The organism is Actinoplanes sp. NPDC051405, from assembly GCF_055586185.1.
Genome location: NZ_JBVJIR010000022.1, coordinates 57,672 through 115,048, shown reverse-complemented (window position 1 = coordinate 115,048; position 57,377 = coordinate 57,672). Strand labels below are relative to the sequence as shown.

Sequence of the window (57,377 nt, the reverse complement as noted above, 5' to 3'; positions counted from 1 at the left end):
TCTGTCGGCCGGCGCGGCGCCGGGTTGAGCGGAATCGGCGGCAGGGAGCTGTACTTCGCGATCGTGGTGTGCGAGCTGTTCGGCGCGAAGCCGCGCGGTGTCGATCCGGGCGCACGCTGCTGCGCTGGGTCAGGTGGTCCAGCGCGGCCAGCAGCTGCCGGCCGCGGCTGGCCGGCTGGTCCGAGCGGGTGAGCGTGTCGATGTTGAATACCACGAAGCCCTGCGAGGCGATCCGTGGCGCGAGCCAGGCCATGCTGGACCGGCTCGCGGTGTAGCCGGGCGCGATCGCCACCGCGCCGAAGGTGCCGGCGGACGTGCTGGTGGGGTAGTAGATGTCCCCGCCGCCGAAGCCGCTCACCGCTGGGCCGGGGAAGGAGCACGGTGACCCCTCGCCGGGTGACCAGCCACGAGGCGAGCTGCGCCTGGACGCCGCGCGGAAGGCCCGGACGCGGGACGGCGTCGACGGCGTCCTGGAGGTGACCCGGCACTTCGCCACCGGTTCCTGGAAGCGGGATGCGGCTCTCCGGCCGACCCGGACGTGGACCTCGACCGGCCGGCCTACCTCTACACCCGGATGGCCGAGGCCGCCCTCTACGCCGGGCTGCTGTACGAGCAGTCCGACCTCGATGCGCCGGAGAAGGCGTTGCGCGCCCTGCTGACCGCGGTCTGGCCGGATCCCGCCGATTGAGCCCGGCGCGGCGGGGTAGACGGGACCTGCCACCGGGAGGAGAACGTCATGGCTGGGCGTACAGTCGCGGATCTGCTTAGGGCCCCGGCGCGGTGCACCTGCTCAACGGCCTCTACGACGCCAAGCTCGACTCCAAGCCGGTGGTGGCGATCGTCGGGCAGCAGGCCTCCACGGTGCTGGGCAGCGCGTACCAGCAGGAGATCGACCTGGTCCGGCTCTTCGGTGACGTCTGCGCCCAGTTCGTCCAGGCCGCGCACACCCCCGAGCAGGTGCCGATGCTCATCGACCGGGCGTTCCGGACCGCGTTGGCCACCAGAAGCCCGACCTGCGTGATCCTGCCGCACGACGTGCAGTCGGCGCCCGCGCCCGATCCGGCCGCGCACGAGCACGGCGTCATGGTGACCAGTCCGGGCCTGCGCCCGGCCCGGGTCGTGCCGCGCGAGGAGGACCTGCGGGCGGCGGCCGAGGTGCTGCGGGCCGGCGAGCGGGTCGCGATCATGGTGGGCCAGGGCGCGTACGGCGCGGCCGCGGAGATCGTCGAGCTGGCCGATCGGCTCGGCGCGGGTGTCACGGCGTCCCTGCTGGGCAAGCCGGTGCTGGACGAGGGCCTGCCGTTCCACACCGGGGTGATGGGCCACCTGGGCACCACGGCGAGCGAGCAGCTGCTGCGCCACTGCGACACCCTGCTGCTGATCGGCACCAACGACCCGTGGACCGAGTTCTACCCCGCGCCCGGGCAGGCCCGGGCGGTGCAGATCGACATCGACGGACGGCAGCTCGGCATGCGCTATCCGATCGAGGTGCCGCTGCTCGGCGACGCCGCCGAAACGGTACGCGGTCTGCTCGCCGAGGTGCAGCCGCGCCCAGAGCGCCCCTGGCGGGAACAGATCGAAGCATGGGTACGCCGGTGGCACGAGATCTCCGCCGCCCGTGCCACCGCCCCGGCCGAGCCGATGAACCCCCAGTTCGTCGTCCACTCCCTCTCCGACCGGCTGCCCGCGGACGCCCAGGTGGCGGTCGACGTCGGCTCGGTCGTCTACTGGTACGCCCGGCACCTGCGCCTGCCCCGCGGCGTCCCGGCCCACCTGTCCAGCACGCTCGCCTCGATGGGCTGCGGGCTGCCGTACGGGATCGCCGCCAAGCTGGCCGCCCCCGGCCGGCCGGTGATCACCCTGACCGGGGACGGCGCCATGCAGATGACCGGCCTCGCCGAGCTGGTCACCGTGGCCGCCCGCTGGCGCGACTGGGCCGATCCGCGGTTCGTGGTCTGCGTGCTCAACAACCGGGACCTCGCCGAGGTGAGCTGGGAACAGCGCGAGATGGAGGGCGAGCCCCGGTTCGCCACTTCCCAGCAGCTGCCCGAGGTGCCCTACGCCGGTTATGCCGAACTGCTCGGCCTGCGGGGGCTACGCGTCACGTCGCCCGGCGACCTGCCGGCGGCCTGGGACACCGCGCTGGCGGCCGACCGGCCCGTGGTCATCGACGCCGTCGTCGACCCGGCCGTTCCGCTGCTGCCTCCCGGGCGCCCGTTCGAGAAGGTCAAGGGCATGTACGCGGGCCTGGCCGCGGAGGGCGGGGAGACGGCCCGCCGGGCCGGGGCCCACCTGCGCCGGGAAAGCGCGGACGAGGGCTACGACGACCCGGCCGGCTGACCGTACGTTTCGGATCGCCGGTTTCGGGCAACCGGGCACTTCGCCGGCGGAGGGACAGAGCGTGCGCAGGGACATCGTGGTCGTCGGTGCCTCGGCCGGTGGCCTGAAGGCGCTGCAGCAGCTGGTGGCCTATCTGCCGGCCGACCTGCCCGCGGCTGTACTGGTCTCGACCCACCTGGCTCCGACCGTGCCCAGCAAGGTCGCCGCCGTGCTGGCCAAGGCCGGTCCGCTGCCGGCGGTGGAGGCCACCGACGGCCTGCCGATCACGCCGGGGCGCATCTACACGGCCGTGCCCGACCGGCACCTGCTGGTCGACGATCACGACGTGCTCCGGCTGCGCCGCGGCCCGCGGGAGAACCGCGTCCGGCCCGCCGTCGACACCCTCTTCCGCTCGGCGGCCAGGTGGTGCGGCCCGAGGGTGACCGGGGTGGTGCTGTCCGGCAGCCTCGACGACGGTGCCGCCGGACTGGCCGCCATCGTGGAGTGCGGGGGCACGGCACTGGTGCAGGACCCCGGGGACGCGATGTTCGACGGCATGCCCCGGGCGGCGCTGCGGGCCGTACCGGGCGCCACGGCCCGGCCGGCCGCGCAGCTGGCCCGGGCGATCATCGAGGAGGCCGGCCGTCCGTTGCGGCCCGCCGCCACCGGGCCGACCGAGGCGCTCATCTGGGAGACGGACATGGTTCGCGAGTCACTGTCGAAGGTGCCACAGGCCGGCGCGCCGGTGGGTCTGGGCTGCCCGGAGTGCGCGGGCGGCATGAACGCGGTCACGAGCGGCAACTCGGTGCACTACGTCTGCCACACCGGGCACTCGTACGCGCCGGAGTCGTTCGTGGCCGCCAGCAACGAGGGCATCGAGGCGGCGCTGTGGACCGCCCTGAGCGCCATGCAGGAGAAGGCCACGGTGCTCGCTGAGCTGGCCGAGCAGGCGGCCCGGGCGGGCGACGAGCTCGCCCACCGCCGCCACGAGGCCTCGGCAGCCGAGGTCACGCAGGCCGCTGAGGCGTTGCGCAAGCACTTCATCACCGGCGTGCCGGCCGACCGAGCGGAGGCCTGACCGGCGCGGTCAACCCCGGCGGCGCAGAATTCGGCGGACGTGGGCGCCGACCCGCTGCGGCGTCAACGGCACCACGGAGATCATGAGCCGGCCGGAGCCCTCCACCGTGCAGGTCAGCGCGGAAAAACGAGCGCCGCGCCGGAGCACCAGCGGCTTCGGGCGGCGCAGCGTGGGCGCCCGCACCGCCATCGCGCCCGCCGCGCCGGTGGCGCTCGCCGCACCCAGCGCGCGGGTGACGTCGCCCTGCCCGGCCTGCGACGAGACGATCCGGCGCCGGCCGGTCGCCGCGGTGGCGGCCACCAGCTCCGCCGCCGCAAACCTGATCCGTACAGTGGTGCCCGTCGCGTCACTGCCGACGACACTCACCTCGGCCGGCACCTCCTCGGCGCTCACGGCGATCCGGTCGAGGCCGAGGGCGGACAGGTCGGCGACGGGCGTACGCGCGGTGATGGTCAGCATTCGCCGGCCGCGCTCGTCGGTCTCCCAGTCGAGCCCGGTCGCGTCGAGGCGGGCCGCCCAGTCCGGGTGCGCGGTCACCTCGAAGCAGGAGTCGGGCAGCCGGCGCTCCGGGTCCCGGAAGCCGGGATAGCGCGCGTACCACCGGCCGTCCTCGACGAGGGTGCCCGGTGCGCCGCGGCGCGCGTCCTGGCGGATGACGGCCAGCAGGTCGTCGAGATCGCCGTCGCGGGCCACCGCCATCCGGATCCGGGTCTCCGCACCCAGCCCGGCCGCGATGTCCTCGGTGAGATGGTCGGCGACCAGCCGGCCCACGCCCTCGTGGAGCTGCGCCTGCACGTCCCGGTCCAGCAGCAGGAAGTCGTCCTCCAGCAGGCGGGCCACCTCGTGGTCGAACCGGCGCAGCAGCACGGCGTCGCGGTGCCGGCCCGGCTCGATCAGCTTCGCCACGAAGGACACGATCGCCTCGGCGGTCCGCAACCGTTCCACGTGCCGGCTGAGGTAGGTGATGTTCGTGGCGCTGAAGCGCCGGACGGCGAAGTAGTAGTCGTAGTCGGCCAGCACCGAGATGCGCCGGGCCCGGTAACACGCCTCCAGGGTGAACGGCAGGTCGCTGCCGATCCGCATGTCCTCGGGGTAGCGGATGGCGTGCCGCTCGAGCAGCTCCCGCCGGAACAGCTTGGTGTTGGCCAGCGATCGTGGCAGCGGCGAGTCGAACAGGTCCAGGTCGGGCTCGTCGCGGGCGAAGATGTCCTGGTAGATGTGCCGGCTGTTGACGCCGACCACCTTGCCCAGCACCACGTCGGAGCCGTACGTGTCGGCCGCGGCCACCAGCCGGCGCAGCGCGTCCGGGCCGAGGTGGTCGTCGGACCCGACGAAGAAGACGTAGCGGCCGGTGGCGACCTCGAGCGCCCGGTTGCACGGGCCGGCCGGGCCGCCGGAGTTGGCCTGGTGGATGACGGCGAACAGGTCCGGATACCGCCGGGCGAAACGGTCCAGCTCCGCGCCGCTGCGGTCGGTCGAGCCGTCGTCCACGGCGACGATCTGCAGCCGTTCCCGCCCGATGGTCTGCTCGACCAGCGAGTTCAGGCACTGGGTGAGGTAGGGCATGGTGTTGTAGACCGGCACCACGATGCTGACGTCGGGCACGCTCATCGCGGGGTGTTCTCCTTGATCGTGCGACCGGCCAGCAGGCGCCGGTAGAGCGCGTCGAGCACCTGGGCCTGGACCTCCCAGGTCCAGGCGGGCAGCGGACTGTCCGGACCTTCGTAGACCCCGCGGTAGCGGGCGGGGTCGGCCAGCACGGCCCGGACCGCCCGCGCGAGGTCGGCCGCGTCCCGGGCCCGGAACACCTCGCCCTGCCCGGTGGCCCGGACGGTCCCGGCCATCGTGCGCACGTCGCTGACCACGATGGGCAGCCGCGCGTGGGAGTACTCGAAGAACTTCGTGATCAGCGCGATCTCGTGGTTGGGCCAGTGGTGCAGCGGGATCAGGCCGGCGTCGGCCGACGCCAGCAGGGCCGGCACCTGCCGGTGCGGCACATAGGGCACGGTGTGGACCCGGCCGGCGACCCCGAGCCGGGCCGCGGTGGCGAGCAGCTCCCGCACGTACGGCGTCGAGGCATCGCCGACGACCAGCGCGAGGTGCACACCCTCCAGCCGGGGCAGCGCCGCCACGACTGTGTCCAGTCCACGCTGGACAGTGGCCGAGCCGCTGTAGACCAGCAGCGGAGTCGTGTCGTCCAGGCCGCACAGCCGGCGCAGATCGGGCGCCACGCTGCTGTCCTGCGGCGTGGTCACCGCGGGGGCGTTGAGCACGACGGCCGGCAGCTCGGCCAGGTGGTGCTCGCGCCGCAGGAGTTCGGCCAGCATGGGGGAGACGGTCACGACCGCGTCGGCGTACGGCACGTACTCCCGCTCGTAGGCCAGATGGGCGGGCAGCCACCGCGCGTTGTCGCGTCTCGGCCGGGCGCCGGGCAGGAACTCGTGCGCGTCCCAGAGCAGCCTCACCGGACGGCCGGCGGCCCGGGCCCGGAGCGCCGCCCGCGCACCCACCCCCAGCATCCGGAAGTCGTGCGCGTGGATGAGATCCGGTGCCAGCTCGTCGATCACCGCACCGAAGGCCCGCTCGTAGTTCCACAGGCCCGGCTCCAGCCGCCGCCAGGCCCGGTCGCCCTCGACGGCCCGCCAGAACCACACCTGCGCGTACTCCACGGGACGCCGGGCCCACCGCGCCGCCCGCAGCAGCAGTCCACCGCGGGCCAGCAGCCGGGCGCGCAGGCCACCCGTTCCCGTCGCGGGACCGGTCATCGCGAGCAGGCGGACCGCCGCGCCACCGAGCCGCCGGTGCTCTTCCACCCCGGTGGGTGAACAGCCCAGCAGGACGACATCCCACCCCGCGTCGGCGGCCGACTGGGCGGTCTTCTGCACCCGGGAGTCGCCCTCGACGCCGTTGTCGACCAGCATCACGACACGCCGGCCGGCCCCGGCCTCGTCGATCGTCACGTACGCCTTCCCCAAACCTGCCGATCTGCAATGCGAATGCCGGCGAGTGTATAGGGCCGCCCGGAAAAGGCAATCGGCATCGGAAATTCGGATGCCATTGGTGCTTCCGCCATTTACCGGTCAGCTGACGTTAACCGGCGTACGTAGTGGGCAGCCGCAGGTGCTTTCGCGTTCTACGCGCACTATCCACCGGCTATTAACCCGCCGGCCGTTCGTGCTCCGTAATTTCCAGGCCGTGTCCCGCGCGCCGCGGGTGCTCGCACTGCGATTCGCTCACGCCAATGCGCTCGCCCTCATTGCGGAGTTGAGAGGTTCACCATGAACGCCCTGCCCGAAGTCAGCGTGGTCATTCCGACGCGTTTCCGCCCGGAGCTGGTGACGCGCGCGGTCCGCAGCGCCCTGACCCAGACGGTGGGCAACATCGAGGTCATCGTGGTGGTCGACGGGCCGGACGAGGCGACGAGCGACGCGCTGGCGCTGATCACCGACCCGCGGCTGCGGGTGCTGGTGCTGCCCAAATCCGGTGGCGCCCCGAACGCCCGCAACGTCGGCGTCCGCGAGGCGCGCGCGCCCTGGACGGCCCTGCTGGACGACGACGACGAGTGGCTGCCCCACAAGCTGGCGGTTCAGCTCGACGCGGCCCGCGACGCCGGGGTGGCGATGCCGGTGGTGGCCAGCCGCCTGATCAACCGCACCCCGCGCGCCGACTCCGTCATGCCGCGCCGGCTGCCGGCGCCGGGCGAGCCGGTCAGCGAATACCTCACCGTGCGCCGCGGCCTGTTCTACGGCGACGGCTTCATCCAGACGTCGACCATCATGGCGCCGACCGCGCTGCTGCGCCGGGAGCCGTTCACCGTCGGACTGCGCCGCATGCAGGAGCTCGACTGGGTGCTGCGCGCGGTCAGCCACGACGAGGTCGAGCTGGTCATCGCGGCCGAGGCGCTGGTGCTCTTCCACCAGGACGAGGACCGCCCCCGGATCACGCTGAGCTCGCCCTGGGAGGGACAGCTCGAGTGGTTGCACCGCAGCCGTCACCTGCTCACTCCGCGGGCGTACGCGGCTCTGCTCATGAGCGTGATCAGCTCGATGGCCGCACCGACCCGCAGCGCCCGGATCTTCGGGATGCTGCTGCGCGACGCGCGCCGGCACGGCCGTCCCGGCCCGATCGACTACCTGACCTTCCTGCAGATCTGGCTGATCCCGCCGAAGCTGCGCCACAACCTGCGCGACCTGGTCCTGGGCCGCCGCCGGGAGCAGCGCGAAAGCGTCGCGGCTGACCACCGGCTTCGTCGGCGTGTCCCTGCCGGGGCCGCCGAACGGCGCGTGCCGGCGCTCGGGGAGCGCAGTGGGGAGCTGGCGCATGACGGCGCCCGCCGGTAGGACCGTCGCGGTCTGGCGCAGTTGCCTGCTGCCCGGCTCGGAGACCTTCATCCGCCATCAGGGCGGCGCGCTGACCCGCTGGCAACCGGCCTATCTGGGCGCGGTGAAGGTCGCGTCCCCGATCGCCGCGGACACCGACGTGATCGCCTTCCCGAGAACCGCAGCCGGCCGGGCGGGCTGGTTCCTGCTGCGGCTGACCGGGAGATCAGGCCGGCTGCGCCGCCTGCTGGCCGGACTGCGCCCGGCGGTGGTCCACGCGCACTTCGCCGGCGACGGCTGGCTCATCAGCCGGGCGGCCACCCAGCTGGGCATCCCGCTGGTGGTCACCCTGCACGGCCTCGACGTGACGAGCCAGCCGCGCCGGCCCGGCCTGCGCGGCGCCCGGCACCGCCGGCACCTGCGGACGATGTTCGCCCGCGCCACCCTGATCATCGCCGTGTCGGAGTTCATCCGGGACCGCGCGACGGAGCTGGGTGCCGACCCGGCGAAGGTACGCGTGCACCACACCGGCGTACCCTTCGCCGGCGTCCCGGCGCCGCTGCCGCCGCGCTGGGACATACTCTTCGTCGGGCGCTTCGTCGCCAAGAAGGGCATCGACGACCTGCTGGAGGCCGCCGCCATGGTCGGGGACCTGCGCCCGCGGATGCTGTTCATCGGCACCGGCCCGCTGGAGGAGCTGAGCCGGCGCCGGGCCGCCGAACTGGGCCTGGACGCGACGTTCCTGGGCGCGCAGGACTCGGCTGTGGTGCGCCGGTCGCTGGCCGAGGCCAAGGTGTTCGTCTCGCCGTCGAAGAAGGCACCCGACGGTGACACCGAGGGGCTGCCGACCACGATACTGGAGGCGGGCAGCGCGGGCCTGCCGACGATCTCCACGTACCACAGCGGCATCCCGGAAGCGGTGGTGCACGGGGAGACCGGTTTGTTGTGCCCCGAGGCCGACCGACCGGCGCTGGCTGCGGCTATCCGGCAGGTGCTCACCGACGACGAGCTCCGGGGCCGCCTGGGCCGTCAGGCGCGCCGGCACACGGAAGCCCACTTCGACTTGGACGACCAGACCGCCCGGCTCGAGCAGCTGTACGAGGCCGTCTGCGCGCGGCCCGCGGCCTCGGGTGGATTGGGAGCTGCGGCCTCGGGTGGATTGGGACCTGCGGCCTCGGGTGGATCGGGAGCTGCGGCCCCGGGTGGATTGGGAGCTGCGGCCTCGGGTGGATTGGGAGCTGCGGCCTCGGGTGGATTGGGACCTGCGGCCCCGGGTGGATTGGGACCTGCGGCCCCGGTCGGATTGGGACCTGCAGCCCCGGTCGGATTGGGACCTGCGGCTCCGGTCGGATCCCAAAGCACGGCCCCGGTCGGATCCGGCGCGGCCGCGGCCGCGGCCCCGGCCCGATCCGAATCCGGATCTGCGCGGACGTGACAACAGCGGTTTACGTCGCGCTGGGCACTCGCCGGATCACCGCGGCGGTGCACCACACCGCCGCCCTCGTCGCGGCCGGCACGCGCGTCACCCTGCTCATCACCGACCGGGCGGAATGGGCACAGGTCCAATTGCCACCCGCGGTGACGGTGCATCGGCTGGACGCGGGCACCGCCCGGCGAATGTTGCTCGCCGCCGACGGCCCGTTGCCCGACGACGGCCTGCTGATCGCCGGGGACCCCGAGGCGCTGGCCGTGGCGTGGTTCGTCGGCCGCCGGCGTCCGGGCGTGTCCATCCGGCTGGAGCCTTCGGCGGAGCCCGGACGGCGTACCGCACCGGCCGACCTGGCCGTCGTGACGCCCTGGTACCCCTCGCCCGACGACCCCTATGCGGGGGCGTTCGTGCAGGCCTCGACCGCGGCGGTGCGGCCGGACCACGACCGGGTCGCGATTCTGCACACGCAGAACTGGTACTACTCGCCGACGGGCGTGGCCGGCAACCGCGTCGGGGTCGCCGCGGAACGGCAGACGGCCCGCTCCGGGCAGGCGGTCGTGCACGACACACCCGAGGGCGAACTGACCCGCGTGGCGGTGCCCACCGCGGCCGGCCGCGGCTACCCGGCGTTCGCCGAGGCCCAGGTCCGGGCCCTGCGCGCCACCCTGCCGACCGGCCGGATCGAGGCGCCGGTCGTACACGCCCACACCGGCATGCTGGGCGGGGTCGTGGCGATGCGGCTGGCCCGCGCGGACGCCCGGATCGTGGTGACCGAGCACGCGACCTTCCTGCCCGAGGTCTTCGCCCAGCCCGGCGCCCGCGAGCAGTACGCCGAGATGCTGTCCCGCGCCGACGCCCTGCTCTGCGTGGGCCGGCACCTGTTCGACCAGCTGGCCGACTACTTCCCCGAGCACGCCCACAAGATGAGCATCGTGCCCAACGCCATTGACTTCGACCGGTTCACCGTCCGCGAACGCCCGCCCCGCGAGCTGTCACGCTGGCTCTACGCCGGACGGCTGATGGCCCACAAGGGCGTGCTGACCCTGGTCGACGGTTTCGCCCGGATCGCCGCCGAGGACCCGCGGGTCAGCCTGACCCTGGTGGGGACGGGCCCGCTGGCAGACACCCTCGACCGGCGGATCGCCGGCCTGGGACTCAGCGGCCGGGTCACCCGCCGGCCGGCCGTGCCGCCGGACCAGGTGACCGCGCTGATGCACGAGCACGACCTGCTCGTGCACGCCAGCCGGCTGGAGACCTTCGGCATGACGGTGGTCGAGGCGGTCGCCACCGGTACGCCGGTGCTGGTCGCCCGCAGCCAGGGCCCGGCGGAGACCCTGGCCGGGATCGAGCACCAGGCCGGCCTGCTCATCGAGCCCGGCGAGGACCCGGACGTCATCGCCGACGGCTACCGCCGGCTGTGCAAGGAGCTGGACACGCTGGACCTGCCCCGGGCCCGCGCGACCCTGGCGGGGCGCTACGGCTTCGCCGCGGTGGCGAGCCGGCTCCGCGAGTTCTACCACCCCGGCGCGGCCGCCCCTACGCCGCCGACCGTGGCCCACCAGCCCTCGCCGGGTAGCCCTCGTCGGTTGTCCCGCCTCGTACGGTTCTCCGCCGTCACTGTCCCCGACCGGATCCTGTCCGGCGTCCAGCGGGCGACGGCCGTGCTGCCGGCCCCGGGACCGGAAGCCGTCATCCGCTACCTGCGTCGGATCCCAGCGGTCGTCGGCGACCGGATCTTGCGCCGCTGAGCTGGACCTTTTCCTGAGGTGAGCTGGACCTTCTTCAGGTGAGCCGGACCATCCTGAGGTGCGCTAGACCATCCGGAGGTCGGGTGACTCCGGGCTCACGTACACCCAGAGGTCGAGGATCGTGCCGTCGTCGAGGGCCGGATGCAGCTCGCCGACCCTGTTCCAGCCCTCCGACTCGTAGAGGGCGATCGGCGGCGCCAGCGCCTGTCCGACGTCGAGCACCGCCCGCTGCCCGAACGCCCGCGCCTGTCCGGCCGCGTGCCGCAGCAGCACCCGGCCCAGGCCGTTCCTGCGCAGGTCCGGCGCGATGAACAGCCGCGACACCAGGGCCAGCCCGTCCGTCGGCAGGCCGGTCGCCGCCGCGGCGACGGTCAGTGTCGGGTCCTGCGGAGGGCAGTGCAGGGCGACGTGCCCGACGATCCGGCCGTCCCGCTCGGCCACCCACGCGGCGTCTTCGTGCTCACCGGCGAGGAAGCCGGGGACCTCGTGCGGCGCGAGGTGCAGCGGATAATTGTCCTGCCGGTGGACCTGCAGCAACAGGTCGACGCAGCCGGCGGTGTCCGCCTCGGTCTTCGCTCGGATCAGCACGGCCAGCATTTTACTGATCACGGCCGGTCGCGGCCGTGGCCGCTACGACCGAGTCCCAGTGCTGCTGAGCACACGGTTGTGGCCGCGGCCGTTACGACCACGCGGTCGTGCCGCGGCCGTAGGACCGCGTCGTGGTGCTGCTCAGCCTGCGGTTGTGGCCGCGGCCGTTACGACCGCGTCGTGGTGCTGCTCGGCCTGCGGTTGTGGCCGCGGCCGTTACGACCGCGTCGTGGTGCTGCTCAGCACGCTGCTGACCCGCCGGAGCAGGTCGTCCGCGGTGAACGGCTTCTCGATGAAGGCGATGTCCGGGTCCAGTACGTGGGTCGAGCCGAGCAGCCCGTTGCTGTAGCCCGACATGAACAACACCGGCAGGCCGGGGTGCCGGGCCGCCAGCAGCTCGGCGAGCCGCGGACCGGACATCCCCGGCATGATCACATCCGTCAACAGCAGGTCACAGCCCTGGTCGCGATCCAGTTCCAGCGCCTCCCGTCCGGACGCCGCCGACAGCACGCGGTAGCCGCCCTGACTCAGGATCCGGGCGACGATCCGGCCGAGCGCCGGTTCGTCCTCGACGACCAGAACCGTCTCCTGGTGCCCCTGCGGCACAGCCGCCTCGACGGCACGGGTGACCGCCGCGTCCTGCGACGTCTCGACCAGGGGCAGGTACACCCGGAAGGTGGTGCCGACCCCGGGCTCCGAGTACACGTTGATGCTGCCGCCCGCCTCCGTCACGATGCCGTACACGGTGGACAGTCCCAGGCCGGTGCCCTGGCCCCGCGGCTTGGTGGTGTAGAACGGCTCGAAGATGTGCGCGGCGACCTCCGGCTCGATGCCCTCACCGGTGTCGCTCACCTGCAACCGGGCGTACGTGCCGGGCGCCAACTCAGGGTGCATGTCGAGCTGGTGCTCGTCCAGCCGGGCCCGGCCGGCCTCGATCACCAGCGTGCCGCCCTGGGGCATCGCGTCGCGGGCGTTGAGCGAGAGGTTCAGCAGCACCTGCTGGATCTGGCCCGCGTCGGCGTGCACCGTCAGCGGTGCCGGAGCAGGCTTGGTCCGCAGATCGATGTCCTCGCCGATGGTCCGGTGCAGCATCGCCCGGACCTCGTCGATGGACGCGTTCAGGTCGATGTCCTGCGGCTGGATGGTGTCCCCGCGGGTGAAGACCAGCAGCTGGTGGGTGAGGCTGATGGCCCGGTCGGCGGCGATCCGGACGTGTTCCAGGTCGGCGCGGACGGCGGGATCCGCCGACTGCTCGGCCGCGAAGTCGGTGTAGTTGACGATGATCGCCAGGATGTTGTTGAAGTCGTGGGCGACCCCGCCGGCGAGCTTGCCGAGGCTCTCCATCCGCTGGGCCTGGTGGGTGCGTTCCTCCACCTGCCGGCGGCGCTCGGCCGCCTGTTTCGCGGCGGCGATGTCGCGGGCCACCACGGAGACCCCGATGATCGCGTCGTCGCGACCCAGGATGGGGGCCACGCTCACCGCGATCTCGAGCGGCGAGCCGTCCTTGTGCACCCGGGTGGCCTCGTAGTGCAGGCTGCGCTCGCCCGCAACGACCCGGGACAGGACGTCGGATTGCTCGCCGAGCCCCTCGCCGTCGGCCAGCATGGACGCCGGGCGCCCGATCACCTCCGCCGCGGTGTAGCCGAAGAGACGCTCCGCGCCGCCGTTCCAGGCCGTGACCGTACCGGCCGGCGTGACCCCGATGATCGCGTCGTCGCTGTGCTCCACGACGGCGGCGAGCGTGGCGCGGTGGCTCTCGGCCAGGTCCTGAGCGGCCCGCTCGCGGGCGTCGGCCACCTCCAGGTGCTGCTGGCCGGCGGGGTCGTGGTAGATCGCGCCTCGGCGGAGCATGACGCCGTAGCCGCGCCGCAGCGTCCAGTAGTAGACGCCGACGGCTGCCGTGAGCAGATCCCAGCAGGCCGCGGCCCAGGACCCCGCGGTCATCCCGGCGTGGGCGTGCCCGGAGACCATTGCCTGGTACGCCGCGGAGGCGTGGAAGCCGTGCCCGACCGCGCAGCTGAAGAAGATCAGCGCGGTCGCCGCGGCCAGCCGGTTGGTGCGCAGCTGCCCGGCACGGGCCACCGGGACGGCGATCGCGACGGAGATCGCCGCGTACGCCACCATGATGACGGTGTTGCCGAGGAGAAAGATCTGGTCCGGCACACCCGTCTGTTCGGACCGGAAGCTGCGGTACTTAGCGACCGGCGCCGGTCTGTTCGGCGGAGGCGGTGCTCAGCCCGTCCGGGGGAGTGGCCGGCACGGTGAACCAGAACCGGCTGCCGCCGCCCGGATTCTCCCGCACCCCGACCTCGCCGCCGTGGCGTTCGATGATGCGGTGCACGATGGCGAGCCCCAGCCCGGTGCCGTGGTACGGCTGGCTGCCGTCCGCCCTGATGAACGGGTCGAACACGGTCGCGCGCTGGGCCGCCGGGATGCCGATGCCCCGGTCGGCGATCTCGATGCACCAGCCGCCCGCGTCCAGCGGCGTACCGGTGATCTCGAGGCACGGCTGCTGCCCGGCGGGGGTGTACTTCAGAGCGTTGCCGACGAGGTTGTCCACGACCTGGCGCAGCAGGACCGGATCCCCGTCGACGCTGGGCAGCGGCTCGACCACGATCGTCGGCTGCCGCCCGCCCGTGCCGCCGACCCGGTCCCGGATCACGTCGGCCACCAGCCGGTTCAGATCCACCTCGGTACGCCGTAACGTCCGATTGTCCGCCGTCGCGTAGTTCAGCAGGTCGTCGATCAGCGACTGCATCCGCTGGGCGCCCCCGTACAGCCGCTCCAGGAACTCGCGGTGTTCCGGCTCCAGCCTGGGTGCGGCCTCCTCACGCAGGAAGTCGGCGTACCCGGTGATCCGGGCCAGCGGGCTGCGCAGATCGTGGGCGACGACACCGGCGAAGCCGACCAGTTCCTCCTCGCGCCGGCGCAGCTGCTGCTCGACCGCCTCCCGGCGGTTGATGTCATCGCGCAGCGCCGCGGTCGCGGCGTCGACCCGCCGCAGTGCGCGGTCGCGGGAGCTGACCACCGTGCCGGTCAGGGCCGCGAGCAGCGCGGTGATCAGCGTGCCGATCAGGGCGGCGACGATGTCCAGGTGCAGCGCGGTGCCGGCCAGCACCAGGTCGGTGGGCGCGACGGTGACCTGCCAGGTGCGCTGCGGCACCGGGACCGGCAGGGTACGGGCGGGCCGGCTCTCGTCGATCGCCGCGCTCGGCAACCGGCGCCCGACCAGGGTGGCGACGCCGTTCGACGCGTCCGAGAGCGTCACCGCGACCGTCTCCCCGGCGATCCGGCTGATCGCGTCCTGGAGGAAGTCGCCGCCGCGCAGTGCCATCACCATCCAGCCGCGGAACTGCCCGGCGTCGCTCGCCGACGGGGAGGTGGAGTAGACCGGCGCGGCCAGCGCGAAGCCCAGCTGCTGGGCCTCCTGCGGTACGGCGGCGTCCTGCAGCAGGCGGTAGCTGGCACTGATCGCGACCTGGTGACCTTCGCGGGCCTGGCTGAGCACCGCTGCCGCCTCGGGTGCCGCCGCGAGGTCCTGACCCGCGGACGAGCCGCTGCCGTCGATGGCCCGGCTCAGGACCACGAACAGATGCTCGGAGGCGTGCCCCGGCGCGGGCCGCAACCGCAGGCTGGTGCTGCCGGCGCGGCGCCATTCGGCCTGCACCCGGGCAACCTCGGCGCCGGTGGCCGGCACGACCAGCGCCACTCCGGTGGCGCCGGGCAGCCGTTGCCGGTCCGTCGCGGCGGTGATCGCGTCGAACTCCGGCTTCGACAGCTGTCCCTGGGCGCCGACCGCGGCGGCGAGGTCGAGCAGGGAAGTGGTGTAGCGCCGCATCTCGGCGGTCAGCGTGCGCGCGACCATCGTGGTCCGCTGGTCCAGCGCCTGATCGAAGCGGTCCTCGGCGGCCCGCCGCAGCGCGCCAACCGCCAGCACCGTACCGATCATGCCGAGCGCCACGACGAGGACGACGATCCGCGACCGACGTCCCCGGGTGCGGGGTGCACCGCCGGCCGGGGTCTCCACCGTCGGCGCGGGTATCACTCGGCTCAGGCTACGCGGCCGGCCGGCCCGGTACGGGTGGATCGGGCGAATCGATGGCATGGTTACTTTACCTTCCGGACGGTAAAGTAACAGCCATGAGACCCAGCCAGCGGACCGCCCTGCTCGACGCCTCCTTGCGGCTGATGCGGGGAGCGGACGGTGCCGACATCACCCTGGACGCCGTCGCCCGGGAGGCCGGGGTCACCAAGCCCGGCCTGATGTACCACTTCCCGAACCGTGAGGCGCTGATGCTGGCGATCGTCGACCACGCCGCCGCCAGCCTGGAGCACGCGATGGTGGAGATCATCGGAGGACCGCTGGAGCAGGCGACGCCGGCCGAACGCATCCGCGCCTACGCCGCTGTCGCCGCCCGGGGCGCGGACTGCCGCGCGGAGTACGCCATCTACACCGAGGCCGCGTACCGTCCCGGCCTCTCGGGGCCCTGGCTGGAGCGGATGGCCCGCTGGTTCGAGCTGCCGGCCGGGCTCGACGGGCGTACCCGGGCCGCCTTGACCGTCGCCCGCCTCGCCGCCGACGGTCTCTGGGCCGCTGAGGCGACCGGGGTCTTCCCGCCCCGGCCCGAGGACCGTGACGCCGTGGTGGCGTTGATCCGCACCCTCACGGCGGGCGGGGTGGACCGATGAGGAAGTGGTTCATGCCGGCCACGGCGATCGGCGGCGAGGGCATACAGATCGGCGTCGCGTACGGCGTCTGGGGCGGTGTCACGGTGACCGCGGTCCTGTCCGCCGTGATCTAGGGCGAACCGCTGACCGCTCTGATGGGTCTGGGCATCGCCCTGATCATCGCCGGAGTGCTCACCGTCGAGCTCGGCTCCCAGCCCGCGCAGCGCCCGGAGGCGTCGGGACGAGCTGGGTGTTCCTGATCGGCGCCATCGTGTCCGAGGTCGGTGCGACGATGTCGCTGCGCGCCTCGGACGGCCTGGCCCGGCGGCGCTGGCGGCCCGCTGACTGCCGGGGCGGTCAGTAGCGGAAGGTGCTGACCAGCCCGTTCAGCGTCGCCGCCGCGTCGACGAGCGACCGGGCGGTCGTCTGCGTGGTCTGCGCGCCCGCGCTGGCCTGCTCGGCGGCCTGGGCCACGCCGACGATGTTGGTGGCGATCTCGCCGGCCCCGACGGCGGTCTCGCCGACGTTGCGGGACATCTCCTGCGTCGTCGCGGTCTGCTCCTCGATGGCCGAGGCGATGGTCAGCTGGGTGTCGTTGATCTCGGTCACCACGGTGGAGATCCGGGCGATGACGGCCGCCGCCGCGCCGGAGCCCTCGCTGATCGCCTCGACCTTGCGGGCGATCTCCTCGGTGGCCGACGCGGTCTGCTGCGCCAGCTCCTTGACCTCGCCGGCGACCACGGCGAAGCCCTTGCCGACCTCGCCCGCGCGGGCGGCCTCGATGGTGGCGTTCAGGGCGAGCAGATTGGTCTGCGCGGCGATGTCGGTGATGAGCTTGACCACTGTCTGAATCTCGGCCGACGAGGCGCCGAGGCGGGTCACGGTCTCGTCGGCCTCCCGTGTGGCCTGCACGCCGCCGCGGGCGATGTCGCTGGCCCGGGAGGCGCTGCGCGAGATCTCGGCGATGGAGGCGTTCATCTCCTCGGCGGAGGCTGCCAAAGTCGACACGATGGTGGACACCTCCTCGGCGCTGGCGCTGACGACTCCGGCCTGCGCGCTGGTCTCCTCGGCGCCCCCGGCGAGCTGGGTGCTGACCGTGCTGAGCTCGTCGGCGGCGTCCGACACCTGCCGCGCCCCGGCGGCGACCGCGGCGACCAGCTCCTGCATCCGGTCGGCGAAGCGGTTGAAGCCGCCTGCCGCCTCGGCGATCTCGTCCCGGCCGTCGTCGACGATCCGCTGGGTCAGGTCGCCGTCGCCGTCGGCGATCTCGGCGAGCCGGTGGTTGAGCGTGCCGAGCGGCCGGATGATGGACCGGATCAGCACGAAGGCGAGCGCGGCACCGAGCAGGACGGTGAGCACGCCGGCCGAGACCATGACCACCGAGGAGCGGTCGGCGGCGGCCGAGGCGTCGGTCATCGCGGCGGCGGACCGGGCGTCGATCGAGGACGTGAGCGAGTCCACGCTGGCGGCGATCTCGTTGAAAATCTTGATCTCGTCGACGGCCACCAGCTGGTTGGCCCGCGCGACCTGCGTCGCGGCGCCGCTGCGGTACGCCTCGACGATGGTGCGGTCCAGCGCGGAGAACTCGTCGAAGTGTTGCGTGATGCGGTCGATCAGCTCCGTTTCCGCGGCGGTGATGCGCGTGCCACGGAGGGCCTGCAACTCCTGGCGGAACGCGGCGGCCGAGGCCAGGAACGCGGCGCGCGCCTCGGCGGTGTCGGCCGCGGCGCCGTCGACCCCGCGGACGATGTCGAACGCGTACGCGGTCTGCCAGCCGTTGAAGTCCGCCGACCGGAACTTGACCTGCTTGGCGAGCTGGTTGGCCGTCGAGTAGTCGGCGAGCGTGGCGGTCGCGCGCGACTGGTCGGCGATGGCCGACAGTCCGACAGCCACCACCGCGGTCAGCAACGCCAGCAGCACCACCATCGCGGCGACCAGCCGGCTACTGATCCGGACGCTGCGCAACCCGACCTTCATGTGTCCCTCGCCCCGTTCCTCGGCACCCTTCCAACTTCTGCATCGTCCGTGGCGAAGCCGGTCTGAGAAGTCATCGCAAACATCTCCGGCGGTGGCCGTATCCTGCCCGCTGTGGATCACCAGCCCCCGCTCACGCCCGGCCCGCAGTACCCGGCCTACACGCCGCCGCCTCCGCCCCGGCCGGCCTGGAACGGCAAGACCAACGGCTTCTCCATCGCCTCGCTGGCCCTGGCCCTGGTGGGTTGCGCGGGCCTGCCGAGCGTCATCTTCGGCGTCATCGGCCTGCGGCAGAGCAAGCGCAACGGCGACCGGCGCGGCCGCTTCTACGCGATCGCGGGGCTGGTCGTCTGCGGCTGCTGGGTGCTCGCCATCGCGGTCGCGGTCGGCGTGGCCGTCGTACGGGATGCCGCCGACGGCCCGGACCGCGACGCCACCGGCGCGATCAACGGCGCCCGCGAGATGAAGGTGACCGAGCTGCGGGTGGGTGACTGTCTCAAGGACATCAGCTCGCAGACCGGCAGCTATGTGGACGTGGTGCCCTGCTCGACGACGCACTACAGCGAGGTCTTCGCTCTCTTCCCCCTGCGGGAGGGCGAGTGGCCGGGCGACGCACGGGTCAAGGAGACCGCTCACGCCGGTTGCGACGACCGCTACGCCGGCTATGCCGGCGTCAAGCTGGACGAGGACTCGTGGACGGTGCTCGCCGTGCCTCCCGAGGAGCTGGACTGGCCGTCGGAGCGCGACGTGCTGTGCCTGGCCCACCATCTGCGGGTGCCCACGACCGGCTCGCTACGCCGCTGATCCCGCTGCACAGGCAACGGGATCAGCGGATCGGCGGGATTCAGCGGGCCAGGGCCGGGCGGCGCAGCAGCCGGGCCCGCACCGGCGGCAGCCAGCGCACCAGCGCGGCGGTCCGCTCGTTGGAGCCGTAGGCGAGCAGCGTCAGGAAGACGCCGTAGACCGGCAGGTGACCGAGCAGCTCGGTGCCGCCGAAGAGCAGCAGGGTCGCGTTGAACGGGATGCCCGCGACCAGTACGGCGACCTGCGGCAGCGCGCCGGAGATCACCAGCAGGCCGAACAGCAGCTCGGTGGCGCCCGCGACGGCGACGAAAGTGTCCGGGCTCAAGTGGATGCCGACCAGCGAGAAGACGTCGAGCTGCGGGTAGAGGTGCAGGGTCTCGCGGGCCAGCGCGGGGTTGGCCAGCTTCTCCGCGAAGGCGAGCGTGATCAGAGCACCACCGGCACCCAGCCGCAGGCCGAACAGCGCCCGGCGCAGGGTCACGGCGTCCAGCTCCACCCGGCCGAAGGTCTCGTCCGACGGCGGCACGAAGGCCAGGAACACCGCCACGCCGAGCAGGTCCATGGCCGAGAGCAGCCCGACCGGCCCGGTGAGCAGCAGGGCCAGCGGCCCGATGACGGTGAGGGCCAGTGCCGCGGGGCGCAACCGGATGCCGGTGATGAACCAGATGCCCAGGGCGCCCTCGGCGAGCAGCAGCGCCACGCCGCCGGTGAGGTTCTCGACCTTCAGGTCGTGGGTGAGGAAGTGGCCGGTGACCGCGGCGGCCAGCAACGAGACGCCCAGGTGGATGGCGAGCAGCCGGGGGACGTACGGGATGATCCGGCCGACGAACCGCAGCGGCCGCAGCTCCGGCGTGGGCAGGTGGCGCACGGCGACGTACCGCCACACGATGGTGGCCAGGACCACCGCGACGATCAGGCCGAAGGTGATGGGCCGCAGCGCGAACGCCCAGTCGGTGGGGTAGGAGCCGGGCTCGTCGACGAACCACTTCTCGTGCGCCGAGGCCGGGGAGGCTGACGCCAGCAGCGCCACGGCGGCGGTGCCCGCAACGGCGGCACCACGTCCCAGAGTGACCTTCATCGTTCCCGCTCCCTGTGCCCCGGCGCCGCTCTGTTGCGGCGCCTGTCCTGCTGTACGTCGTCCTTTCTACGGGCAGGTTGAGTTCTCCGGGGCGCTCGCGGGCCAGGTCAGGACCAAAGTCCCGGGCATTCGGGACCCTCTGCGGGGCCGGGTCAGGGCGCGGCGCGGCCGAGCGTGCTCTGGCGAGGGATCAGCCGGTGCTCGGCCAGCAGCTCCACCCCGGGCACCGGCCCGGAGCTGCCGATCCGCATGATCAGCCGCTCCACCGCCAGCTGCGCGATCGCGGTCTTGTCGGGGGAGATGGTGCTGATCGTGGGGTGGCTGTAGCGCCCGTCCTCGATGTCGTCGTAGCCGATGATCGCGATGTCCTCGGGGATGCGCAGCCCGCGCTCGAGGATGGTGTGGATCGCGCCCGAGGCGACCAGGTCGCTGTAGCAGAACACCGCGTCCGGTGGATCCGCCCGGTCGAGCAGCGCGGCCATCGCGGTCACGCCGTCGATCCGGTTGAACCGGGCGGTGCTGATGATCAGCGACTCGTCGACCGGGAGCCCGGCGGCGGCGTGGGCCGCGCGGAAGCCTCGGGTGCGCAGCTGGGCGGCCTCGCCGGTCGCGTACGGCTGGTCGCCGATGGCCGCGATCCGGCGCCGGCCCAGCGAGATCAGGTGGGTGACAGCGTCGGTGGAGGCGGCGATGTCGTCGATCCCGACGTGGTCGAAGGTGCCGTCGGAGACGCGTTCGCCCAGCACGACCAGGGGCAGGGCAAGATCACGCACCGTGAGGTCCTGCTGGGACAGGCCGAGCGGACTGATGATCATGCCGTCGAACAGGAAACCCCGCGAGCCGCGCCCGATCAGCTCGCCCTCGTGCTGGCGGTCGCCGTCGGTCTGATCGATCAGGACGTTGTAACCGCCCTTGCGGGCGGCCGGGATGATCGCCTGCAGCAGCTCGGCGAAGTACGGCGTGTCCAGGTACGGCACCACGACAGCGATCTGCCCCGACCGCCCGTTGGCCAGGTTGCGGGCGAGCACGTTGGGCCGGTAGCCGAGCTCGGCGATGGCCCGCTCGACCTTCTCCCGGGTCGCCGGCGCCACCTGGGCGTAGCCGTTCACCACGTTGGAGACCGTACGGGGGGAGACCCCGGCGAGCTTGGCAACGTCACGCAGCGTGATGTCTCGCATGTGGCCCCTCCTTGCTGAGACGGGCGACGGTGTGCCCGAGGTGACGATCGTATTTCCGAGAGGTTGCCTCTTGCCAGAGCCGTTGAGCCGGTGCATAGTCCTTTGCAGCGCTGCAATCGTAACTTACAACACACTTCACCGGGGAAGGACGCCACGGTCGTCCGGGCTCTCTCCCGCGGTTCCGCTCCCGCCTGCTGACTACGCAGAGCGAGGAGCGGCGATCCCCCATGCGCGAAATCCAGCCAGGAGGCCACCGAATGAGTTCCCGGAAGATGCCGACCATGAGACGTCTCATCATTGCGATGCCCGTACTGTCCCTCGTCCTCGGTGTGGCCGCCTGCTCGGGCGGCGACGAGGGTGGCGGCACCGCGGCCAAGCCGACGAACTGCACCAACAAGATCGTTCACCCGGAGGCCACCGCGGTGTCGGTCTGGGCCTGGTACCCGAACATGGCCAAGGTCGTCGACAACTTCAACAACGCCCACACCGACGTACAGGTCTGCTGGACCAACGCGGGCCAGGGCGCGCCGGAGTACGCCAAGTTCCAGACGGCGATCTCCGCGAAGAAGGGCGCACCCGACGTGATCATGCTGGAGGCGGACCAGCTGGTCGGCTTCGAGATCCAGGAGGCCCTGGTCGACCTGGCGCCGTACGGGGCCAACGACGTGAAGGCCAAGTTCAGCGCCGGCGCCTGGAAGGACGTCTCGCAGGGCGACGCCGTCTACGCCATCCCGGTCGACGGCGGCCCGATGGCGATGATCTACCGCACCGACGTCTTCGCGAAGTACGGGATCAAGACTCCGCCGAAGACCTGGGCCGAGTACGCCGAGGCCGCCGCCAAGGTGAAGGGTGCGGGCGGGCCGAACTTCGGCGACTTCGGCAGCAACGTGCCGGCCGTGGCGACCGCGCTGATGATCCAGAAGGGCGCCAACCCGTTCACCTACGACCTGGCCAACAAGCAGAACATCACCATCAAGCTCGACGACCAGGCCACCAAGGACGTGCTCAACTACTGGGGCGGGCTGGCCACGAAGAAGCTCATCGGCACCGAGGACCAGTTCACCACCGACTACATCGCCGGCGTCGTCAACGGCAAGTACGCGACGTACGTCTCCGCCGCCTGGGCGCCCGGCTACCTGACCGGGGCCGGCGTCGGCAGCGGCAAGGAGAAGGGCAAGTTCGCCGTGGCGCCGCTGCCGCAGTGGGACGCGAACGCGCCGGTCTCGGTCAACTGGGGCGGCTCGACCTTCGCGGTGACCTCGCAGGCGTCCGACAAGAAGGCCGCGGCCGAGGTGGCCAAGGGCCTGTACGCCGACGAGGCGTCGCTGACCGACGGCTGGAAGACGCAGACCATCTTCCCGCTCAACCAGGACGTGCTGAAGTCCGACGCCTTCATCAACAACAAGGTCGACTTCTTCAACGGGCAGACGGCCAACAAGGACATCTACATCCCGGCCGCGAACGCGTACCAGGGTGCGACGTACAGCCCGTTCACCGTGTACTACTACGCCCAGCTCCAGGCCCAGATCGTGAAGATCAACAGCGGCAAGACCACCGGTGACCAGGCCGCCACCGAGCTGCAGGACATCATGGTCAAGTACGCCAAGAGCCAGGGCTTCACCGTCCAGTGACCGCCGGCCGGACGGCCGCCGGGGTCCACCCTGCGGCGGCCGTCCGCCCCCATCCGTGGCTGCGACGACGCCGCAGAGGAGACGTGAACCCATGGCCGTCATCAGATCGACCCCGCCCGCGGCGCTGCGTGACAGCACCGGCGTACCCCGGGCCACCGCGCCGCCCCGGCGCCGCCGATCGGCGCGCCGTGGCGCCGCCGGCTGGCTCTTCATCTTCCCGTTCCTGGTCGTGTTCGCGGTCTTCCTGGTCGCACCTCTGCTGTACGCGGGTTACCTGAGCCTCTACACCAAGGGACTCGCGACCGGCACCACCTTCGCCGGGATCGACAACTACACCCGGGCGTTCACCGACCCGTCGTTCCTCAAAGGACTGTGGCTGGTGCTGCGCTTCAGCCTCGTGGTGATCCCGCTGCAGATGATCGTCGCGCTGGTCGCGGCGCTGGTGCTGGACGAGGTCACCGGCCGGCTGGCCCGCTTCTCCCGGCTGATGATCTTCCTGCCGTACGCGGTCCCGGCCGTGCTCGGCGCGCTCATGTGGGGCTTCCTCTACAGCCCCAGCTTCGGTCCGCTGGAACAGATCTCGTCGCTGTTCAACGTGCAGGCGCCGTTCCTGCTCAGCCAGGGCAACATCTTCTACGGCCTGCTCAACGTGGTCACCTGGCAGTGGTCCGGCTACTACATGGTGATCATCTACGCCGCGCTGAAGAGCATCGACACGTCCATCTACGAGGCGGCCCGCATCGACGGCGCCAGCTCCCGGCAGATCGCGCTGCGCATCAAGGTGCCGATGGTGTCGTCCGCGTTCGTGCTGATCCTGGTCTTCTCGCTGATCGGCACGCTGCAGTTCTTCGCCGAGCCGCAGATCCTCGGGCCGATCGCCAACGGCTCGGTCACGCCCGACTTCACCCCCAACATCTACGCGTTCAACCTGGCCTTCGCCTACGCCCAGTTCAACTACGCCTCGGCGATCTCGTTCGCGCTGGGCTTCGTGGTCTTCCTGGCCGTCGCCGTGTTCATGGTCGTCACCCGCAAGCGAGGGAGCATCTTCACGTGAGCAACCGCCACCTCGGGGCGAAGCTGTTCCTGCTCGCCCTGGTCTGCTACTTCCTGGTCCCGGTCTGGTGGCTCGTCGTGGCCAGCACGAAGAACGCCGAGGGCCTGTTCTCCGGCACGGGCGCCCTGTGGTTCAACGGCTTCCACCTTGTGGACAACCTGAAGGACCTGGTCACCTTCAACAACGGCGAATACCTGCGCTGGCTGGGCAACTCCGTGCTGTACGCGCTGACCGGCGGGATCGGCTCGACCGTCATCTCGGTGCTGGCCGGCTACGGCTTCGCCAAGTTCAGCTTCCGCGGCCGCAACCTGACCTTCGCCCTGGTGCTCGGCTCGGTCATGGTGCCGCTGACCGCCCTGGTCATCCCGACGTTCGTGATGATGAGCAACGCCGGGCTGACCGACACCGTCTGGGCGGTCATCCTGCCGTCGCTGCTCAGCCCGTTCGGCGTCTACCTGATGCGGGTCTACACCTCGGCGTCGGTGCCCGACGAGCTGCTCGACGCGGCCCGCATCGACGGCGCCGGCGAGCTTCGCACGTTCCTGCGGGTGGCGCTGCCGCTGATGCGTCCCGCGGTGGTCACCGTGCTGCTGCTGTCGGTGGTCGCGACCTGGAACAACTACTTCCTGCCGCTGACCATGCTGTCCGACTCGAAGCTCTACCCGTTGACCGTGGGCATCGGCCTGTGGTCGCAGCTGGCCAGCTCCAACAACGGCGGCGGGCAGTCGCTGTGGAGCCTGATCATCACCGGTTCGCTGGTGTCCATCGTCCCGCTCGTCATCGCCTTCCTCACCCTGCAGAAGTACTGGCAGGGCGGGCTCGCCGTCGGCAGCCTCAAGTGACATCCCCCTCGACCCCCGGGAGACCCGTGCTTTCCGCCAGCTTCACCCTCGATCCCGCGTTCACCGTCGCGCCGGTGTCCCGGCGTACCTTCGGGTCCTTCGTCGAGCACATGGGCCGCTGCGTCTACACCGGGATCTACGAGCCGTCGCACCCGACCGCGGACGCCGACGGCTTCCGCGAGGACGTGCTCGCCCTGACCCGCGAGCTGGGCGTCTCGGTCGTGCGATACCCCGGGGGCAACTTCGTCTCCGGCTACCGCTGGGAGGACGGCACCGGCCCGGTCGCCGACCGGCCGGTGCGCCGCGACCTGGCCTGGCACAGCCTGGAGACCAACGAGGTCGGCATCGACGAATTCATGCGCTGGGCGCGCAAGGCCGGGGTGGAGGTGATGTACGCGGTGAACCTCGGCACCCGCGGCGTGCAGGAGGCGCTGGACGTGCAGGAGTACCTGAACCAGCCCGACCGCACCCACCTGGCCCGGCTCCGGCAGGCCAACGGCGCGACCGAACCGTACGGCATCACCATGTTCTGCCTCGGCAACGAGCTCGACGGCCCGTGGCAGACCGGGCACAAGACCGCCCACGAGTACGGCCGGCTGGCCATGGAGACCGCCCGGGCGATGCGCAGTGCCGAGCCGGGGCTGGAGCTGGTGGCCTGCGGCAGCTCGTCCTCCTCGATGCCGACGTTCGCCGCGTGGGAGGCCGAGGTGCTCGAACTGACCTACGACGCCGTGGACTACATCTCCGCGCACGCGTACTACGAGCCGATCGACGGCGACCTGGGCAGCTTCCTGGCCTCGGCGGTCGACATGGACCACTTCGTCACCAGCGTGGCGGCCACCGCCGACAGCGTCGGGGCCAAGCTCAAGAGCCGCAAGAAGCTGAAGATCTCGTTCGACGAGTGGAACGTCTGGTACCAGAGCGCCTTCCAGGCGACCCAGGAAACCGATTGGCGGGTGGCCCCGCGGGTCATCGAGGACTCGTACACCGTCGCCGACGCCGTGGTGGTCGGCAACCTGCTGATCTCCCTGCTGCGGCACAGCGACCGGGTCACCGCCGCCTGCCAGGCCCAGCTGGTCAACGTGATCGCCCCGATCCGTACCGAGGCGGGCGGCCCGGCGTGGCGCCAGACGATCTTCCACCCGTTCGCACTGACGTCCCGGCTGGCCCGCGGTGAGGTGCTGCGCGTCGAGCCGCAGTCCCCGAGCTACGACACGGCCCGCTTCGGCTCGGTGCCGCTGCTGGACGCCGTGGCCACCCACGACGCCGAGAGCGGCGACGTGACTGTCTTCGTCGTGAACAGGCACCTCACCGAGAGCCTCGACCTGGCGGTGTCGCTGGCCGGCTTCGGGGCAGGGCTGCGGGTGACCGAGTCGTGGACGCTCGCGGACGAGGACCTCTACGCCATGAACACGGCCGACGACCCGGAACGCGTGGTGCCCGGCCCGGCGAAGGACGCAGAGGTCACCGACGGCGTCCTGCGCGCGAGCCTGCCCGCGGTGTCATGGACCGCGATCCGGCTCACCACCGGCTGACCGTCGTCGCACGCGGGCGATGTCGTCGCCGTGCACAACCAGCGCGATGTCGTGCTCGGCCAGGAACTCCAGCGTCACCCGGTACGGCGCCGCGGGCACCACCTCGTCGACGTACCGGCACGCCGCGATCACGGCGACGCGTTCGGCCAGGGTCATGACCGGTTGCCGCTTGTACGACGCCACGGTCGCGTCGGACAGCACGCCGACGATCAGGTGGTCGCCGTGCTGCCGGGCCGCCTTCAGCAGGGCCACGTGGCCGGGGTGGAAGAGGTCACCCACCATGTCCACGTAGACGCGCGTCGCCGGAGTCATCGGTGGATCGGTTGCCGGGTGCGGCGCGGCGGTGGACGGCTGGGCGTGCCCTCGGCCAGCGCCGCCCAGGTGATGGCGTCCTGGCCGTGCGGCAGGAAGCCCCAGCATCCGGCGACCGCGTTGATCAGGTGGAGCTCCAGGTCGGCCGGGACGTCCGGGAATTTCGTGGCCGGGTGACCGTGGTGCACCGCCACGTACATCGTGCCCGGGGTCGCGGCCAGGGTCAGATCCATCAGCGTGCCGGCGTGCCGGGTCGCGTACGAGGTCAGCTCGCTCGCCACCATGGCCGCGGGTCCGACCAGCTCGGGCAGTCCCCACCGGGCGCAGGCCTCGGTGGCCACGTCCCGGCCGCGGCGCGCGGCTCCGGCCACCGGCAGCAACTGGTCGTTGTGGGTCCGGGCCCGCGACGATCCGTCCAGCAAGGTGTCCCGCGCGGCGCGGAGCGCGCGGGACAGCGGGATCCGGGTCCGCCGGGCGTCGATGCCTTCACTCTGCACCACGAGCGGCACGGCGGGGGCCCTGGACCGGCCGGACAGCGCGGCGATGAGCGCGAACAACCACGGCTCAGAGGTCGACCGCGCGGAGAGGCTGATCAGCACCGGGGTGGGCCGCCGGGCGATCCGGTCCGCCAGGCCGGACCGCAACGCCCGGATGGACGCCGGGCAGGGAGAGCCCTCGACCGTGACGACGGTGGTCGCCCGACCCGCGTCGAGATTCCAGGTCAGGGGCATGCGGCCGGTTCCTCCGTGGTGTCGGGAGCGGTGTCGGCCGCCCGCATACCCATCGATCCGCCCGCCATGCGGACGTCACTGTTCCCAGATGGCGGTGGCCGACAGCGGCTCGGCCTCCTCGAAGACCAGCAGGGTCCGGGTGTTCACGATGCCCGGCATGCCCTGGATGACGTCCAGGACCAGCCGGCCCAGGGCGGCGTTGTCCCGCGCCCGGACCAGCAGGATCGCGTCGAACTCGCCGCCGACCAGCGCGATGTGCACGACCCCGGGCAGCGCGCGCAGTTGCTCGCCCACGTCCCGCCATTCCGCCTGGTGCAGGTTCACCGTCACGTAGGCGGAGGTGCCCAGGCCCGCCGCGACGGGGTCGATGTCGGCCCGGAAGCCCTTGATCACGTTCGCGGTGCGGAGCCGTTCCACCCGGGCGTACGCGTTGGCCCGGGAGATGTGCAGGTGCTCGGCGAGGGTGCGCATCGACATCCGGCCGTCGCGGGTCAGCTCGGCCAGGATCTGCCGGTCGATGTCGTCGAGGGCGCTGGCCACTTGTCTTGTCCTCCTCGGCTCCGGGCGCCGTTGCCCGGACGTTTGGCCGCCGGAGTGCGGCACGACCAGTACATCTTCTCGGTTTTTCCCGGGATGTGGAAACCGATTGGTCGGCGAACGACCATGTCTGCATGACACGTGACCCGCACCACCTTCTGCCGTCGGCCGAGCCGGTCACGCTCATCGACCCGCACGGACGAGCCGTCGACGCCCCCGGTTACCCCGCCCCGGACGACGCGGCGCTGCTGCGTGCCTTCGCGGCTCTGGTCACCGCGCGCCGGCTCAACGATCAGGCGTACGCGCTGGTCCGCCAGGGCCGGCTGGCCGTCTACCCCTCCTCGCACGGGCAGGAGGCCTGCCAGGTCGCCGCCGCGCAGGTTTTGGCCGACGGTGACTGGCTGTTCCCGACGTACCGCGACACGGTCGCCGCGGTGGGCCGGGGTGTGGACCCGGTCGAGGCGCTGTCGCTGCTCAAGGGCGACTGGCACTGCGGCTACGACCCGTACGAGCACAACGTCGCACCGCACGCGACGCCGCTGGCCACCCAGCTCCCGCACGCCGTGGGGGTCGCGCACGCCGCCCGGCTGCGTGGCGAGCCCACCGTCGTCCTGGCCCTGTGCGGTGACGGCGGCACCAGCGAGGGCGACTTCCACGAGGCGCTCAACTTCGCGGCGGTCCTGCGCGCGCCGGTCGTGTTCTTCGTCCAGAACAACGAGTACGCCATCAGCGTCCCGCTCGCCCGGCAGACCGCCGCCCCGTCCCTGGCACACAAGGGCATCGGCTACGGCGTACCGGGTGAACGCGTCGACGGCAACGACACCGCCGCTCTGCTGGCCGTGCTCGGCGCCGCCGTGCGGCGCGCCCGCGCCGGCGAGGGACCGCAGCTCATCGAGGCGCACACGTACCGGATGCAGGCCCACACCAACGCCGACGACGCCACCCGATACCGGCCGGACGCGGAGGTCGCGGCCTGGGTCGAGCGCGACCCGATCACCCGGCTCGAGGCCCACCTGCGCGAGCGGGGCCTGCTGGATGACGCGCAGCTCGCGGACATCACGGCGCAGGCCGAGAAGGTGGCCACCCACCTGCGCGACGGCCTCAACCGCGACGTCGAGCCGGATCCCGCGATGCTCTTCGACCACGTGTACGCGAGTCCCACCCCGCAGCTCACCGAGCAGGCCGCGCTGGTCGCCGACGAGCTCGAGCGCGAAGGAGCGCTGCGATGACGGTCACGGCCACCGACCACGTCAAGCTGACGATGGCGCAGGCGCTCAACCGGGCCCTGCGCGACGCGATGGCCGCGGACCCGGCGGTGGTGGTCTTCGGCGAGGACGTCGGCGCGCTCGGCGGCGTCTTCCGGATCACCGACGGCCTGACCGCCGAGTTCGGCGACAACCGGTGCTTCGACACACCACTGGCCGAGTCCGGCATCGTCGGCGTGGCGGTCGGCATGGCGATGAACGGCATGCGCCCGGTGGTGGAGATGCAGTTCGACGCGTTCGCGTACCCGGCGTTCGAGCAGATCGTCAGTCACGTGGCCAAGATGCGGAACCGCACCCGCGGCCGGGTCAAGCTGCCGATGGTGATCCGGGTGCCGTACGCGGGCGGCATCGGCGGGGTCGAGCACCACTGCGACTCCTCCGAGGCGTACTACGCGCACACGCCGGGCCTGCACGTGGTCGCCCCGGCGACGCCGGCGGACGCGTACGGGCTGCTGCGCGAGGCGATCGCCTCGGACGACCCGGTGATCTTCCTGGAGCCCAAGAAGCTCTACTGGAGCAAGGAGGAGGTCGAGCTCGGCGCCCCGGTGCCCGGCATCGGCAGGGCTACGGTGCGCCGCCAGGGCACCGACGCCACGCTGATCGCCTACGGCCCGTCCGTGCCGGTCGCCCTGGAGGCCGCCGAGGTGGCCGCGGGCGAGGGCCGCAGCCTGCAGGTGGTCGACCTGCGCTCGATCGTGCCGTTCGACGACGAGACGGTGTGCGCCGCCGTCCGCAGCACCGGCCGGGCCGTCGTGGTCGCGGAGGCGGCCGGCTTCGCCAGCGTCTCCTCGGAGATCGTCGCGCGGGTCACCGAGCGGTGCTTCCACGCGCTGGCCGCCCCCATCCGCCGGGTGACCGGCCTCGACATCCCGTACCCGCCGCCGAAGCTCGAGCACTTCCAGCTGCCCGGCGTGGACCGCGTCCTGGACGCCGTTGACGACCTGCAGTGGGAGGACTCGTGAGCACGCAGACCTTTCTGCTGCCCGACCTCGGTGAGGGACTGACCGAGGCGGAGGTGGTGCGCTGGCTGGTCGAGGAGGGCGACACCGTCGAGGTCGACCAGCCGGTGGTCGAGGTGGAGACCGCGAAGTCGCTGGTCGAGGTGCCGACGCCGTACGCCGGGCGGATCGCGACCCGGCATGCTGCCGAGGGCGCCACGCTCGAGGTCGGCAAGCCGCTGCTCACGGTCGCGGCGCTGGTCCCGGAGGCGGAGACCTACCGCGAGGAGGAGCAGGCCGGATCGGGCAACGTCCTGATCGGGTACGGCACGACGGGCGCGACGGTCACTTCCCGGCGGCGTCGTCCGCGGGGCCGGCAGGCGCCGGCCGTGTTGCCGCACCGGGTGCCGCTCGTGATCTCGCCGCTGGTGCGGCGGCTGGCCCGGGAGGCCGGGCTGGATCTGACCACGGTCGAGGCGACCGGTCCCGGCGGGGTGATCGTCCGGGCCGATGTCGAACGCGCCCTGGCGCGCGTGGCGACGGCGCCCGCCCGACCGGCTGGTGTCGCGGCCGCCCCGGCGCCGGCCACCGCGGCCGGTCCGCCCTCGGCCACTCCGGTCGTGCCGGGGGAGCGCCGGGTTCCGTTGACCGGCTTCCGTAAGGCGGTGTCAGCGGCGCTGACCCGCAGCCGCGCCGAGATCCCCGAGGCCACCGTCTGGGTCGATGTCGACGCCACCAAGCTCTGGGAGCTGCGGCAGAGCACCCCCGGCCCCGGCCTGCTCGCCTACATCGCCCGGTTCGTCGTGGCCGGCCTGCGGCAGTACCCGATGCTGAACGCCCGGGTGGACACCGAGCGGCAGGAGATCGTCGAGTTCGACCGGATCAACCTCGGCATCGCCGTCCAGGGGGAGCGCGGCCTGGTCGTGCCCGCGGTCGTCGGTGCCGAGACGATGACCACCGCGCAGCTCGACGAGGAGATCCGGCGGGTCACCGCGAGCGCCCGGGAGGGCCGCGTGACGGCGCAGGAGGCGGGGACCTTCACGCTCAACAACTACGGCAGCTTCCGGGTGGACGGCAGCGCCGCGATCATCAACCATCCGCAGGTCGCCATCCTGGGCTTCGGCCGGATCCTGGACCGGCCCTGGGTCGTCGACGGCGAGCTGTGCGTCCGCAAGATCACGCAGATGAGCTTCGTCTTCGATCACCGGGTCTGCGACGGCGGGACGGCGGCCGGCTTCATGCGCAGCGTCGCCGACGCCATCGAGGATCCGGCCTCCGCGATCGCCCGCCTCTGACCAGCGGCTGAGCCCAGGTATGCGCTTACCGCGGAAACCCCTCTGAAACATTGACATCGGCTGTGGTCAATTCCTAACCTGCGTTGATTCGTTTCAGCCAGGAGGAGTCGCCATGCGGGGTTCGCTGCGTCCGTACCGTCGGTGGGGGATCCTCCTGGCCACCGGCCTGCTCCTGGTCGGCGGCTCACCGCCCGCCGTGGCCGCGGCGCAGCGGCCCGGCGGGCCCGCCCTGGAACGTCTCGACCGGGGCCTGGTGGCCGCCGCCACCGCCGACGGCGTGTTCCTGAGCTGGCGCCTGCTCGGCCCGGAGGCGACCGGCGCGACCGCGACCGGTCTGGCCGGGCCGGACTTCCGGGTCTACCGCGACGGCCGGCCCGTCGCGCTGGTCACGGACAGCACCAACTGGCTCGACCCGGACGGCACCCCGGCGTCCCGCTACCGGGTGGCCGCGGTCGTCCGCGGGCGCGAGGCCGCCCGCAGCGCCGCCGTCACCCCCTGGGCCGCCGGCCACCACGACCTGCCGCTGCGCAAACCCGCCGACGGCGTGACCCCGAGCGGGCAGGCCTACACCTACACGGCCAACGACATGAGCGTCGGCGACGTCGACGGTGACGGACAGTACGAGTACGTCGTGAAATGGGACCCGTCGAACTCCAAGGACGTCTCGCTGGTCGGCTACACCGGACCGGTCTACCTGGACACCTATCGGGCCGACGGCACCCTGCTCTACCGGATCGACCTGGGCGTCAACATCCGGGCCGGGGCGCACTACACCCAGTTCCCGGTGTACGACTTCGACGGTGACGGCCGCGCCGAGCTCATGCTCAAGACGGCGCCGGGCACGAGCGTGATCCGGTACGACGCCACGGGCCGTGAGGTCTCCCGGCGCTACGTCACGATGCCCCGCGCCGACGTGCGCGCGGGTTACCGGCACACCGACGACTACCGGCTCAGCGCGGCCGGCTACCGCGAGCACCTGGTGACGCTGTTCCAGGGCTGGACCGAGCACCCCGAGGTGGTGGCCGGGCGCTGGCCGGCGTCGCTGGAGGCCGCGCTCGGCATCGCGCCGCGGTACGCGTACCCGCTGTCCCGCGCCGACGCCGAGGCCCTGGTCGACTACTTCATCGACGTGTACGCCCCGTCCCGCAGCGCCCGCAACAACCTGCGCGCCTTCGAGGGCTTCATCCTCGACGGCCCGGAGTATCTGACGGTGTTCGCCGGCGCGACCGGCCGCGAGCTGCAGACCGTGCGCTACAAGCCCGGACGGCACGACGACGGGCTGATGTGGGGCGACTATGCGCTGCCGCGGATCGAGCCCGGCAACCGCGTCGACCGGTTCCTGTCCGGGGTGGCCTACCTCGACGGCCGGCACCCGTCGGCCGTGTTCGCCCGCGGCTACTACACCCGCACCACGCTGGTCGCGTACCGCTGGGACGGCCGCCGGCTGACCGAGAACTGGTACGTGGACAGCGGCTGGACCCCGATGAGCAACCCGTTCAACGACAACCCGCACGGCCGCGACGGCACCGACCCGCGCTACGGCACCCTCACCACGCAGGGCTTCCACTCGCTGAGCGCGGCCGACGTGGACGGCGACGGACGGCAGGAGATCGTGTACGGCGCGGCGACCATCGACGACGACGGCACCCTGCTGTACTCCTCGTTCGACACGCTCCCGGAGGGCAGCGCGGCGCCGGGGCAGCGGGTCCGGCTCGGCCACGGTGACGCCATGCACGTCACGGACATCAATCCGGACCGGCCCGGCCTGGAGACGTTCACGGTCCACGAGAACGGCACCAGTGCGCCGTACGGCATGGCCCTGCGCGACGCGGCCACCGGCGAGGTGCTCTCCGGCACGTACTCCGGGCGCGACACCGGGCGCGGGATGATCGGCGACGTGCTGCCGGAGGTCCGCGGCATCGAGTCCTGGGCCAGCATGCCCGGCGGCTCGGAGGCGTCCGGCCTGCACACGGCGGCGGGCACGGTGCTGCCCGGGCCGGTGCCGGGCACCAACCAGAGCATCCGCTGGGCCGCCGACCTGACCACCCAGCTGGTCAACGGCGCGGGCGAGGTCACCCCGACAATCGACGACTGGCGGCGCGGCACCCTGCTGACCGCCACGGGCACGCTGACCAACAACGGCACCAAGGGCAACCCGTCCCTGGTCGCCGACATCCTGGGCGACTGGCGCGAGGAACTGCTGGTCCGCACGGCGGACAGCACAGCGGTACGGATCTACCTGAGCACCGAGCTCACCGGGCACAAGCTCTACACGCTCATGCACGACCCGCAGTACCGGGTCGAGGTGGCCCGCCAGCAGACCACGTACAACCAGCCCTCGTACCCGGGCTTCTATCTGGCCTCGGACACCGACTGGCGGGACGTGCCGCTGCGCCGCGCGTTGTAATTCCTCGCGGTTCGTGCAACCTTCCGCCGGTCCGGTCTCGTGATTGTCCCGACCGAACGGATAGGGGTGGGCATGAGCGATCGCGACGCGGCGTTCGCCGAGTACTTCGCGGCCCGGTCGGGGGCCATGCGGGGCACGGCGTTCCTGCTCTGCGGGGACTGGCACCGGGCCGAGGATCTGGTGCAGACCGCGTTCACCAAGCTGTACACGCACTGGCACCGGGTGGCGCGGCACGAGGCGCTGGATCCGTACGTCCGGCAGGTGTTGATCCGCACCTTCATCGACGACGGCCGCCGGGGCTGGTGGCGGCGGGAGCGGACCCGGGAGACGCCGATCGAGCAGGCGGCCGCGCCGGGGTCGGCCGATGACCGGCTGATGCTGTTGCAGGCGCTCGCCGGGGTGCCGCCCCGGCAGCGGGCCGTGCTGGTCCTGCGCTACTGGGAGGACATGTCGGTCGAGGAGACCGCGGCTGTCCTCGGCTGCTCGGCCGGCACGGTCAAGAGCCAGGCGGCGCGCGGCCTGGACGCCCTCCGGACGTTGATCTCCCACCCCGTCACCGCCGAATGAGAAGAGGCATCGTGAACGAGAACGACCTGCGCGAAGCCATGCGCGCCAGCATGACCCTCACCCCGCCGCCCCCGATGGAGTCGGCGGCGGCCCTGACCGCCGGTCGTCGGGCCGTGCGCCGGCGCGCGACGCTCGCCGGCGCCGGGGTGACCGCGGCGATGATCGCGGTGACCGCCGTGGCCGTGCCCTCCGGCCTGCGGCTCACCTCGGGCGGTGACGGCACGCCCTGGGCCGGCGGCGGGGTGCCGTCGGGCATACCGACCCCCTCGGCGGGTAGCGAGAGCACCAAGCCGGCCTGGCCGCTCGACGGGAACGGCGAGCCGCAGGAGGATGCCACGGCCCGCTCGGGTGAGCGCTACGAGCAGGGCAAGAAGCTCCTCGACGTGCTGCTCGCCGTTGTTCCCGACGGCTGGACCGCGCCGACCGGCAAGTCGACCGACGGCATCCCGATGCGTGACCACCAGGCCCAGGTCGAGGGTGACAACACCGGCTCGACCTGGAGTTATCTGGCCCAGGCGGCGATCGCCAAGGGTGGCCGGGCCGGGCACCTGCTGGCCGAGGTGCACACCAAGGGCAACGGCCTGCCCAAGGAGCCGTGCGCCCTCGCCCGGCAGTTCTGGGGCCTCGGAGGTGACTGCGACGTGGTCACGGTCGGGAGGGTGAAGGTCGGCGTGTCGCAGGTTCCGAGCGGAAGCGGCGGGGTGGAGCAGTGGGCGGCCTACCGGCACCCGGACGGCATCGTGGTCTACGTGGCGCAGAGCCGCACGGCTACGAACGGCGAGAACGTCCAGCCGCCGCTGAAGAAGCTGCCGCTGACGGCGTCGCAGCTGGCCGCGTTGGCCACCGACGACCGTTTCCATCTCAACTGAACGGGACTCAGGTGCCGCAGAACGTCTGGTAGGCACCGAAGTCCTGCGGCGCGGGGGCGGCGTACCGCTCGAGGCCCGGGCGCTCGTCGTAGGGCTCGCTCACGGCCGCCACCAGCCGCTCCAGCGGATCCAGGTCGCCGTCCGTCGCCGCCGCCAGGGCCTCCTCGACCAGGTGGTTGCGCGGGATGTAGACGGGGTTGACCCGCTCCATCGCGTCGGCGTCCGGGCCCAGGGCGCGCCAGCGCGCCACCCAGGCGTCGACCGCGGCCAGGTCGATGAAGAGGCGGCGGGCCGGCTCGGCATCACCGCGGGCGGCGCCGGCCAGGGTACGGAAGAACGACGTGAAGTCGACGTGGTCGGCGTGCAGCAGGGCGAGCAGGTCGTCGACCAGCGGCGACACCACAGTGGCAGCAACGTCGTCGGGCAGCCCGAGCTTGGCGCGCATGCCGGCCGACCACGCGGCGTTGTACGCGGGCCGGAAACCGCCGAGAGCCTCCACCGCCAGGGCGACCGCCTGTTCCTGGTCGTCGTGCAGGAGCGGGAGCAGGGCCTCGGCCAGCCGGGCCAGGTTCCATTCGGCGATGGCCGGCTGGTTCCCGTACGCGTATCGCCCGCCGTGGTCGATGGAGCTGTAGACCGTCGCCGGGTCGAAGGCCTCCATGAACGCGCACGGCCCGTAGTCGATGGTCTCGCCGGAGATCGTCATGTTGTCGGTGTTCATGACGCCGTGCACGAAGCCGACGAGCATCCATTGCGCCACCAGTGCGGCCTGCGCGGCGACGACTGCCTCGAACAGGGCGAGATACGGCTGCTCGGCCTCGGCGGCGTGCGGGTGGTGCCGGGCGATCGCGTGGTCGGCGAGGCGGCGCAGCAGGTCGGCGTCGCCGGTGGCCCGGGCGAACTGGAACGTGCCGACCCGCAGGTGGCTGGCGGCGACCCGGGCCAGCACGGCTCCCGGCAGCGGGGTGTCGCGGTGCACCGTGCGCCCGGTCGCCACCACGGCCAGGGCGCGGGTCGTCGGGATGCCCAGGGCGTGCATCGCGCGGCTGACCACGTACTCGCGGAGCATCGGGCCGACCGCGGCCAGGCCGTCGCCGCCGCGGGCGAACGGGGTGCGCCCGGAGCCCTTGAGATGAAGGTCACGGACGGTGCCGTCGGCGTCCACGAGCTCGCCGAGCAGCAGCGCGCGCCCGTCGCCGAGCCGTGGGGAGTAGCCGCCGAACTGGTGCCCGGCGTAGGCCTGCGCGACCGGGGTGGCCCCGTCGGGAACGGCGGTGCCGGTCAGCAGCCGCACACCCTCGGGGCTGCGCAGCTGAGCGGGATCGAGGCCCAGCTCGGCGGCGAGCGCGTCGTCGAGCACGAGCAGCCGGGGCTCCGGCGTCTCCTCGGCCTGCCAGGGGATCGCCAGCCCGGCGAGCTCTCGTGCGAAGCGGTTGTCCAGGACGACGGTCGACGGCGGTGCGATGCTCACGCTTCGAGCGTACGTCGGGACTACTTCTCGAAGGCGAGCTGGTTGTACGGCGACTGGTCATAGGGCGCGATCTCCCGGTACCCGGCGGCCCGGTACAGGGCGATGGCCTCGGTGAGAGCGCTGTGCGTGCCGAGTCGCAGCGTCGTCGCCCCGTGCGCATACGCGTCGGCCTCCACCCGTTCCAGCAGCCGCCGCCCGAGCCCCAGCCCCCGCGCGCGAGCGTCGACCCACAGGTGGCGGATCTCCGCGATCCCGTCACCGAGGCGGCGCCACGCGCCACAACCCACCGGCCGATCTTCCTCGTACGCGACCAGCAGCGCCCCGTCGTCGCCGGTCAGAGCGCCGGGGTCCACGAGCGCCGCGTCGTCGTACCCCTCCGGGAAGCGGACGGCCAGCTCCGACGCGTACGCGCGCAGGCACTGCTGGGCCTCGGGGGAGCGGGCGTCGACCGGCCGCACCGTGACCGCGGCCAGCCGCAGCAGGCGCCGGATCTGCTCCTGGGCGTCGACGAGTTGCCGGCGCTGCGCGGCGGAGAGCGGTTCCAGCAGGTCACTGATGCCGGCCCGGGAGCGCGCGTCGAGGTCGGCGCGTTCGCGTACCCCGGCTTCGGTCAGCTCGGCGACGCGGACCCGCCGGTCCGCCGGGTGCGCGCGGGTCCGGACCAGGCCCTGCTCCTGCAGCGAGCGCAGCAACCGGCTGAGGTAGCCGGAGTCCAGGCCGAGCCGGGACCGCAGCTCGCGGACGTCGGCCTGCTCGCCGATCTCGTAGAGCAGCCGGGCCTCGCTGAGTGGGCGGTCCTGGCCGAGATAACGGTCGGTCAGCACGCCCAGGCGGCGGGTGTAGTAGCGGTTGAAGTCGCGGACCGTCTCGACCTGAGCGAGGGCAGCAGCGTCCATCGGCCGATGCTAGCGGATAATCTCTGACTCAGGTCAGAGATTATCGTCCGCGGCGGGCCGGGCCACCATGCGCTGCTCGTGCGTCCTCGTCTCGGCGTTGATCTGGTGCGTGTGCGGACGGTAGATGAGGTCGATCGGCCCCATCAGCTCCTGGCCCACCCCCCGGCGCCGGGTGCGGGCCGCGAGCCACGCGAGGGCGCCGAGGACTGCCGCGAGAACGGCGGCGGATACCAGCCACGGCACGATTTCTCCCATCCGGGCAGGTTACGCCCGGCTGTGCGGCCGGGAAAGCGCACCACGGGTACGGGCGAGCAGCTCGACCAGCGCACCGGCCGCGTCCTCGGCGACCGTCGGGGACAGTCCTCGCCGCGGCCAGACGGCGAGAGCGACCGGCTCGGGGACTGGCAGGTCGGGGCGGGCCACCAGCCCCTCGAGGCCCTGTCCGAGGGTGGCCATCAGTCCCACGCCCAGCCCGGCCCGCACCGCCGCCTGCATCCCGGCCAGGTGGGCGGCCTCGCAGCCGACCTCCGCCGGCACCCCGTGCGCGGCCAGCGTCTCCAGGGCGCGGTTGCGGATGGCGCACGGCGCGTCGAAGGCCACCAGCGGGACCGGGTCGCCGGCTGCCGGTGGCGTCCAGTCGGGGGCGGCGTACCAGGTGAGCTCGAGCTCGCCGACCGCCCGGGCGTCCGGCTCGTCGGCCGGGCCGAGCAGCAGGGCCAGGTCGATCCGGCCCTCGGCGAGGGCGGTCCGCAGCTGGGCGCCGCGGTCGATCCGGAACCGGACCCGGTGGTCCGGGAAGCACGCGGCCAGCTCGGGCAGCAGCTGGGCGGCGGCGTGCTCGGTCGAGCCGATCACCAGCGTGGGCTCGGCCTCCACGCCGAACTCGCGCAGCGTCTCGTCGTGCAGGGCGAGGATCCGGCGGGCCCGGGCCAGCAACACCTCGCCGTCGGCGGTGAACCGCGAGCCCCGGCCGTCCCGTTCGACCAGCGTGCGGTCCAGTGCCGCCTCCAGCCGGCGCACGTGCTGGCTCACCGCGCCCTGGGTCAGGTGCAGCGAGGCCGCGGCCCGCTGGAAGCCGCCGCAGTCCGCGACCGCCACGAAGCTGCGCAACGGCGCGATTCCCAGCATCCTACTCATCCCATGAGCTTACTAGGAATTGGATGAGCTGCCGTGATGGGTTCCCATCACGTTCTTTCGTTGGACGGCGCGGCGCGGGCCTGCTGATACTCCTCACCATGCCCCGGAGAAACCTCAAGCTCGGCGCCGTCCTCATGGGGGTCGGCGGACCGGGCCAGCACGACACCTGGCTCAGCCCCGAGATCCCCGGCGACGCCAGCGTCGACATCCGCTGGTACATCGCCCGGGCCCAGCAGGCGGAGGCGGCGAAGTTCGACCACGTCTTCATCGTGGACAGCCAGTTCATCACCCCGGACTCGCCGCACCACTACCTCAACCGCCTCGAACCGCTCACGCTGCTGTCGGCGGTCGCCGTGCACACCTCGCACATCGGGCTGGTCGGCACGCTGACCACCTCGTACAACGACCCGTTCAACGTGGCCCGGCGGCTCGCCTCGCTCGACCTGATCAGCGGCGGCCGGGCCGGCTGGAACGTGGTGGCCACCGGAGACGGCGGCACGGCCGGCAACTACGGGCGGGCCGAGCACTACGACTACGCCACCCGCTACGGCCGGGCCCTGGAACACGTGCGAGTGGTCCAGGGACTGTGGGACTCGTACGAGGACGACGCGTTCCCCCGCGACAAGCAGGGCGGCGTCTTCTTCGACCGGTCCCGGCAGCACGCGCTGCACCACAAGGGCGAGCACTTCTCGGTCGCCGGGCCGCTGAACATCCAGCGCTCGCCGCAGGGCCAGCCGGTCATCTTCCAGGCCGGCGACTCCGACGAGGGCCGCGACCTCGGTGCGGGCATCGCCGACGCCATCTTCACCCACGCGCAGACCGTCGAGCAGGGCCAGGCGTTCGCCACCGACATCCGGGCCCGCGCCGCCGCCCAGGGCCGCGACCCCGAGAATGTGCTCATCGTCCCCGGCATCAGCCTGATCATCGGCGACACCGACGAGCAGGCCCGCGAGAAGGAACGCCAGTCGCTGGCCGGCAAGGACTTCCACCGCGCGCTCAAGGAACTGGGCCGCCCGTTCGGCTGGCACGACTTCACCTCATACGACCTCGACGCCCCGTTCCCCGAGGTCGGCCACCTCGGTGCGCTCAGCTTCAAGACCCAGGCCGAGCAGATCACCCGGCTGGCCCGGGAGAACGGCTTCACCCTGCGCCAGACGGTGCAGCACTCGCTGGACTCGCGGCGTTCCCCGTTCGTCGGCTCCGCGCTGACGGTCGCGAACGAGATCCAGCGCTGGTACGAGGCCGGCGCCTTTGACGGCATCAACGTGACGGTGACCGTACCCAGCGAATTCGCCGTGTTCACCGACCGGGTGCTGCCGATCCTGCGGGAGCGCGGTCTGGTCCGCCGCGAGTACGAGTCCACCACCCTGCGCGGCAACCTCGGCCTGCCGATCCCGGAGAACGTGCACACCGCGGCCCGCCGCACCGAGCCCGACCTGGTCCGGGGCCGGGCGTGACCACCACTCCGCGCTTCCGGCTGGGCTTCCTCACCCACGTGCAGGGCCGCGGCGACCTCGCCACCACCTACCGCGACGCCCAGGAGTTGTTCGTCGTCGCCGACGAGCTGGGCTTCGACGTCGGCTGGGTGGCCCAGCACCACATCCCGCTCGGCGGCGGGGGACTGTCGTCGCCGTGGCCGTTCCTCGCCCACGCGGCCGCCCGGACCCGCCGGATCCGGCTCTCCACCGCGATCACCATCCTGCCCCTGGAGAACCCGGTCCGCCTGGCCGAGGACGTCGCGGTGGTGGACGCGCTCAGCGGCGGACGGGCCGAGATCGGCGTGGGCAGCGGCGCCGGCCCGGAGGAGTACGCGGCCTTCGGCGCCGACTTCGACCAGAAACGTGAGCTGACCACGGCCGGCCTGACCACCCTGCGCCGGGCCCTGTCCAACGAGGAACTCGGCACGTCCGGCTTCTCGATCCAGCCACCGGCGGGCGACTTCACCGACCGCATCTGGCAGGGCGTGTTCAGCGCCGCCGGAGCCCGGCACGCGGCCGCGGCCGGCACGAACCTGCTGCTCAACCGGGCCACCTACGGCTACGAGGAACCGACCGACGTGATCCAGCGGCCCTGGGCGGACGAGTTCCTGGCCGCCTGGAATCGCCCGCACCGACCCCGGATCGGCCTGTCCAGGTTCATCTTCCCGGCGCGGGACAAGCGCACCGCCCTGGCCCAGATCGGCGACGGCGTCCAGCGGGCCACCGAAGGCTTCGTCCGGCGCGGCGCCTTCCCGGCCGGGCTCGGCCTCGAGGAGCAGCTGCGGCGCTTCCACGCCTTCCACGGCCACCCCGACGAGATCATCGCGGGCCTGCAGGCGGAGCGGGTGCTGCCGCTGGCCACCGACCTGATCGCCCAGTTCAACCCCGGCATCCCGGACCGCGACGCCGCGATCCGCGCCCTGGAACTCATCGCGACCGAGGTGGCGCCCGCCCTCGGCTGGAAACCGAAGGTGGACTGAGACATGACCGGCTACCGTGACTTCGGCGCGCCCGAGGGGGTCAGGGTCCGCGGCACGGTGCTCGTGCTGCCCGGGCGAGGCGAGAGCCAGGCCGGGTACGGGCGCTTCGGTGCCCGGCTGGCTGCCGACGCTTACCAGGTCCGGGTGCTGCCGCCGCCCGCTGAATGGGACCAGGTCGGGGTGCTCGGGTCGCCCGCTGGCGCGGACCAGGTGCGGGTGCATCCGCCGCTCGCGGCCGATCTCTCGCACGCCGCCCTGGTTCTGAGCGAGGCGCTGGACACCGTCGATCTCGTTCGTCCGCTGGTGCTGGCCGGGGCCGACACCGGTGCGGCGGTGATCGCCGCGCTGGTGGCCCGGACGGCGCCCGAGCAGGCGTGGTGGCCGGACGCTGTTGTGCTGGCCGGGTTGCCGGGCTACGGCGGGCGGCCGGACGGGGGATGGGATGAGGAGCTGGACGCCCGTACCCACTGCCCGGTGCACCGCGGTGTGCTCACCGACGATCCGGCCGTGGTGCCCGGTTCGCTGGCCGAGGCGGTGCCGGCGGTTCTGCTCGACGCCGCGTACGGCAGCACGGCCGACGTGCCGCACCTGCTGCTGACCGGCGACGCGGACCCGCTGGCCGACCGCGCGGAGCTGACCCGGCTGGCCAAGTCGCTGCCGCAGGCCCGGCTGGCCGTCGTGCGCGGCGGCCACCACGACGTGCTCAACGACCTGCAGCACCGCTCGGTGGCCGCGGAGATCGTGACGTTCCTGGAGGCGGTCCGCGGCGGGGTGCCGCCGGTGCCGCTGGTCGAGGTCGTCGCCACCGCCTGGTGACCGCCGTGGCGCTCGGTGGCTTAATCGGGCGGACATCGGCCCGCGACGGCGCCGACACCCGCTGTGCCTACAACTGGGCGGCATGGACATCGACGACTTCGCCGATTCCGGTCGGCCGCTCCGTGGTGGCGGTGCCCGGGCACGGGACATTCTGGTGGCGGCGCTGGGACGGCGTACCTTCCTGCGGGCCGCCGCCGCGATCGGCGCCGGCGGCGTCGTCACCGGCGCGGCCGCGCCCGCGCACGCCCGCACGCCCGCGGCCCGGCCGGCCGGCATCCTGCAGCCCGGCCGGGGCGCCATCCCGGGCCGGCACTATCTGCCGTCGCGACCGGACGAGGTGCGGTGGGGCTACGTCCCGTCGGTGACCAGCGAGCCGGTGCTGCGGATGCGCTCGGGGCAGACCGTCACTGTCGACACCGTCTCGCACGAGGGCATCCTCGAGGACCAGGGCCGCGACCCGGTGCGGTGGTTCGCCGGCCACGGCGTGCCCGCCCGCCTGGTGCTGACCGACGCCGTCGCCGTGGCCCGCGACTACGACCGCACCACCCGCAACTTCGACGTCGACGGCCCGCACGTGGTCACCGGCCCGATCCACGTGGACGGCGCGGAGCCCGGCGACGTCCTCAAGGTGGAGATCCTCGCGGCGGTGCCCCGGGTCCCGTACGGGGTGGTGTCGAGCCGGCACGGCAAGGGCGCCCTGCCCCGGCTGGCCGGCGGCGCCGTCCCGGCGGGCATCACCGAGGCGGAGATCATGCCGCCGGTGGCGGCCGACGGCCGGCCCACCGGCGACCCGCGGCGGTACGGCAACGTCTCCGTCTTCACACCCGTCCGCGCGGCCCGGGGCGGCCGGCTCACCGGCGTGCTGCCCCGGCCCGGGCACCGCGACGTGGCGTTCCCGCTGCACCCGTTCATGGGCATGATGGGGGTCGCGTTCGCCGACGCCGGCTCGCTGACCGACCCGGCGCTCAACTCGATCCCGCCGACGCTGGGCGGCGGCAACATCGACATCAGTCTGCTGGGCCCGGGCGCGACCTTCTACCTGCCGGTCTTCGCGACCGGCGCGCTGTTCTACGTCGGCGACCCGCACCTGGCGATGGGGGACGGCGAGGTGGCACTGACCGCGCTGGAGGGGTCGCTGCGGGCCACGTACCGGCTGACCGTGGTCAAGAAGGGTGCCGAGGGAGCGCCGTCGGTCGCCTTCGGCTATCCGTTCGCCGAGACGCCGCAGGCCTGGGTGCCGATCGGGCTGTCCGACCCGGACGGTGCGCCGGGCGGGCAGGGCAACGACCTCGACGTCGCGATGCGCCGGGCGGTGGTCAACGCCCTCGACTTCCTCCAGCACGACCTGGGCATGGACCGGGCGATCGCGTACGCCTACCTGTCGGCGGCCGCGGACTTCGCCGTCTCCCAGGTCGTCGACCGCACGGTGGGCGTGCACGGCGTGATTCCGAAGAGCCACTTCTGAGCTCGGAGATCTAGCTTGGTCGATTGACATAGTTTGGACTCCCGACTTAGTCTGCGCCGGTCATTGATGTGGGCTGTCCGGAACGAGGAGTGTCATGATCGGCTTGCAGAGGTCCCTCCGTAGGCGCCGGTGGCGGGCCGGTCTCCTCGTGGGCGCGGTCGCCACGCTGGTGGCCGGGCTCGGCGTGGCCACCGCGACCGGTGCGAACGCGGCCGCCGGGTGCCGTGTCACCTACGCCAACGGGGCCCAATGGCCGGGCGGCTTCACCGCCAACGTGACGGTCACCAACCTCGGTGACCGGATCGACGGCTGGCGACTGGGCTGGACCTTCGCCTCCGGGCAGGCGGTGAGCCAGGCCTGGAACGCGACGGTGACCGCTTCCGGCACCCAGGTCACCGCGGCGAACGTGGGGCACAACGCGGTGCTGGCGACCAACGGCTCGGCCACGTTCGGCTTCAACGGCACCTGGACCGGCAGCAACCCGGCGCCGACGGCGTTCACCCTCAACGGCGTCGCCTGCACCGGCAGCGTCGGCCAGCCAAGCCAGTCGCCGAGCGCGCCCGGCCCCAGCTCGTCGGCGAGCAGTTCGCCGTCCACCCCGCCGACCACGCCACCACCGGCCGGCAACGCGATGGCCGCGGTCGCCGCCATGCAGCCCGGCTGGAACCTCGGCAACTCGCTGGACGCCACCGGCGCCGACGAAACTTCCTGGGGCAACCCGCGGATCACCGAGGCCCTGCTCGACGGGCTCAAGGCGCAGGGTTTCAAGAGCATCCGGATTCCGGTGACCTGGGGCCAGCACCAGGGTGGCGCGCCCGACTACACCATCGACGCCGCCTACCTGGCCCGGGTCGAGGAGGTGGTCGGCTGGGCCCTGGACGACGGCTTCTACGTCATGGTCAACATCCACCACGACTCCTGGCAGTGGATCAACACGATGCCGACCGACCGGACCACCGTGCTGGCCCGCTACAACGCGACCTGGACCCAGCTGGCCGCCGCGTTCCGTGACTCCCCGGCGAAGCTGGTGCTGGAGAGCGTGAACGAGCCGCAGTTCACCGGCAGCTCCGGCGACGCCCAGAACGCGGCCCTGCTCGACGAGCTGAACACGTCCTTCCGCACGATCGTCCGCAACTCCGGCGGCGGCAACGCGACCCGGCTGCTGGTGCTGCCGACCCTGCACACCTCGGCCGACCAGGCCCGCCTGGACGAGCTGACCGCGACGTTCACCGCGATGAACGACCCGAACCTGATCGCCACGGTCCACTACTACGGCTACTGGCCGTTCAGCGTGAACATCGCCGGCGGCTACCGTTTCGACGCCACGGCGCAGAAGGACCTGACCGACATGTTCGACCGGATCTCCACCACCTTCGTGGCCCGGGGCATCCCGGTGATCATCGGCGAGTACGGCCTGCTCGGCTTCGACCGGCACACCGGCACGATCGAGCAGGGCGAGAAGCTCAAGTTCTTCGAGCTGTTCGGCGCTCAGGCGCGGGCGAAGAACGTGACCACGATGCTGTGGGACAACGGCCAGCACTTCGGCCGGACGTCGCTGCAGTGGTCGGATCCAGAACTGATCGCGCAGATCAACTCGAGCTGGACCACCCGCTCCGGTACGGCCGAGAGTGACCTCGTGTTCAGTGCCCGCGCGGCCGCCATCACGAGCAAGACGGTGACGCTGAACCCCAACGGCACCACCTTCACCGGACTGCGCCAGGGCAGCACCGAACTGGTCCGCGGCACCGACTACACCATCTCCGGCGACCAGCTGACGCTCTCGGCCGCTCTGCTCACCCGGCTGTCCGGCTCCCGGGCGTACGGCGTCAACGCGACCCTGCACGTTCACTTCTCCACCGGCGTGCCGTGGCGCCTCAACCTGATCACCTACGACACCCCCACCCTGTCGGCCGCAACCGGCACAACCAGCGCATTCACCATCCCGACCACCTTCCGCGGCGACCAGCTCGCCACCATGGAGGCCACCTACGCCGACGGCAGCAACGCCGGCCCGCAGAACTGGACCCCGTTCAAGGAGTTCGACTACACGTTCGCCCCGGACTACACCGGCAACGTCATCACCCTGAAGCCGGAACTCTTCGCCGAGGTCACCGACGGCTCCCGGGTCACCCTGAAGTTCCACTTCTGGAGTGGCGCCGTGGTGACCTACTACGTCACCAAGTCCGGCACGACGGTGACCGGCACCCTGGCATAACGAACCCCCTCGGAACCGGACCGGGGACGACGCAGCCCGCGAATTGCGTTCGCACGGGCGTCGTCCCCGGTCCACCTCCCATCCCGGTCCGACCCGCCTCCCGGTCCACCTCCCAACCCGGCCCGGTCCACCTCCCAACCCCGGCCCGGTCCGGCTCCCGGCCCGGTCCGGCTCCCGGCCCGGTCCGGCTCCCGGCCCGGCCCGCCTTCCGGCCCGGCCCGCCTTCCGGCCCGGCCGCCTCCCGGCCCGGCCGCCTCCCGGCCCGGCCCTGGCTCGGTCCATCACGCGTCTCCGGTCCCGCACCGGGGGCCGATTCAGGCCGCGTCTTGGTCCGGACCACTCGGCGTTGCTGCGGCGGCTCGTCCCGCATCCCGGCTCGGTCAGGCCTGCGGGCTGACTGCGCGCTTGGCCAGCCAGCCAGCCATCGCACGCACGCCGTGGCCGACGGCCCGCTCGTCCGGGTCGAAGGCGCCGAAGTGCGGATAGCTCGTCTCGATGGCGGCGCCGGGCGAACGAACACCGAGGAAGGTGTACGTGCCGGGAATCCGGTTCAGGAACAGCGCGAAATCCTCACCGCTGAACGGGATCGCGGCATACGCCGTCCTCACCCGGCCACGACCGGCTGTGTGCTGCAGGTGCCGCTTGAGCGCCAGGGCTTCCTTCGGCGGACACACCATGGCCGGGAAGGGGTCCTTCGGGAAGTCCACCGTGGCCGGGCCGGCCGACCGCGCCAGCCGGTGGATGTCCTCGCGGACCCCGGCATACCGCTCCTCGGGCCAGCAGCGGTAGGACACCCTGACCTCCGCCCGATCCCCGGCAGAGACGCCGGCCTGCATGGCGACGAAGTCGGCCAGCGGCCCGTCCGGTGTCTGGAAGTCGGCCACGAGCCGTTCGAGATCCGCGCTCGTGCTCGGCCGCCCCACCGTGCCGAGAGCTGCGATGTCCGTGGCGAGCTGCTGGGCCCGGGCCGCCGCGTCGGTGCCGGTGAGGGTGATGACGCCGCGATCCTGGCCGGGGAGGCCGTACCCGGGTGTGACGACGAACTGGCCGACCGGGAACGGGCCGCAGTGCAGGGCGTGGATCTCCGCCGGACGGACCCGGCCCAGCACTCCCGCGTCGAGCATCGCGGCGGCGCCGGTGAGCGTCTCCTCGGCGGGCTGGAAGAAGAACGCCACGGTGCCGGCGAGCCGGTGTCTCAAGCGTGCCAGCACTTCGGCGACACCCACACCCACGGTGGTGTGCAGGTCGTGTCCACACAGGTGGGCTGCTTGTGGGCCACCGCCCACCTGCTCGCCCGGCGCGACCGCGTCCATGTCCGCCCGGTAGGCGACCGTCCGGCCACGCCGGGAACCGGTCAACAAGGCCACCACGCCGTGCCCGCCGACGCCGGTGGTGACGTGGAGGCCGGCTGCTCGCAGACGCCGGGCCACCACCTCGGCGGTGCGTTCCTCCTGACCCGCGATCTCGGGATGCCGGTGCAGGTCGCGGCGTAGATCAATCAGATCGTCGTCCAGCCGGCCCGCGACGGCATCCACCGCGTGCTGGTCTATTGGCCCGTGCCGGGAGCCACCGCCGGCGTGTGCGGACCCCGCAGGCACCAGCCCCGCTCCGATGACGCCGGCGGCGCTGCCGAGCATGACGCGCCGGCTGATGATGCGGTCCCCCGAGTCCGACATGGTCCCTCCTCCAGGATCGCGGCTGCCCCTCGGCGAGCCGGTCCACAAGAGCCTGTCGCACTCGGCCGGAAGGCACATTGCGGCAAACCCCCGCATCTGCAGGGGGTTAACCCCACTGTCCGCAAGCCGGTGTGATGGCAGGATCGGTATGGCCGTCATCCACCGTCGTCATTGCGTCGACGAGGGTGGCCGCGAGAAGGTCGAGGGCACGACAAGGAGGTGCTTGTGGACTCATCCCGGGCGTTGACCGGACTCTGTGCCCTGCTGCTCGCCGTCGGAGCCGGCGCCGGTCCGGCTTCGGCCGCACCGGCCGATCCCGCACCAGCCAATCGCGCATCGGCCCAAGCCGCGCTGGCCGATCCCGCGCTGGCCGATCCCGCGCTGGCCGATCGCGCATCGGCCGATCGCGCATCGGCCCAAGCCGCGCTGACTGATCCCGCGCTGGCCGATCGAGCGCCGGGGAGCCCGGCGACCAGGGAATTCGGCAACGGCCCGGAGCGCCACGGGGTAGCCGCGACAGCTCCCGAGCTGCGCGGCTCGGCCGTCACGCCGCTGAGCGCCACCCCGGACCAGCGGTGGACCCCGAAGCGCCACGGCTACCCCCGCCAGACCGACCTGCGCGTCTACCCGCAGGACCCCACCGACAAGTCGATCAGGCTCGGCCTGGTCCCGTACCACGAGATCGCGCCCCGGCTCAACGCCCTGCAAGACGCCTCCGACCGGGTCTCCGCCGAGGTCGTCGGCCATTCCGCCCTCGGCCGCGACCTCTACCTCGTCACCGTGACCGCCCCGGAGTCGGCCGCCGAGGCCGCCCGGCAGGACCGCTGGCGGGCGCTGATCGAGAACGACCCGCGGGCCGCCGCCCGCGACCGGGTCCTGCAACGCGGCTACAAGACCCCGGTGTGGATCAACGCGAACATCCACGGCGACGAGTGGGAGGGCACCGACGGCGCCCTACGGGTCATCGAGCGCCTCGCCACCGCCACCGACCGAGCCACCGCCGCCTTGTTGCGGCGGACCCGGTTCTACGTGACGGTGACCAACAATCCGGACGGCCGGATCGCCGGGACCCGGGTCAACGGCGCCGGCTTCGACATCAACCGCGACCATGCCACCAGTTCGCAGCCGGAGTCGCGGGCCGTACGTGACGTTGTCATCGGCACCCAGCCGTTCGTGATGCTCGACGAGCACGGCTACACCGGCGCGACCCTGATCGAGCCGGCCACGCCGCCGCACGGGCAGAACTACGAGTACGACCTGTACATCAAGCACGCGCTGCCGAACGCGCTGGGCATGGAGGCCGCGGTCAAGCAGCTGGGTCTGCCCGGGACCGAGAGCGTCGACATCCCGTTCCGGGACTACGCGCCGGGGGACTGGGACGACTGGCCGCCGATCTTCACCCCGATGTACGCGATCTACCAGGGCGCCGTCGGGCACACCGTGGAGATCCCGTGGCAGGTCAACCGTGGCGTCTACACCAGCCTGCCGGTCGAGGAGCTGCGCCGCCGTTCCGCGGTGAACACCGCCGTGGCCGCGGCCACCATCGAGGCCGCCCTCACCTACGCCGACACGCATCGGGCGTCGCTGCTCGCCGGTCAGATCGAGCAGTTCCGCCGCGGCTGGGCCGGTGCGCCCTCGCCGCGGATCCCGGACGGTTTCGTGCCCGGCTTCGGCCCCGAGGACCGGTACTCGACCGAGTTCCCGCGCGCCTACGTCATCCCGGTCGGTTCGGGCCAGCGCTCGGCTCCCGCGGCTGCCCGGCTCGTCGACCACCTGGTGGCCCACGACGTGCGGGTGACCAAGGCCCGGCGAGCCTTCACGCTGAACGGCCGGCGTTACCCCGCCGGGTCCTACCTCGTCGACATGCACCAGCCCAAACGCGGCCTCGCCAACGTGCTGCTCGAGGCGGGCCGGGACATCTCCGCGCTGGTTCCGCAGATGTATGACATCTCCGGCTGGAGTCACCGCCTGCTCTGGGGCGCCTCGGTCGACATCAGCCGCACGGCCGCCCCGAGGGTGAGCACCACGCCGGTCAAGGCCGCCGCCGCGGTCGGCTCAGTCACCGCCGGCAGGGGCCGCGACCTGGCGTTGCAGCTGCGCGATCCGGCCGACGTCCGGGCCGTGAACGCCCTGCTCGACCTGGACGTCAAGCTCCGGCGCACCGACGCGGGCACCGTCGTGGTCCCGGCCGCGGCGCGCCTCGAGGCCGAGGCCCTGGCCAGGCGTCTCGGGGTACGGTTCACCGCCGCGCCCCGCGGCTCCGCCGGCACCCCGTTCAGCCGTCCGGTGCTGGCGGCCGCGGTCGCCGCCGACGAGCTGTTCGCGTTGCGTGAGATGGGCTTCGAAGTACGCCCGGTCTCCACGGCCCTGTTGAACGCCGGCGCTGACCTGTCCGGCGTGGACACCCTGGTCGTCTCCTCCGGGTTGTCGTACGCGCAGCTCACGCCGACCGGCAAGGCGGCGGTCGACGAGCTGCTGAGCCGCGGTGGCGTGGTGACCCGGGGCGCGACCGGCGCGGCCTTCAACGTGGCGGCGGGCCTGCTGCCGGCGACGGCGGTGCCCGGCCGTGGCGACGCGAACGGCGTCGTCGCGGTCACCAACACCGGAGCGGTGGTCGGTGCCGACGCGCTGCCACACGCGTTCGTCTACTCGCCGATCTGGTTCACCGGCTCCGGCTTCACGGTCGAGCAGCGCTACGCCGCCGATCCACTGGTGGCCGGTCACTGGCTGCCGACCGGGCCCGGCGTAGGCGGGCCGGACCAGGCGGCCGGGCAGGCGTCGGTCGTCTCGGGCCGGACGGCCCGCGGGGGCCGGGCGGTGCTCTTCGGCACCGAGCCGCTGTTCCGCGCCCACCCCAAGGGCCTGTACGCCGAGTTCGCCCGAGCCCTCTACTGGTCCGCCGGCTAGCGCGGCGGCCGGCGAACGGCGGAACAACCGCACAGCGAAAGGAATCACACCCAGGCAGGTAGCGGCGACGGCGGTGAGCACGACCCCGACCCCACCGGTCGAGTCGGCGCTCGCCGTCGCCGCGCCGACCCCGGCGAACGTGCCGACCCACAGCACCGTGCCCAGCGCAGACCAGCCCAGGAAGCGGCCGAACGGCATCCGGGCCACGCCGGCCACGATCGGCACGATCGCGTGGATCACCGCGACGAAGCGCACCGCCACCAGCGCCGGGGCGCCACGTTCGCGCAGGTAGTTCTCGGCGCGGTCGAAGCGCTCGGCGCCGATGCGGCGGCCCAGGCGGGTGCTGCGCAGGCGGGTGCCGAAGACGCGGCCGATCGCGTACCCGCAGATCTGCCCGGTCAGGGCGCCCGCCGTGCCCGCCGCGACCGCCAGGGCGAAGCCCCCCGGGCCGTGCAGCGAGGCGGCCAGCATGACCACGGACTCGCCGGGCACGAGCAGCCCGAGCAGGAACGTCATCTCGACGGCGGCCGAGAGGTACGTGAAGAGCAGGACCGACCACTCATCGAGCGTGGTCAGCCGGTCGACGAGAACGGTCGCGGCGTTGAGCAGGTCTGCGAGCACAGGATCAGCCTGGTCGATCGATGTCGCCGGGGATATCGGTTTTCGCCCCGAGAAGCCCCTGATCCCGCCTCAGGGTGACCAGGGACACGCGAGGAGGCGACCCCGGCCACGCGAGGGGTGACCAGGGGCACGCGAGGAGGTGGGCGGGGGCCCACGGAGAGGTGGGCGGGGGCCCACGGAGAGGTGGGAGGGACGCGCGAATGAGGTGGGAGGGACGCGCGAATGAGGTGGGCAGGGGCACGCGAAGAGCTGACTGGCGGCACGCGACGAGGCGGGCGGGAAACGCGCGACGAGGTGGGCAGGGCAGGCGAAGAGGCGCCAGGGACATGCGAAAGGCCCGGCCGCGAACGGCCGGGCCTTGCTCGACGGGCGGGGCGGTCAGGCCGCCGGCGGGAACGTCGCGGCGTAGGCGCGCTCTTCGGACGGCATCAGGATCCACAGCACCGGGTAGATCAGGATCTGGCTACCGGGGATCACGAACAGAGTCAGGACGAACAGCACCCGCGTCAGCCACGGGTCGAGCCCGAACCTGCGGGCCAGTCCCGCACACACGCCGGCGAGCATCCGGCCGTCGCGCGGGCGGACCAGTCCCTGGCGGGCCATGGAGTCGTGGACGGTGTTCATGGTGTCTCGCTTTCCTTGCCGGTGGCGTCGAACTTGACCCTTGAACAGTCCCATCCGCCCGGCCCCAGACACATCGGGGAACGACCCTGGCCGGGCCCTGACCCACCATCTCAGGGTCACACCGGCGAGCGGCTCAAAGCCGGCGAGCGGTCAAAGCCGGCGAGCGGTCAAAGCCGGCGAGCGGTCAAAGCCGGCGAGCGGTCAGCGACGGCGAGCGGGTCAGCGACGGCGAGCGGTCAGCGCCCCCGGGCCAGCAGGCCGCGCGGCGCCACCGACCACACCTGGTTCGGCCCCACGCCGTGCCGCTCGAGGATCGCGTTGACGGCCAGGATCGCCGAGGCCGCCGCGCGTTCCATCAGCGCCGACGGGAACGGCATCCAGACCCAGTCGCCGGCCAGGTACAACCCGTCGGCGCCGGTGACCACGCCCGGCCGACCGGCGTCGCTGCCCACGTTGAAGGCGGGCGCGTCCCGGCCCACCCGTTCCTCGACGTGCAGGATCGTCATGTCGACCGTCTCGGGCCAGAGGCCGCCCAGTTCCGTCCACATCCGCTTGGTCAGCTCGGCCGCTTCCAGGCCGGTCGGCGCCGCGTACGCGTGCAGCTCGATGACCGACCCGCCGATGCGCCGCGCCCACTGGCCGGCGGCGCGTTCGATGCGGTGGTACAGCGTGACCGAGTCCAGGGTCGCCTCCCGGGAGACGCTGCTGAAGACCGCGCGCTCCGGCCGGCAGTCGCGGTCGGTCCAGAGCCGGCTGACCGCGTACGGGGCAGTGGTCTCGACCGCGGCGAGCTGGGCGGCCAGCTCCGGCGCGTGCCCCGCCAGGCCGGGGGAGGCTGCCGCGATGGTACGGGCGGCGCCGGGGTCAGCGGCGAGCACCACGTGGTCCGCGGTGAGCCGTTCGCCGTCGTCGAGGGTGACCGTCCAGCCCGGCTCGACGCTCTCGACGGTCGCGCCGGTGCGGATGTTCCCGCCCAGCGCCTCGAACTGGCGGGCCAGCGGCGTCCAGATCGCCGTCTCGTAGTCCTGGGTGGGCGCGTCGAAGTCCAGCCCCTCCGGGTTGCGCAGGAAGTAGAAGTGGAACTGCATCAGCATCTCGGCCGCCGACATGTCCTCCTGGTGGTTGAAGAACGAGTGGGCGAACACGTCGAAGAGCATGGCCCGGGCCCGCGGCGGCATGCCCAGCGCGTCGAGGAAGTCCTTGGCCGAGACGTCGTCGAAGCGCCGGTACGTCTCCTCGCGGTCGTAGCTCAGCAGCGGCAGAGCAGCCGTGCCGTCGAGTCCGCGCAGCTCGCGCAGCCGCATGCTGGGGGAGCGGGCCAGCAGTGCGAGCAGGTTGGCCGGCGGGGTCCTGGGCAGCCCGGCGAAGCTCTCCTCGGGCCACTCCTGCGAGATGATCGGGTACCGCCCGGCCGGCTGCAGGAACGACAGGCTCGGGTCGATGCGGCGCAGCACGTTGCGCCAGTTGTAGTACTGCCGGAAGAAGCCGTGGAAGCCGTGCTCGACCATGTGCCGGGTGCCGTCGGGCAGCGTGCTCGGCCAGGCGGCCAGCCGGCCACCGAGCTGGGCGGCCCGCTCCAGCAGGGTGACCCGGACGCCGCGTTCGGCGAGCAGCAGGGCCGCCGTCACGCCGGCGATCCCGCCGCCGACGACCACCGCGGTCACCGGCGTGGCCACGGTGCGGGGGAGCTCCGGTCGGGACCGTACGACACGGTGGGCGCGCTCGCCGCCAAGACGTCGGATCACAGTGTCAGGTCCCCCCATCAGAAGTGCGAATGCGGGCCTATGCCCGTCCGCCGACCTTACAACCGCACTTTGCCCGCTTTTCCCGGCGCGGGCGGGAAATGGGCGCCGCGTGGCGGGAACTGATGGGCCGCGCCAGCCGACCTGTCTGCCGGACGCCGAACGTCCCGGCGACCACCCCCGCCGCCGACCCCCCGAGGACAGCCGATGACGATCCCCGCAGCCGTTCCGCCGATCTCCGAGGACCGCTGATGACCATCACGGAAGAGGGCGCGCCGGGTGCCGGCACCCGCGACACCACGGTACGGCGCCAGTCCGCGTTCGGAGCGCTGCTGCTGCGCCTGCACTTCTACGCCGGCGTCCTGGTCGCACCTTTCTTGCTCGTGGCGGCGGTGACCGGACTGCTCTACACGATCACCCCGCAGCTCGACGCGAGTCTCTACCGCGACCAGCTGACCGCCGCGTCCGCCGGGGACGGTCCGGCGCTACCGCTCGCGGACCAGATCGCGGCCGCCCGCGCCGCGCATCCCGCCGGCACACTGTCGGCCGTCCAGCCCGGCACGGGCGATGCCACCACCCGGGTCGTGTTCTCCCTGCCCGAGCTCGGCGAAAAGCAGCACACCGTCCACGTCGACCCGGGGACCGGCCGCGTGCAGGGCACGCTCACCACCTGGTACGGCTCCACCCCCGTCACCACCTGGCTCGACGACCTGCACCGCAACCTGCACCTCGGGGCGGCCGGCCGGTTCTACTCCGAGCTGGCCGCCAGCTGGCTCTGGGTGATCGTGCTCGGTGGTGTCGTCCTGTGGTGGCGGCGGTCGCGCGGTCGCCGGCTGCTCGTGCCCGAGCTGTCCGCGAAGAAGGGCGTGCGGCGTACCCGGAGCTGGCACGCGGCGACCGGTCTGTGGCTGGCGGTGGGCCTGCTGATCCTGTCCGCCACCGGGCTGACCTGGTCGCGGTACGCCGGCGGCAACTTCACCGCGGTCCTCGACACCTTCGACGCCCACCAGCCGGAGCTGGCCACGGCCGTCGCCGCCGGGCCGGCCGGCGGGCACCACGGTGGCGGGGCAGAACAGGCTGCGGTTGTCGACCCTGCCGCCGCCGACACCGTGTGGAGTGCGGCGCGGCAGCACGGGATGACCGGGCCGGTCGAGCTGACCGTGCCGGAGGAGGCCGACGCGGCCTGGACGGTGGCGGGCATCGACAACACCTGGCCTGTCGGGCTGGACCGGGTCGCCGTGGATCCGCAGACATCGGCGGTGGTGGCCCGCAGCGACTTCGCCGACTGGCCGGTGCTCTCCCAGCTCAGCAAGCTCGGCGTGCAGGCCCACATGGGAAAGCTGTTCGGCGTGCTCAACCAGGTGCTGCTGGCCGCGCTGGCCCTGGGGCTGATCTGCGTGATCGTCTGGGGTTACCGGATGTGGTGGCAGCGGCGGCCGACCCGGGCCGGGCGCCGGGCCGCGGTGGGTGCGCCGCCGGCCCGGGGTGCCTGGCTGGGGCTCCCGGCGTGGGCGGTCGTGGTCGGTGTGCCGGTGGTGTTCGCCCTAGGCTGGGCGTTGCCGCTGTTCGGCGTACCCCTGGCGGGTTTTCTGCTGGTGGACGCGATCGCCGGTGGCCTGCGGGCGAGAAGGGTGGCAGCGCGCACATGACGGTGAGCACTTTCCGCGTCGGTGACCGGGTGGTCCGGCGTCTGGGCTTCGGGGCCATGCACCTGCCCACGGCACCCGCGGCGGCCCGGCGCAACGCCGTCGCGGTGGCTCGCCGGGCCGTCGAGCTGGGCGTGAACCTGATCGACACCGCGCACCTCTACGGCTGGGGCGCCAACGAGGAGTTGCTCGCCGAGGCGCTGTACCCGTACCCGGAAGACCTGCTCATCGCCACGAAGGTCGGGGTCGCCCCGCCGGATCCGCCGCGCGAGGCGGCCGTCTGCGGGCGCCCGGAGCTGTTGCGCGATCAGGTCGAGCAGGCCCTGCGCCGGCTCCGCGTGCCCCGGCTGGAGCTGCTCCAGCTGCACCGGGTGGACCCCGACGTGCCGCTGGCCGACCAGCTCGGGGCATTGCGGCAGATGCAGGTCGCGGGCAAGATCGGCCACATCGGGCTCTCCGAGGTCACGGTCGGCCAGCTCACGGAAGCCCGGCGGATCGTCGACGTGGTCAGCGTGCAGAACCGCTACAACCTGCTGGACCGGGAGCACGAGCCGGTGCTGGAGGCGTGCGCCGCGGCCGGCATCGCCTTCCTGCCCTGGCGGCCCGTGCATCCGGCGGTGTCGGCGGTGACCACCGGGATCACCGCCGTCGCGGCCGAGCTGGGCGCTACCGCGGCGCAGGTCTCCCTGGCCTGGCTGCTGGCCCGCGCGCCGGTCGTGCTGCCGATCCCGGGCACGGCCTCACTCGCCCACCTGGCCGAGAACGTCGCCGCGGCCGAGCTGGAGCTGACCAGCGAGCACCTGCGGCGCCTCGACACCCGGCGACCGGCCGGTGGAACGGGCTAGCTCGCTCCCGGGGAGCTGTTCAGCTCCTGGAGCTGCTGGCTGATGTGGCTGTCCAGCGCCGCCTGGTAGCTCTGCGCGAGCTGGCCCAGCCGCTCGATCTCGTCCAGCAGGGCGGCGCGCTTGGTGCCCAGGCTGTTCATCGCCTCGCTGTGATTGCGACGTGCGTCACCCTCGATCGTGCCGGCCTTGAGCTGGGCCTCGCTGGTGATCTGCTCCGACTTGTTGCGCGCGTTGGCCAGCAGCGTCTCCGACTCCTGACGGGCGTCGCGCATGTGGTCGTCGGCCGTGCGCTGGGCCATCATCAGGACCCGGGCGTTGCGGTCCTCACCGTCCGGGGAGTGCGACGGGGCGGCCGGGGCCTGATTGCGGGCCTGCTCGAGCTGGGCCTGCACGCTGCGGGCGTTCTGCTCGGCCCGGGCCCGGGCCTCCTGCATGCGCTCCAGCTGGGCCGTGATGTCGGAGAACTCCGAGCTGAGCACCATGGTCGAGGCCGCCGGGCCGGGACCACCCGGGCCGCGCTGGACCTGACCGTGCAGGGCGCCGTTCTCCTCCAGCAGACGGATCAGCTCCTGCTCGACCTCGTCCAGGAAGGCGTCGACCTCCTCCTCGTCGTAGCCGCGCTTGCCGATCGGCGGCTTCTTGAAGGCCATGTTGTGGATGTCAGCGGGAGTTAACGGCATCGTGCTCCTTGGCGGGATCATGTCGGTTCAGGTTCTGCGCATCGATCCTACGCACGATGTCACGGCCCGCGACGTGGGTGTGATCACCCAGGCCGCGACGGCGTGCCACTCAGAGGGTCCGGGCGGCCGGCGCCGGCTCCTCGTGGTTGACCGAGGTGTCCACCGGCGGGGGCTCGGCCGGGTCCGTCCGGCGTTCGGCGTCCTCGGCCCGGTCCTCCGCCTCGGCGGTGCCGTCGTCGGTGGATTCGGTGCCCGGCGGCTTGCGGTCCGGGGTGGGGTCGCCGCTGGGGTGCCGGACCAGGTAGCGGATGGCGGTGTTCAGCACGGCCAGCAGCGGGACGGCGATCAGGCCGCCGACGATGCCGGCGACGACGATGCCGGTGGCGATGGCCAGGATCACCGCGAGCGGGTGCAGGGCGACCGCCCGGCCCATGATCAGCGGCTGCAGCACGTGGCCCTCGAGCTGCTGGACGGCGATGACCACCGCCAGCACGATGAGGGCGGTGACCGGGCCGTTGGCGACCAGGGCGACCAGGATCGCGACCACGCCGGTGATGGTCGCGCCGACCACCGGGATGAAGGCACCGAGGAAGACCAGGGCGGCCAGCGGCAGCGCCAGCGGCACCCGCAGCACGAACAGGCCGATGCCGATGCCGACCGCGTCCACGAAGGCCACCAGTACCGTGGCGTGCACGTACGACACCAGCGTGTGCCAGGAGTAGTGCCCGGCCCGGGCGGTCGGCACGCGGGCCTCGCGGGGCAGCAGCCGGCACAGGAAGGACCAGATCTGGCCGCCGTCGCGCAGGAAGAAGAACAGCGTGAACAGCACCAGGAAGAAGCCGGTGACGACCTCGCCCAGGGTGGTGGCGGTGCTCAGCGCGCCCGAGGTCAGCGCGCCCTGGTTCTGGGTGACCGCCTGCTGGACGCGGTCGACGTACTGGCTGACCTCGGCGTTGGTCAGGTGCAGCGGGCCGCGCGACAGCCAGTCCTGCACCTCGTTGATGCCGTCGCT

At 72.5% G+C, this 57,377-nt stretch carries 46 protein-coding genes and 2 pseudogenes (1 of these 48 only partly in view); 26 read left to right on the top strand and 22 right to left on the bottom strand.

The window, feature by feature from the left end:
- Nucleotides 1-87 precede the first annotated feature (87 nt).
- A pseudogene (locus ACZ6S4_RS37385) lies at nt 88-358 on the bottom strand (poly(ethylene terephthalate) hydrolase family protein); the annotation flags it as partial.
- 180 nt (nt 359-538) lie between these two features.
- Between ACZ6S4_RS37385 and ACZ6S4_RS37380 the strand changes: the two are divergent.
- The 3 genes from ACZ6S4_RS37380 to ACZ6S4_RS37370 all read left to right on the top strand — a co-directional run bounded on the left by ACZ6S4_RS37380 (nt 539) and on the right by ACZ6S4_RS37370 (nt 3,397).
- Entirely contained in the window at nt 539-688 is a 150-nt protein-coding gene (locus tag ACZ6S4_RS37380) for a hypothetical protein (RefSeq protein ID WP_465479442.1), read from the top strand.
- A 92-nt stretch (nt 689-780) separates the two neighbouring features.
- Entirely contained in the window at nt 781-2,340 is a 1,560-nt protein-coding gene (locus ACZ6S4_RS37375) for a thiamine pyrophosphate-requiring protein (protein WP_465479441.1), read from the top strand.
- A gap of 61 nt (nt 2,341-2,401) precedes the next feature.
- Nucleotides 2,402-3,397 carry a chemotaxis protein CheB gene (locus ACZ6S4_RS37370; protein ID WP_465479440.1) on the top strand — a complete coding sequence of 332 codons (996 nt, stop codon included), beginning with the start codon at nt 2,402-2,404 and terminating at the stop codon, nt 3,395-3,397.
- A gap of 9 nt (nt 3,398-3,406) precedes the next feature.
- Here ACZ6S4_RS37370 and ACZ6S4_RS37365 read toward each other — a convergent pair whose 3' ends face one another.
- Complete coding sequence (locus ACZ6S4_RS37365; RefSeq protein WP_465479439.1) at nt 3,407-5,008, bottom strand: glycosyltransferase family 2 protein; 1,602 nt, start codon at nt 5,006-5,008, stop codon at nt 3,407-3,409.
- The gene (locus ACZ6S4_RS37360) at nt 5,005-6,318 is read right to left on the bottom strand and encodes a glycosyltransferase (protein WP_465479501.1); all 1,314 of its coding nucleotides are present in this window, start codon (nt 6,316-6,318) and stop codon (nt 5,005-5,007) included. The genes ACZ6S4_RS37365 and ACZ6S4_RS37360 overlap by 4 nt, the downstream gene beginning before the upstream one ends.
- Nucleotides 6,319-6,675: 357 nt before the next feature.
- On the opposite strand from ACZ6S4_RS37360, the gene ACZ6S4_RS37355 reads away from it, so the two are divergent.
- The 3 genes from ACZ6S4_RS37355 to ACZ6S4_RS37345 are packed head-to-tail and all read left to right on the top strand — an operon-like array spanning nt 6,676 to nt 10,893.
- Nucleotides 6,676-7,737: a glycosyltransferase family 2 protein gene (locus ACZ6S4_RS37355; RefSeq protein ID WP_465479438.1), complete on the top strand. Its 1,062-nt coding sequence runs from the start codon at nt 6,676-6,678 to the stop codon at nt 7,735-7,737.
- Complete coding sequence (locus tag ACZ6S4_RS37350; RefSeq protein WP_465479437.1) at nt 7,718-9,151, top strand: glycosyltransferase; 1,434 nt, start codon at nt 7,718-7,720, stop codon at nt 9,149-9,151. The genes ACZ6S4_RS37355 and ACZ6S4_RS37350 overlap by 20 nt, the downstream gene beginning before the upstream one ends.
- A complete protein-coding gene (locus ACZ6S4_RS37345; protein ID WP_465479436.1) occupies nt 9,148-10,893 on the top strand; it encodes a glycosyltransferase family 4 protein in 1,746 nt (581 codons plus the stop codon). The genes ACZ6S4_RS37350 and ACZ6S4_RS37345 overlap by 4 nt, the downstream gene beginning before the upstream one ends.
- Before the next feature lie 63 nt (nt 10,894-10,956).
- Here the strand turns inward: ACZ6S4_RS37345 and ACZ6S4_RS37340 are convergent, their stop codons facing one another.
- The 3 genes from ACZ6S4_RS37340 to ACZ6S4_RS37330 all read right to left on the bottom strand — a co-directional run bounded on the left by ACZ6S4_RS37340 (nt 10,957) and on the right by ACZ6S4_RS37330 (nt 15,526).
- A complete protein-coding gene (locus ACZ6S4_RS37340) occupies nt 10,957-11,481 on the bottom strand; it encodes a GNAT family N-acetyltransferase (protein WP_465479435.1) in 525 nt (174 codons plus the stop codon).
- 216 nt (nt 11,482-11,697) lie between these two features.
- On the bottom strand, nt 11,698-13,644 hold the full coding sequence (locus tag ACZ6S4_RS37335) for an ATP-binding protein (protein ID WP_465479434.1): 1,947 nt from the start codon (nt 13,642-13,644) through the stop codon (nt 11,698-11,700).
- 31 nt (nt 13,645-13,675) lie between these two features.
- Nucleotides 13,676-15,526, bottom strand: a complete 1,851-nt coding sequence (locus ACZ6S4_RS37330) for a sensor histidine kinase (RefSeq protein ID WP_465479433.1) — start codon at nt 15,524-15,526, stop codon at nt 13,676-13,678.
- Between the two features lie 95 nt (nt 15,527-15,621).
- Between ACZ6S4_RS37330 and ACZ6S4_RS37325 the strand changes: the two genes are divergently transcribed.
- Nucleotides 15,622-16,170, top strand: coding sequence for a TetR/AcrR family transcriptional regulator (locus ACZ6S4_RS37325; protein WP_465479432.1), 549 nt, complete (start codon nt 15,622-15,624; stop codon nt 16,168-16,170).
- A gap of 336 nt (nt 16,171-16,506) precedes the next feature.
- Here the strand turns inward: ACZ6S4_RS37325 and ACZ6S4_RS37320 are convergent, their stop codons facing one another.
- Entirely contained in the window at nt 16,507-18,126 is a 1,620-nt protein-coding gene (locus ACZ6S4_RS37320; RefSeq protein WP_465479431.1) for a methyl-accepting chemotaxis protein, read from the bottom strand.
- Nucleotides 18,127-18,237: 111 nt separating this feature from the next.
- On the opposite strand from ACZ6S4_RS37320, the gene ACZ6S4_RS37315 reads away from it, so the two are divergent.
- Complete coding sequence (locus tag ACZ6S4_RS37315) at nt 18,238-18,927, top strand: DUF4190 domain-containing protein (protein WP_465479430.1); 690 nt, start codon at nt 18,238-18,240, stop codon at nt 18,925-18,927.
- A 40-nt stretch (nt 18,928-18,967) separates the two neighbouring features.
- Here ACZ6S4_RS37315 and ACZ6S4_RS37310 read toward each other — a convergent pair whose 3' ends face one another.
- A complete protein-coding gene (locus ACZ6S4_RS37310) occupies nt 18,968-20,005 on the bottom strand; it encodes a hypothetical protein (RefSeq protein WP_465479429.1) in 1,038 nt (345 codons plus the stop codon).
- 152 nt (nt 20,006-20,157) lie between these two features.
- Nucleotides 20,158-21,183: a LacI family DNA-binding transcriptional regulator gene (locus ACZ6S4_RS37305; RefSeq protein WP_465479428.1), complete on the bottom strand. Its 1,026-nt coding sequence runs from the start codon at nt 21,181-21,183 to the stop codon at nt 20,158-20,160.
- A 281-nt stretch (nt 21,184-21,464) separates the two neighbouring features.
- Between ACZ6S4_RS37305 and ACZ6S4_RS37300 the strand changes: the two genes are divergently transcribed.
- The 4 genes from ACZ6S4_RS37300 to arfA all read left to right on the top strand — a co-directional run bounded on the left by ACZ6S4_RS37300 (nt 21,465) and on the right by arfA (nt 26,245).
- Entirely contained in the window at nt 21,465-22,814 is a 1,350-nt protein-coding gene (locus tag ACZ6S4_RS37300) for an ABC transporter substrate-binding protein (RefSeq protein WP_465479427.1), read from the top strand.
- Between the two features lie 91 nt (nt 22,815-22,905).
- Nucleotides 22,906-23,868: a carbohydrate ABC transporter permease gene (locus tag ACZ6S4_RS37295; protein WP_433730452.1), complete on the top strand. Its 963-nt coding sequence runs from the start codon at nt 22,906-22,908 to the stop codon at nt 23,866-23,868.
- The gene (locus ACZ6S4_RS37290; RefSeq protein WP_360815656.1) at nt 23,865-24,710 is read left to right on the top strand and encodes a carbohydrate ABC transporter permease; all 846 of its coding nucleotides are present in this window, start codon (nt 23,865-23,867) and stop codon (nt 24,708-24,710) included. The genes ACZ6S4_RS37295 and ACZ6S4_RS37290 overlap by 4 nt, the downstream gene beginning before the upstream one ends.
- Nucleotides 24,711-24,736: 26 nt before the next feature.
- Nucleotides 24,737-26,245 carry an arabinosylfuranosidase ArfA gene (gene arfA / locus ACZ6S4_RS37285; RefSeq protein WP_465479426.1) on the top strand — a complete coding sequence of 503 codons (1,509 nt, stop codon included), beginning with the start codon at nt 24,737-24,739 and terminating at the stop codon, nt 26,243-26,245.
- On the opposite strand, the gene ACZ6S4_RS37280 is transcribed toward arfA, so the two are convergent.
- The 3 genes from ACZ6S4_RS37280 to ACZ6S4_RS37270 all read right to left on the bottom strand — a co-directional run bounded on the left by ACZ6S4_RS37280 (nt 26,213) and on the right by ACZ6S4_RS37270 (nt 27,828).
- A complete protein-coding gene (locus ACZ6S4_RS37280; RefSeq protein WP_465479425.1) occupies nt 26,213-26,557 on the bottom strand; it encodes an FAD synthase family protein in 345 nt (114 codons plus the stop codon). The genes arfA and ACZ6S4_RS37280 overlap by 33 nt on opposite strands.
- Nucleotides 26,554-27,288: a hypothetical protein gene (locus tag ACZ6S4_RS37275; protein ID WP_465479424.1), complete on the bottom strand. Its 735-nt coding sequence runs from the start codon at nt 27,286-27,288 to the stop codon at nt 26,554-26,556. The genes ACZ6S4_RS37280 and ACZ6S4_RS37275 overlap by 4 nt, the downstream gene beginning before the upstream one ends.
- A 75-nt stretch (nt 27,289-27,363) precedes the next feature.
- Nucleotides 27,364-27,828: an Lrp/AsnC family transcriptional regulator gene (locus ACZ6S4_RS37270; RefSeq protein ID WP_360553559.1), complete on the bottom strand. Its 465-nt coding sequence runs from the start codon at nt 27,826-27,828 to the stop codon at nt 27,364-27,366.
- Between the two features lie 131 nt (nt 27,829-27,959).
- Here ACZ6S4_RS37270 and pdhA point away from each other — a divergent pair, with 131 nt between their 5' ends.
- The 6 genes from pdhA to ACZ6S4_RS37240 all read left to right on the top strand — a co-directional run bounded on the left by pdhA (nt 27,960) and on the right by ACZ6S4_RS37240 (nt 35,166).
- Complete coding sequence (gene pdhA, locus ACZ6S4_RS37265) at nt 27,960-29,054, top strand: pyruvate dehydrogenase (acetyl-transferring) E1 component subunit alpha (protein WP_465479423.1); 1,095 nt, start codon at nt 27,960-27,962, stop codon at nt 29,052-29,054.
- Entirely contained in the window at nt 29,051-30,052 is a 1,002-nt protein-coding gene (locus ACZ6S4_RS37260; RefSeq protein WP_465479422.1) for an alpha-ketoacid dehydrogenase subunit beta, read from the top strand. Before pdhA ends, ACZ6S4_RS37260 begins: the two co-directional genes overlap by 4 nt.
- A complete protein-coding gene (locus ACZ6S4_RS37255; RefSeq protein WP_465479421.1) occupies nt 30,049-31,323 on the top strand; it encodes a dihydrolipoamide acetyltransferase family protein in 1,275 nt (424 codons plus the stop codon). The genes ACZ6S4_RS37260 and ACZ6S4_RS37255 overlap by 4 nt, the downstream gene beginning before the upstream one ends.
- 112 nt (nt 31,324-31,435) lie before the next feature.
- Nucleotides 31,436-33,730, top strand: coding sequence for a rhamnogalacturonan lyase (locus tag ACZ6S4_RS37250; RefSeq protein ID WP_465479420.1), 2,295 nt, complete (start codon nt 31,436-31,438; stop codon nt 33,728-33,730).
- Nucleotides 33,731-33,802: 72 nt separating this feature from the next.
- Nucleotides 33,803-34,297, top strand: coding sequence for a SigE family RNA polymerase sigma factor (locus tag ACZ6S4_RS37245; RefSeq protein ID WP_465479419.1), 495 nt, complete (start codon nt 33,803-33,805; stop codon nt 34,295-34,297).
- An 11-nt stretch (nt 34,298-34,308) separates the two neighbouring features.
- Nucleotides 34,309-35,166, top strand: a complete 858-nt coding sequence (locus ACZ6S4_RS37240; RefSeq protein WP_465479418.1) for a hypothetical protein — start codon at nt 34,309-34,311, stop codon at nt 35,164-35,166.
- 7 nt (nt 35,167-35,173) lie between these two features.
- Here the strand turns inward: ACZ6S4_RS37240 and ACZ6S4_RS37235 are convergent, their stop codons facing one another.
- Genes ACZ6S4_RS37235 through ACZ6S4_RS37220 form a run of 4 tightly spaced genes read right to left on the bottom strand, consistent with a single transcriptional unit; the run spans nt 35,174 to nt 38,670 of the window.
- Nucleotides 35,174-36,637 (bottom strand): protein adenylyltransferase SelO, encoded by a 1,464-nt coding sequence (locus ACZ6S4_RS37235; protein WP_465479417.1) that lies wholly within the window; start codon nt 36,635-36,637, stop codon nt 35,174-35,176.
- Between the two features lie 20 nt (nt 36,638-36,657).
- On the bottom strand, nt 36,658-37,533 hold the full coding sequence (locus ACZ6S4_RS37230) for a bifunctional helix-turn-helix transcriptional regulator/GNAT family N-acetyltransferase (RefSeq protein ID WP_465479416.1): 876 nt from the start codon (nt 37,531-37,533) through the stop codon (nt 36,658-36,660).
- A 33-nt stretch (nt 37,534-37,566) separates the two neighbouring features.
- Entirely contained in the window at nt 37,567-37,788 is a 222-nt protein-coding gene (locus ACZ6S4_RS37225) for a hypothetical protein (RefSeq protein WP_465479415.1), read from the bottom strand.
- A gap of 9 nt (nt 37,789-37,797) precedes the next feature.
- Entirely contained in the window at nt 37,798-38,670 is an 873-nt protein-coding gene (locus ACZ6S4_RS37220) for a LysR substrate-binding domain-containing protein (protein WP_465479414.1), read from the bottom strand.
- Nucleotides 38,671-38,768: 98 nt separating this feature from the next.
- Here ACZ6S4_RS37220 and ACZ6S4_RS37215 point away from each other — a divergent pair, with 98 nt between their 5' ends.
- From ACZ6S4_RS37215 to ACZ6S4_RS37195, 5 genes are all read left to right on the top strand, one after another.
- On the top strand, nt 38,769-40,127 hold the full coding sequence (locus ACZ6S4_RS37215; RefSeq protein WP_465479413.1) for an LLM class flavin-dependent oxidoreductase: 1,359 nt from the start codon (nt 38,769-38,771) through the stop codon (nt 40,125-40,127).
- Nucleotides 40,124-41,128 carry an LLM class flavin-dependent oxidoreductase gene (locus ACZ6S4_RS37210; protein WP_465479412.1) on the top strand — a complete coding sequence of 335 codons (1,005 nt, stop codon included), beginning with the start codon at nt 40,124-40,126 and terminating at the stop codon, nt 41,126-41,128. The genes ACZ6S4_RS37215 and ACZ6S4_RS37210 overlap by 4 nt, the downstream gene beginning before the upstream one ends.
- Nucleotides 41,129-41,131: 3 nt before the next feature.
- Nucleotides 41,132-41,944, top strand: a complete 813-nt coding sequence (locus ACZ6S4_RS37205) for an alpha/beta hydrolase (RefSeq protein WP_465479411.1) — start codon at nt 41,132-41,134, stop codon at nt 41,942-41,944.
- A gap of 82 nt (nt 41,945-42,026) precedes the next feature.
- Entirely contained in the window at nt 42,027-43,409 is a 1,383-nt protein-coding gene (locus ACZ6S4_RS37200; protein ID WP_465479410.1) for an acetamidase/formamidase family protein, read from the top strand.
- Between the two features lie 94 nt (nt 43,410-43,503).
- Nucleotides 43,504-45,624, top strand: coding sequence for a cellulase family glycosylhydrolase (locus ACZ6S4_RS37195; RefSeq protein WP_465479409.1), 2,121 nt, complete (start codon nt 43,504-43,506; stop codon nt 45,622-45,624).
- Nucleotides 45,625-46,004: 380 nt separating this feature from the next.
- Here the strand turns inward: ACZ6S4_RS37195 and ACZ6S4_RS37190 are convergent, their stop codons facing one another.
- Nucleotides 46,005-47,300, bottom strand: a complete 1,296-nt coding sequence (locus tag ACZ6S4_RS37190; RefSeq protein WP_465479408.1) for a M20 metallopeptidase family protein — start codon at nt 47,298-47,300, stop codon at nt 46,005-46,007.
- Nucleotides 47,301-47,525: 225 nt separating this feature from the next.
- Here ACZ6S4_RS37190 and ACZ6S4_RS37185 point away from each other — a divergent pair, with 225 nt between their 5' ends.
- Nucleotides 47,526-50,207: a M14 family zinc carboxypeptidase gene (locus ACZ6S4_RS37185; RefSeq protein WP_465479407.1), complete on the top strand. Its 2,682-nt coding sequence runs from the start codon at nt 47,526-47,528 to the stop codon at nt 50,205-50,207.
- Between the two features lie 180 nt (nt 50,208-50,387).
- On the opposite strand, the pseudogene ACZ6S4_RS37180 reads toward ACZ6S4_RS37185, so the two are convergent.
- The 3 genes and pseudogenes from ACZ6S4_RS37180 to ACZ6S4_RS37170 form a co-directional block, all read right to left on the bottom strand.
- Nucleotides 50,388-50,678: pseudogene (locus ACZ6S4_RS37180) on the bottom strand (DedA family protein); the annotation flags it as partial.
- Between the two features lie 528 nt (nt 50,679-51,206).
- Nucleotides 51,207-51,452, bottom strand: coding sequence for a PspC domain-containing protein (locus ACZ6S4_RS37175; protein ID WP_465479406.1), 246 nt, complete (start codon nt 51,450-51,452; stop codon nt 51,207-51,209).
- 236 nt (nt 51,453-51,688) lie between these two features.
- Complete coding sequence (locus tag ACZ6S4_RS37170; protein WP_465479405.1) at nt 51,689-53,215, bottom strand: FAD-dependent oxidoreductase; 1,527 nt, start codon at nt 53,213-53,215, stop codon at nt 51,689-51,691.
- A gap of 230 nt (nt 53,216-53,445) precedes the next feature.
- Here ACZ6S4_RS37170 and ACZ6S4_RS37165 point away from each other — a divergent pair, with 230 nt between their 5' ends.
- Both ACZ6S4_RS37165 and ACZ6S4_RS37160 read left to right on the top strand, forming a co-directional pair.
- Nucleotides 53,446-54,843 carry a PepSY-associated TM helix domain-containing protein gene (locus ACZ6S4_RS37165; protein WP_465479404.1) on the top strand — a complete coding sequence of 466 codons (1,398 nt, stop codon included), beginning with the start codon at nt 53,446-53,448 and terminating at the stop codon, nt 54,841-54,843.
- Nucleotides 54,840-55,685, top strand: coding sequence for an aldo/keto reductase (locus ACZ6S4_RS37160; RefSeq protein ID WP_465479403.1), 846 nt, complete (start codon nt 54,840-54,842; stop codon nt 55,683-55,685). The genes ACZ6S4_RS37165 and ACZ6S4_RS37160 overlap by 4 nt, the downstream gene beginning before the upstream one ends.
- On the opposite strand, the gene ACZ6S4_RS37155 is transcribed toward ACZ6S4_RS37160, so the two are convergent.
- Entirely contained in the window at nt 55,682-56,365 is a 684-nt protein-coding gene (locus ACZ6S4_RS37155; RefSeq protein WP_465479402.1) for a DivIVA domain-containing protein, read from the bottom strand. The genes ACZ6S4_RS37160 and ACZ6S4_RS37155 overlap by 4 nt on opposite strands.
- A 109-nt stretch (nt 56,366-56,474) precedes the next feature.
- Nucleotides 56,475-57,377, bottom strand: the 3' portion of a protein-coding gene (locus tag ACZ6S4_RS37150; RefSeq protein ID WP_465479401.1) for an AI-2E family transporter. Its footprint extends 483 nt past the window's final position; the window shows 903 of its 1,386 coding nt (coding positions 484-1,386); the start codon falls outside the window, past its right edge; it ends in the stop codon at nt 56,475-56,477.

Coding starts and splice junctions, on each gene's coding strand:
- ACZ6S4_RS37365 (WP_465479439.1), bottom strand. CDS start 5,008: ATGAGCGTGCCCGACGTCAGCATCGTGGTGCCGGTCTACAACACCATG.
- ACZ6S4_RS37360 (WP_465479501.1), bottom strand. CDS start 6,318: ATGCTGGTCGACAACGGCGTCGAGGGCGACTCCCGGGTGCAGAAGACC.
- ACZ6S4_RS37355 (WP_465479438.1), top strand. CDS start 6,676: ATGAACGCCCTGCCCGAAGTCAGCGTGGTCATTCCGACGCGTTTCCGC.
- ACZ6S4_RS37350 (WP_465479437.1), top strand. CDS start 7,718: ATGACGGCGCCCGCCGGTAGGACCGTCGCGGTCTGGCGCAGTTGCCTG.
- ACZ6S4_RS37325 (WP_465479432.1), top strand. CDS start 15,622: ATGAGACCCAGCCAGCGGACCGCCCTGCTCGACGCCTCCTTGCGGCTG.
- ACZ6S4_RS37320 (WP_465479431.1), bottom strand. CDS start 18,126: ATGAAGGTCGGGTTGCGCAGCGTCCGGATCAGTAGCCGGCTGGTCGCC.
- ACZ6S4_RS37310 (WP_465479429.1), bottom strand. CDS start 20,005: ATGAAGGTCACTCTGGGACGTGGTGCCGCCGTTGCGGGCACCGCCGCC.
- ACZ6S4_RS37305 (WP_465479428.1), bottom strand. CDS start 21,183: ATGCGAGACATCACGCTGCGTGACGTTGCCAAGCTCGCCGGGGTCTCC.
- ACZ6S4_RS37300 (WP_465479427.1), top strand. CDS start 21,465: ATGAGACGTCTCATCATTGCGATGCCCGTACTGTCCCTCGTCCTCGGT.
- ACZ6S4_RS37295 (WP_433730452.1), top strand. CDS start 22,906: ATGGCCGTCATCAGATCGACCCCGCCCGCGGCGCTGCGTGACAGCACC.
- ACZ6S4_RS37280 (WP_465479425.1), bottom strand. CDS start 26,557: ATGACTCCGGCGACGCGCGTCTACGTGGACATGGTGGGTGACCTCTTC.
- ACZ6S4_RS37275 (WP_465479424.1), bottom strand. CDS start 27,288: ATGCCCCTGACCTGGAATCTCGACGCGGGTCGGGCGACCACCGTCGTC.
- pdhA (WP_465479423.1), top strand. CDS start 27,960: ATGACACGTGACCCGCACCACCTTCTGCCGTCGGCCGAGCCGGTCACG.
- ACZ6S4_RS37260 (WP_465479422.1), top strand. CDS start 29,051: ATGACGGTCACGGCCACCGACCACGTCAAGCTGACGATGGCGCAGGCG.
- ACZ6S4_RS37250 (WP_465479420.1), top strand. CDS start 31,436: ATGCGGGGTTCGCTGCGTCCGTACCGTCGGTGGGGGATCCTCCTGGCC.
- ACZ6S4_RS37245 (WP_465479419.1), top strand. CDS start 33,803: ATGAGCGATCGCGACGCGGCGTTCGCCGAGTACTTCGCGGCCCGGTCG.
- ACZ6S4_RS37230 (WP_465479416.1), bottom strand. CDS start 37,533: ATGGACGCTGCTGCCCTCGCTCAGGTCGAGACGGTCCGCGACTTCAAC.
- ACZ6S4_RS37225 (WP_465479415.1), bottom strand. CDS start 37,788: ATGGGAGAAATCGTGCCGTGGCTGGTATCCGCCGCCGTTCTCGCGGCA.
- ACZ6S4_RS37220 (WP_465479414.1), bottom strand. CDS start 38,670: ATGAGTAGGATGCTGGGAATCGCGCCGTTGCGCAGCTTCGTGGCGGTC.
- ACZ6S4_RS37215 (WP_465479413.1), top strand. CDS start 38,769: ATGCCCCGGAGAAACCTCAAGCTCGGCGCCGTCCTCATGGGGGTCGGC.
- ACZ6S4_RS37205 (WP_465479411.1), top strand. CDS start 41,132: ATGACCGGCTACCGTGACTTCGGCGCGCCCGAGGGGGTCAGGGTCCGC.
- ACZ6S4_RS37200 (WP_465479410.1), top strand. CDS start 42,027: ATGGACATCGACGACTTCGCCGATTCCGGTCGGCCGCTCCGTGGTGGC.
- ACZ6S4_RS37195 (WP_465479409.1), top strand. CDS start 43,504: ATGATCGGCTTGCAGAGGTCCCTCCGTAGGCGCCGGTGGCGGGCCGGT.
- ACZ6S4_RS37190 (WP_465479408.1), bottom strand. CDS start 47,300: ATGTCGGACTCGGGGGACCGCATCATCAGCCGGCGCGTCATGCTCGGC.
- ACZ6S4_RS37175 (WP_465479406.1), bottom strand. CDS start 51,452: ATGAACACCGTCCACGACTCCATGGCCCGCCAGGGACTGGTCCGCCCG.
- ACZ6S4_RS37170 (WP_465479405.1), bottom strand. CDS start 53,215: ATGGGGGGACCTGACACTGTGATCCGACGTCTTGGCGGCGAGCGCGCC.
- ACZ6S4_RS37165 (WP_465479404.1), top strand. CDS start 53,446: ATGACCATCACGGAAGAGGGCGCGCCGGGTGCCGGCACCCGCGACACC.
- ACZ6S4_RS37160 (WP_465479403.1), top strand. CDS start 54,840: ATGACGGTGAGCACTTTCCGCGTCGGTGACCGGGTGGTCCGGCGTCTG.
- ACZ6S4_RS37155 (WP_465479402.1), bottom strand. CDS start 56,365: ATGCCGTTAACTCCCGCTGACATCCACAACATGGCCTTCAAGAAGCCG.